Here is a 57671-nt window from a genome sequence, read left to right as displayed (position 1 = left end):
ATTACCGGCCATGACCGACACCGAGAAGCACCGTCCCGACGCCGGGTCGCAGGCACCCGCGACCGACCCCGCTCTGCTCGAGGCGCTGCGCGAGCACGTGCACGGCGCACTGCCCACCACGATCGCCGACCTGTCCGCCCTCGTCCGCATCCCGTCGGTGTCGTGGTCGGCCTTCGACCCGGCCCACGTCGAGCGCAGCGCCGAGGCGGTCGCCGACCTGGTCCGCTCGACCGGGGTCTTCGACGAGGTACGCGTCGTCCGGTCGGCCGTCGAGGGCGACACGCCGGTCGACGGCGGGTCCGCTGCGGCGGACGCCGAGCTCGGCCAGCCGGCGGTGCTCGCCGTCCGCCCCGCCCGCAACGGCAGGCCGACCGTGATGCTCTACGCGCACCACGACGTGCAGCCGCAGGGCGATGACGCGCTGTGGGAGACGCCTCCCTTCGAGCCGACGCTCCGCGGCGACCGCCTGTACGGCCGCGGCGCCTCCGACGACAAGGCCGGCGTGATGACCCACGTGGCAGCGCTCCGGGCGGTGCACGCACAGTTCGGCGACGACCTGGACGTCGGCATCGTGCTGTTCGTCGAGGGCGAGGAGGAGTTCGGGTCCCGCTCGTTCCGCACGTTCCTGCGCGAGCAGCGGGAGCACCTCGCCGCCGACGTCATCGTGGTGGCCGACAGCGACAACTGGTCGACCGAGGTCCCCGCGATCACCGTCTCGCTCCGGGGCAACACGACGTTCAAGCTCACCGTGACGACGCTCGAGCACGCCAGCCACAGCGGCATGTACGGGGGAGCGGCGCCGGACGCGATGATGCCGATGGTCCGCCTGCTCGCGTCGCTGCACGACGACGACGGGGCGGTCGCGGTCGCGGGCCTCAGCGCGCACGACGCCCCCGTGCCGGAGCGCTCCGAGGACGAGTTCGCGGCCGAGGCCGCCCTGGTCGACGGTGCGCGTCCGGTCGGCAGCGGTCCGGTGCTGTCCCGGATGTGGTTCCAGCCGTCGATCACGGTGACCGGCCTCGACGTCCCGAGCGTCGCGAACGCGTCCAACACGCTGCTGCCCACCGTCGCCGCCCGGGTGTCCGTGCGGGTCGCGCCCGGTCAGCCCGCCACGGAGGCCTTCGCCGCCGTGGAGGAGCACCTGCGCAGCCACGTCCCCTTCGGCGCCCGGATCGAGATCACCGAGGTCGACACCGGTGACGGCTTCCTGGTGGACGCGTCCGGCTGGGCCGTCCAGGAGGCCCGGACCGCGATGTCCGAGGGCTGGGGCGCGGCACCCGTGGAGCAGGGCATCGGCGGGTCGATACCGTTCGTGTCCGACCTGGCCGCCGAGTTCCCGGAGGCCCAGATCCTGGTCACCGGGGTCGAGGACCCGGACACCCGCGCACACAGCCCGAACGAGTCGCAGCACCTGGGCGTGCTGCACCGCGCGGTGCTGTCGGAGGCCGTCCTGCTCGCCCGGCTGCAGGGTCGCGCGTGACGTCCGTCCTCCACAGGTCCTGGACCCGGGTGTCGGTCGTCGGTGCGCGTGCTTAGAATCGACGCGACAGCCGGTGAACGTCACCGCCAACGAGGGAGACGCCGATGAGCGACACCATCACGACCGAAGCAGCGACCGACGCCACGTCGCACGGTGTGCTGCTGAGCGACGCGGCCTCGGCGAAGGTCGCCAGCCTGCTCGAACAGGAGGGCCGCGATGACCTGCGCCTCCGTCTCGCCGTCCAGCCGGGCGGGTGTTCGGGCTTGATCTACCAGCTGTACTTCGACGAGCGACTGCTCGACGGCGACGCCACGGCGGAGTTCGACGGCGTGGAAGTCGTCGTCGACAAGATGAGCGTGCCCTACCTCGACGGTGCGACGATCGACTTCGAGGACACCATCCAGAAGCAGGGCTTCACCATCGACAACCCGAACGCGCAGGGCAGCTGCGCGTGTGGCGACAGTTTCCACTGATCGCCCGTCAGTCCGACACGCGAGTGGGGAGCGACCGACACGGTCGCTCCCCACTCGCGTCTCCGCATCGTCGTCCCGACGCCGATGACCAGGGGAAACCCGCTGCCGCAGGCCTCGTTCCGTCCACAACGCGTGTCGGTTGTGCGCTCGGTGTCGACAGCTGCGAGTAAGCTAGGAGTGTTCCAACCAAGCTGGGAGCCACCCATGCGCCGGCCTCGTGCCGACCGCGGTGCTCGTCGACGGGATCCCCGTCGTCAGCCAGTCGCACGACGACTGGATCCGGCCCACGTCTTTCCGAGAGGTAACAGTGCGTTCGAATCGCCGTATACGTTGGGCGGCCGTCCCGGTGGCCGTCGGTCTGGTCATCGCACTGGCTGGCTGCTCGCAGCAGCAGCTGAACGGATGGCTCCCCGGCACGGGAGAGACGAAGGACGTCACCAACCACACGAGCCGCATCGTCGGCCTGTGGACCACGAGCTGGATCGTCCTGCTGGCGGTCGGTCTGATCGTGTGGGGCCTCGTCATCTGGGCCGCGATCGTCTACCGCCGCCGGAAGGGCCAGACCGGCCTGCCCGTGCAGATGCGGTACAACATGCCGCTCGAGATCTTCTACACGCTCGTGCCGCTGATCCTCGTGCTCGGCTTCTTCGCGTTCACCGCGAAGGACCAGGAAGCGATCGAGAAGCCCTTCGCGCAGCCGGACGCCACCGTGCACGTCTACGGCAAGCGCTGGGGCTGGGACTTCAACTACATCGACCAGAAGAACCCGAACGAGAGCGTCTACTACCAGGGCATCCAGGCCCAGGAAGAAGAGAACGGCGGCGGGGCGATCGACGAGTCGCTGCTCCCCACGCTGTACCTCCCGGTCGGCAAGAAGGTCGAGATCGAGCTCAGCTCGCGCGACGTCAACCACTCGTTCTGGGTCATCGACTTCCTCTACAAGAAGGACATGCTCCCGGGCAAGACGAACTACGAGTACTTCATCCCGCAGAAGGAAGGCACGTTCCAGGGCAAGTGCGCCGAGCTCTGCGGTGAGTACCACTCCCTGATGCTCTTCCAGGTGAAGGTCGTGTCGCAGGCGGAGTACGACGACTACCTCGCGTCCCTGCGGGACGAGGGCAAGGTCGGTCTGCTCGGCAACGAGTACGACACCAACACGAACCAGCCGAACAACGAGGCGCCTGCCGAGGCGTCGAGCGACAAGAAGTAAGGGCGCGTCTCAATGACAACGTCATTCGTCGGCCAGGCGACCACCAGGCCCTCGACGCCGGACTTCCAGGCGTCGAAGGTCGGTCGCAAGGGCAACATCATCGTGCGGTGGGCGACGTCCACCGACCACAAGACGATCGGGTACATGTACCTGATCACCTCGTTCCTCTACTTCCTGCTCGCCGGCATCATGGCGCTCGTCATCCGCGCGCAGCTGTTCGAACCGGGTCTCCAGGTCCTCGCGACCAAGGAGCAGTACAACCAGCTGTTCACGATGCACGGCACGATCATGCTGCTGATGTTCGCGACGCCGCTCTTCTCGGGCTTCGCGAACGCGATCATGCCGCTCCAGATCGGTGCACCGGACGTCGCGTTCCCGCGTCTGAACGGCCTCGCGTTCTGGATGTACTTCTTCGGCAGCGCGATCGCCGTCGGTGGGTTCCTCACCCCGCAGGGTGCCGCCTCGTTCGGGTGGTTCGCCTACGCGCCGCTGAGTGACACCACGTTCACGCCGGGGCTCGGCGGGACGCTCTGGGTGTTCGGCCTCGGCATGACCGGCTTCTCGACGATCCTCGGTGCGGTGAACTTCATCACCACGATCATCACGATGCGTGCTCCGGGCATGACGATGTTCCGCATGTCGATCTTCACGTGGAACGTGCTCGTGACGAGCCTCCTCGTGCTGATGGCCTTCCCGGTCCTGGCGGCGGCGCTGTTCGGCCTCGGGCTCGACCGCGTGTTCGACGCCCAGATCTTCAACCCCGCCAACGGTGGCGCACTGCTCTGGCAGCACCTGTTCTGGTTCTTCGGGCACCCCGAGGTGTACATCATCGCGCTGCCGTTCTTCGGCATCGTGTCCGAGGTCTTCCCGGTGTTCAGCCGCAAGCCGATCTTCGGGTACAAGACCCTCGTCTACGCGACCATCACCATCGCGGCCCTGTCGATCACCGTTTGGGCGCACCACATGTACGTCACTGGCGGTGTCCTGCTGCCGTGGTTCTCGCTCATGACGATGCTCATCGCGGTCCCGACCGGCGTGAAGATCTTCAACTGGGTCGGCACCATGTGGCGGGGTTCGGTCACCTTCGAGACCCCGATCCTCTGGGCGATCGGGTTCCTCGTGACGTTCACGTTCGGTGGTCTCACCGGCGTGATCCTCGCCTCGCCGCCGCTCGACTTCCACGTCTCCGACTCGTACTTCGTCGTGGCGCACTTCCACTACGTGGTCTTCGGCACCGTCGTGTTCGCGATGTTCTCCGGCTTCTACTTCTGGTGGCCGAAATTCACCGGCAAGATGCTCAACGAGCGTCTCGGCAAGATCCACTTCTGGCTGCTGTTCATCGGGTTCCACACGACGTTCCTCATCCAGCACTGGCTCGGCGTCGTGGGCATGCCCCGCCGCTACGCGACCTACCTGCCGGACGACGGCTTCACGTGGATGAACCAGGTGTCGACGGTTGGCTCGATGATCCTCGGCATCTCCTTCCTGCCGTTCATCTTCAACGTCTACGTCACCGCGCGGAACGCGCCGAAGGTCGCCGTGAACGACCCGTGGGGTTACGGCCGCTCGCTCGAGTGGGCCACGAGCTGCCCGCCGCCGCGGCACAACTTCACGTCGATCCCGCGCATCCGTTCCGAGTCCCCGGCGTTCGACCTGAACCACCCCGAGGCCGGCGTGCCGGTCGGTGTGGGCCCGGCGAAGGACGCTCCGGACGCTCCGACCTACGACGCCGCGAAGGGCGAGGTGAAGTAACCGCCATGCGCGCGAACACCAACCTGTTCTGGATCCTGTTCATCTTCTTCGTGATCGCGGATGCCGCGTACACGATCTGGTCCGTGATCTACTACGGCAGCATCGAGTGGGTCGGCACCCTGTCGATCGGCCTGACCGGGATCATGTCCGCCTTCATCGCCTTCTACCTGGGCCGCGTCATGTCGGCTCAGGGCGGGGTGCTGCCGGAGGACCGCCAGGACGCCAACATCGAGGACGGCGACGCCGAGCTCGGGCACTTCAGCCCGTGGTCGTGGTGGCCGATCTTCCTGGCCGCGGCGATCGCGGTCTGCTTCCTCGGAGTCGCAGCCGGCCTCTGGATCGTGCCGATCGGTCTCGCCCTCGTCGCGATCACCCTCGTCGGCTGGGTCTACGAGTACTACCGCGGCAACTTCGGTCACTGACCCACACCACACGCGCTTCGGGCGGCACCATCTCGGTGCCGCCCGAACTGCGTCCGGGGCAGTCCGGGTCCCCGTCCGGGGCACCCCTCCGCCCCGCCCACCGACACACATCGACCACATCTCGAAACGGTCCGGGAATCACCCGGGCACGATGGGCCTTGGGTCCTGAGGACCGCATGCTCGCGGCCTGAGGTCCTGCGGACCGTCCACAAGCGAAAGGAGTCACCTCAGGTGACCGACAAGCGCACCCTCATCATCTTCGGCGCGACGGGCGACCTCGCCTCCCGCCTCCTCCTGCCCGGTCTCGGCACGTTCCTGCAGAGCGGTCGGTCCGTCCCGGTGCAGCTCATCGGCACGGGTCGCAGCGCCCGCAGTGAGGAGCAGTGGAAGGACGTCGTCACGAAGTCGTTCGCCTCGCAGGACGTGAAGGGCCCGGAGGTCGATGCGACCATCGAGTCGACGAAGTTCATCCAGGGCGACCCGACCGACCCGGAGCACCTGACGGCACTGCTCGACGCCGCCGAGGCCGAGCCGATCCTCTACTTCGCGCTCCCGCCGCAGATCGCGTCGGACATCTGCGAGGCCCTGCAGCACGTCGAGCTCCCGGAGGGCACCACCCTCGCCTTCGAGAAGCCGTTCGGCACCGACGTCGCGAGTGCCGAGGCCCTCAACAAGACCGTCCTCGAGCTCGTGCCCGAGGAGCGCGTGCACCGCACCGACCACTTCCTCGGTCGCACCACCGTGCTCAACATCATCGGTCTGCGCTTCGCGAACCGTCTGTTCGAACCGATCTGGAACGCCGACAACATCGAGAAGGTCGACGTCTTCTACGACGAGACGCTCGGTCTCGAGAACCGCGCCCAGTACTACGACGAGGCCGGCGCGCTCGTCGACATGATCCAGTCGCACCTGCTGCAGATCCTGGCTCTCGTGACGATGGACGCCCCGGCAGCGATCGACTCGGTCGAGTTCCGTTCGTCGCTGGCCCGTGTGCTCCGGTCGACCCGCCTCAAGGGCGACGACGCGACGATCGCCTCGCGTCGCGCGGTCTACACCGCCGGCACGATCGACGGCAAGGACCTGCCGTCGTACCAGCAGGAGGACGGCGTCGACCCCTCGCGCGGTACCGAGACGCTCGCCGAGATCGAGGTCGAGGTCGACACCGCTCGCTGGGCCGGTGTCCCCTTCACGCTCCGTTCCGGCAAGGCGCTCGGCGCCAGCCGCAAGGAGGTCCTCATCACCTTCAAGCCGGTGACGCGCCTCCCGTCCGGCCTGACGGGCCGTCCGAAGGCGGACACGCTGCGCATCGTCCTCAACCCCGACGAGATCGAGCTGTCGGTGTCGGCGAACGGTGGCGGCAACCCGTTCGAGATGGGGCAGGTCACGCTGTCGTCGTCCTTCGACGACGGCGAGCTGACGCCCTACGGCGAGGTCCTCAACGGCATCTTCCACGACGACCCGCTGCTCTCCATCCGTGGTGACGTCGCGGAGCGCTGCTGGGAGATCGTCGAGCCGGTCGTCTCGGCGTGGAAGGCCGACCAGGTCCCGCTCGAGGAGTACCGCGCGGGCTCGCGCGGCCCGGCGGACTGGGTCAGCTCGTCCTGACCGATCGGGGAGGCGCTTGTCCTGACGGACGTTGCCACCCCTGATGACGGGAGGCCCGGTGCCAGCTGGCACCGGGCCTCCCGTCGTGTCCGCGCCCGTGGTCAGCCGGCGCGCCCGGCCTGCTCGCCGGCCCCGGTGACGCTCCAGGTGCCGCCGCTGCGCCGGGCCGCGCGCGTCCGGTGCCCAGCCGCAGCGCCCTGGGCCCGGGCGATCGCGTCCGCCGCGGTCACGAGCGTGAGGTGCGAGAGCGCCTGCGGGGTGTTGCCGATGTGGTGGCCGGTGGCGACGTCGACCTCCTCGGAGAGCATGCCGACGTCGTTCGCGAACCCGACCAGCACGTCCATGAGCCGTTCGGCGTCCGCCGACCGACCGGAACCGGCGTACTGCTCGACGAGCCAGAACGAGCAGGCCAGGAACGGGTGTTCCGCGCCGCGCAGTCCGTCGAAGCCGGAGGAGGTCCGGTAGCGGAGGAGGAGCCCGTCGTCGCCGACGCGGAGGTCCTCCTCGATCGCCGCGACGGTCCCGAGCATCCGGGGGTCGTCCGGCCGGCAGTAGCCGATTTGGGGCAGGACGAGCAGGCTGGCGTCGACCTCGTCGGTGTCGTAGTGCTGGCGGTACGAGCCGCGTCCGGCGTTCCAGCCGTGCTCCTCGATCTCGGCGCGCACCTGGTCGCGGAGGGTCCGCCACCGTTCGACCGGTCCCTCGAGCCCGAACTCCTCGCACGCGGCGACACCGCGGTCGAAGGCCGCCCAGATCATGGCCCGGGAGTGGGTGAAGTGCCGTCGGGGACCACGCATCTCCCAGATGCCGTTGTCCGGGTCCTGCCAGTGCTCCTCCACGTACCGCAGGAGGGCCCGCTGGAGGGACCAGGACGCCCCGCTCTCCTCGACGCCCAGTTCTCGGGCGTCGTGCAGCGCCGACAGGACCTCGCCGAAGACGTCACCCTGGTACTGCGTGGAGGCGCCGTTGCCGACGCGGACGGGCGTGGACCCGGCGTACCCGGTGAGGTGCTCGAGCGTCCGTTCGGGCAGCTCGCGTTCGCCGGCGATGCCGTACATGATCTGCACGTCCTCCGGGTCGCCGGCGATGGCCCGCAGGAGCCAGGACCGCCAGTCGGACGCCTCGTCGCGGTAACCGTGTGCGATGAGGGACGCGAGCGCCAACGAGGCGTCTCGTAGCCACACGAAGCGGTAGTCCCAGTTGCGTTCGCCGCCGGGGTCCTCCGGGAGGCTCGTGGTCGCGGCCGCCACGACGCCGCCGGTCTCCGCGTGGGTCATCGCGCGCAGGTACATGAGGGACCTGCGGACGGCGGGTGCGTACTTCCCCTCTGCGCGGGTGCGGGAGGTCCAGCCGTGCCACCAGTCGCGCGTGTGGTGGAGGGCGGCGGTGACGTCGAACGGCTCCGGTGGTTCACGGTGCGACGGGTACCACGTGAGGGTGGTGTCGAGGACGTCTCCGTCGGCGATCGTCGTCGTCGTGACGTGGCGGTGGTCGTCCGCGCGGAACCGGGGCCCCCGGACGACGACGGCGTCCGGGCCGGCGGTCGCGACGAGCACCGGTCCGTCGTCGTCGCCGACCTGGCGGATCCAGGGGAGGACGTCGCCGTAGCCGAACCGGATGCGGAGCACCTGCTGCACCTCGACCGTGCCGGAGAGACCGCGCACCCGGCGGACGATCGTGGCTCGGTGCGCGTCGACGGGCATGAAGTCGGTGACCTCGACGACGCCGGTCGGTGTCGTCCAGACCGTCGAGAGCACGAGGGAGTCGCCGTCGTGTCGTCGGACCGAGGTGGCCGCCGGGTCGGTGGGACGGAGGGACCACTGCCCGTCGTGTTCGTCGCCGAGCAGGGCGGCGAAGGTGGACGCGCTGTCGAAACGGGGCAGGCACGCCCAGTCGATCTCACCGTCCCGCGTCACGAGTGCGGCGGTGTGACAGTCCCCGATGAGGGCGTGGTCCTCGATGCGCTGAGCCATGTCCCCGATCGAACCACCCGGCCCCCGAGGGCACCTGCGCTGAGGGTGCGTTCAGATCACACCCGGCAGGACCTCGGCCGACGGGAATCCCGAGGATCCCGCTGGCAGCAGGCCCGCCGATGGCTCGGTTCAGTCGACGTCTGCGATCCCGACCCGGCCGAGTTCGGTCCAGAGCCCGGCGCCGTCCGGGGCGTACACCCAGGGCTTCGTGGAGTCCCGCGTGCGCTCCTGCGCCCGGGAGCGACCACCGGCGAGCACGGCCTCGCTCGTCGACAGCTGTCGGATCGCCACGGCGGCGACGTTGTCCGGGTGCTCGCGGACGAACTCGCCGTACAGCTGTTCGTCGTGCTGGCCGTCGTCACCGACCAGGAGCCACTGGACGTCCGGGAAGTCCCGCGCGAGCCGCCGCAGGTTGTCCTGCTTGTGCTGCTGCCCGCTGCGGAAGAAGCGGTCGTGCGTCGGGCCCCAGTCGGTGAGCAGCAGCGTGCCGGACGGGTACATGTTGCGGGAGAGGAACCGTCCGAGCGTGGGCGCGACGTTCCACGCCCCGGTGGACAGGTACACGGTCGGCGCGCCCGGGTGCTGCGCGAGGACGCGTTCGTAGAGCACCGACATGCCGGGCACCGGACGGCGGGCGTGCTCGGTGAGCACGAAGGAGTTCCAGGCGGCGAGCATCGGGCGGGGGAGGCTCGTGACCATGACGGTGTCGTCGATGTCGGAGAGCAGGCCGAAGCGGGTGTCCGGGTGCACCACGAAGACGTCGGCGTCGACATCGCGCATGCCCCCGGCGGACAGGCGGATCTTCTGCCAGCCCGGCTCGAGGTCGATCGGGACGATCGTGTCGACCACGCCACCGCGGTCACTCGTCACGGTGTGCGTCGTTCCCCCGGCCGTGATGGTGACCTCGGCGTGGTCGACGGCGACGCTCGTGAAGCTGCGCCACCCGCGGACCCCGGAGTACGAGACGTCCGACGCCAGGCCGCGACGGGTGAGCAGCACCCGGCAGAGCACACGGACCCACCCGGGTGCGCCGTACCCCGTGTACGGGATGACCGTCGGGACCTGGCCGCGCTTCCGGGCATGCTGCTCGCGGAACTCCTGCACGGCGTCCTCGACCCGGGCAGCCCGGTGCAGGATCGGCTCCGGGATCGCCGTCTCCCACTGCTGGATGCCCCACGGCGCCTGCTCCCGGCGGTCGTGTTCCCGCTCGACGGACCGGGCGTCCCGCTGTGGGGGAGTGCTGGTGTCCCGGGGCGCAGAAGGGTCCGGAGGCGTCGTCTCGGGCATCTGGCCATCATCCCATGCGGGGGTGTCCAGGAGCCCGGTCCGCGTCCGACACCCCGGGAATCGCAGCCAAGACCAAGGCGGTCTCTGTCAGAGTTGCCGTCTCAGTCACCAAGCCCGCGGTCACCGCGAGAAGGAGAACACGTGCTCGTCACCGAGGTTCCGAACGCTCTGCCAGGGGGATCATCACTGCTCAGGAACGAGCCGGTCCAGGCACGGAGCTCGGCCCGCCTCGCAGGTCTGCTCGACGCCGCCGCGGCGGTGATCGACGAGATCGGGTTCGAGCGCCTGACGACGGCCATGGTCGCCGAGCGCGCCGGGGCGTCCATCGGCACGGTCTACCGGTACTTCCCGGACCGCATCGCCGTGGTCGAAGCGCTGGCGATCCGCTGCACGCAGCGTCTCGCCTCCCGGTTCGTCGAGACGCTCGACGCGTCCGGTGCCACCACCTGGCAGGAGGGCTGTGACGCCCTCATCGAGATGACCGCCGAGATGTACCGCACCGAGCCGGGCTTCCGGGCGATCCGGTTCGCCGACATCGACACCACCTCCGGAGACGAGGACGCCGACCGGCTCGCCGCGCTCGGCGGAGCCGTCGGCACCGTCATGCGCGAACGCTTCGGCCTGCCCCAGTCCGAGGCACTCGCACGGGCCTGGGTGGTGCTGGCCGAATCGGCGCACGCCGTCCTCGCCCGGGCCCACGTCGACCGCGAGCACCCGGACCAGGCGCTCATCGACGCCTACCGTGCGATGAGCCGGCCCTACCTGGAGTCGGTGATCCGAGCCTCCTGACCGGTCGCCCAGACCCGACCCAACCCGGACGCCCGTCCCTTCCGAACAGGAGGGGCGGGCGTCCGTGTGTCCGGAGCTGTCCGGACTGCGCGGGAACCGCCCCGATGTCCGCCAGACGTCATGCGCCGACACGAGAGAACCGGTATGGACTCCGGCCTGTACTGTCGTCCGGAGTCGGGCTACCTCCACCAAGAAGGGCACCCATGATCGAGTTCCGCTCGGTGCGCAAGACCTACCCGGACGGCACGACCGCCGTCGAGTCGTTCGACCTCGTGATCCCCTCGCGGACCACGACGGTGTTCGTCGGTTCGAGCGGATGCGGCAAGACCACGCTGCTCCGGATGATCAACCGGATGGTCGACCCCACGGCGGGCTCCGTCCAGATCGACGGCGAGGACATCGCCGGCGTCGACCCCGTGCAGCTCCGGCGCCGGATCGGTTACGTCATGCAGAACGCCGGTCTGCTGCCGCACCGGAAGGTCGCGGACAACATCGCCACCGTGCCGCTCCTGACGGGGGTGTCGAAGGGCGACGCGCGGAAGCGCGCGCTCGAGCTCATGGACACCGTCGGTCTCGACCGCTCGCTCGCGGACCGGTACCCCTCGCAGCTCTCCGGCGGCCAGCAGCAGCGCGTCGGTGTGGCCCGCGGTCTGGCCGTGGACCCGAACATCCTCCTCATGGACGAGCCGTTCGGTGCCGTCGATCCCCTCGTACGCAACGACCTGCAGGACGAGCTGATCCGGTTGCAGCGCGAGCTCGGCAAGACCGTGGTCTTCGTGACGCACGACATCGACGAGGCCTTCAAGCTCGGTGACCAGGTCGTCATCCTCAAGAAGGGCGGCGAGATCGCCCAGCTCGGCACCCCGGCGGAGATCCTGTCCGAGCCGGCCGACGACTTCGTCGCGAACTTCATCGGTGCCGGGCGGGGACGCCGCTCGCTCCGGGTCGAACAGACCCCGACCGGTCCGATCGTCGTGGACGGTGACGGCCGCGCCGCCGGCGTCCTGACCGGTCCCACGGGCGTCGTCGACGCCGCTGCCGCTGTCCGCTCCGAGGCCGGGACGCCCGCACGCGTCCCGGGTGCTGCGGCGCAGGGTGGGAGCACCCGGTGAAGTGGGTGCTGTCGAACCTCGACACGATCGGGGACGACACGCTGGCGCACCTGGCTGTCGCCCTGCCGCCGATCGTCATCGCGTTCCTGCTGTCGATCCCGATCGGTTGGCTGGTGGTCCGACTCCGGCGACCCGGCGCTCGGCGGCTCAGCAGCGGCGTGGGCGGCGGCATCGTCACGTTCGCGGGACTGCTGTACGCCGTCCCGTCCCTTCCGCTGTTCATCGCACTGCCCGGGCTGGTCGGTACCGGTCTGCAGGACCCGGTCAACGTCGTGATCGGATTGACGCTGTACGGTCTCGCGCTCATGGTCCGGTCGACCGTGGACGGGCTCGGGTCGGTCGACCCGGCCACCACGTCGGCGGCGACGGCGATGGGCTACTCGGGCGTGCAGCGCTTCTTCCGCGTCGACCTGCCGCTCGCCGGACCGGTCCTGCTCGCCGGCCTCCGGGTCGTGTCGGTGTCGACCATCTCGCTCACCACGGTCGGCGCGGTGCTCGGCATCCGGAGTCTCGGGTCGCTGTTCACCGACGGCATCGGGCGGAACATCCCCGAAGAGATCGTGGCGGGCATCGTCATGGTCCTCGTCCTCGCGTTCGCGATCGACGGACTGCTCGTGCTGATCGGCCGGATGGTGATGCCGTGGACGCGTGCGTCGACCGGGTCGAAGCGGGCCGTGCGGCGCGTGCTGCAGACCGCGGAGGTCTCGTCGTGATCATCGGACAGGCCCTCGCGTGGGTGCTCGACCCCGCCAACCAACTCGGCCCGAACGGCATCCCCGTCCGGCTGTGGGAGCACGTCTGGATCTCGCTCCTCGCGGTCGTCATCGCCGCGGTGATCGCCGTCCCGATCGGCTACCTCATCGGTCACACCGGCAAGGCCAGGGGGCTCGCGATCGCGTTGTCCGGCGGCGTCCGTGCGCTCCCGACGCTCGGGGTGCTCACGCTGTTCGGCCTGCTGCTCGGCGTGAACCTGCAGGCGCCGCTGCTCGCGCTCGTCATCCTGGCGATCCCGTCGGTGCTCGCCGGTGCCTACGCCGGGATCGAGTCCGTCGACCCGGTCACCGTCGACGCCGCACGCGCGCAGGGCATGACCGGGTGGCAGATCCTGACGAAGGTCGAGATCCCCCTCGGACTCCCGTTGCTCGTCGGCGGCGTCCGTGCCGCCGTGCTGCAGGTCGTCGCGACCGCCACGCTCGCCGCGTACGTGGGATCCGGTGGCCTCGGCGGCTACGTGTTCCTCGGGCTCAAGACCCAGGACTACGCCATGATGCTCGGCGCCTCCGTCCTCGTGATCGTCCTGGCGATCGCGTTCGAAGTCGTCTTCGCCGTGCTCCAGCGGGCGGTGGTGCCCGCGGGCGTCGCCGAGCGCGTGACACGGCGACGCTCGGGATCGCGCGAGCGGCCCCGCAAACCCATCCCGGAAGGAACCCCCTCGTGATCACAGCACCCAAGCTCCGCGCCGGCATCGCCGCCGCGGTCGCCCTGGGCGTCGCAGCCGCCCTCGCCGGCTGCTCGTCCAGCAGCCCGCTCGACAGCGGCTCCAGCGCCTCGTCCGACTCGAAGACCATCGTCATCGGGTCGCAGGCCTACTACTCGAACGAGATCATCGCCGAGCTCTACGCGCAGGTCCTCGAGAAGGACGGCTTCACGGTCGAGCGCAACTACCAGATCGGTCAGCGCGAGGTCTACCTGCCCCAGCTGCAGAAGGGCGCGATCGACGTCATGCCGGAGTACAGCGGCAACCTGCTGCAGTACTACGACAAGGACTCGACCGCGAAGAGCGAGTCCGACATCGCCGACGAGCTCGAGTCGGCGCTGCCGGAGGGCATCCGTGCCCTCGACGCCGCCGAGGCCACCGACCAGGACAGCTACACCGTCACGAAGGAGTTCTCCGAACAGAACGACGTGACGAGCCTGGCCGACCTGAAGAACGTCGACGAGAAGCTGACCGTCGGGGCGAACTCCGAGAACCAGACGCGGCCGTACGGCCCGAAGGGGCTCAAGTCCGTGTACGGCGTCGACGTCGAGTCGAAGGCGATCGAGGACTCGGGGGGCGCGCTCACGGTCAAGGCGCTCAAGGACGGCACCGTCCAGCTCGCCGACATCTACACCGCGGACCCGAGCATCAAGGCGAACGACTTCGTCACGCTGAAGGACCCGGAGAACCTCATCGTCCCGCAGAACGTCACGCCGGTCGTGTCGGACAAGGTCGACGAGAAGGCCGCCGACGCCATCGACGAGGTGAGCGAGGTCCTGACGACCGAGGCGCTCATCGACCTGAACACGAAGAGCACGGTCGACAAGGAGAAGTCCTCGGACATCGCCGAGGAGTTCCTGACGGAGAAGGGTCTCCTCTAGGAGGCGCATCCTCCATCTCGCAGACAGGCGTCGGGCCTCCAGCCCGGCGCCTGTCTGCGTTCCCGGGAGGGTCTCGACCGGGCACAGCTGTTCCGCACGGATGTGCCCCTGGAGCGACATCGGTTCCGCACGGTTGTGCCGTGCAGGGCACGTGCACGTATGTGCAGGAGAAGCCTCTACAACTTGTCGAAGTGAGTCGCCGAGCAGTACCGTCGAAGGGTCCCGACGACGTGACGGCAACGAGCAGAACCCCTTCCACAGGAAGCATCTCAACGTGCACGAACAGCGCGCGGCGATCCCGACGGGCCCGGCCGCATGAACGACCTCCTCGATCCGCTCCTCCTGTCGCGGTGGCAGTTCGGTCTGACGACGATCTACCACTTCCTCTTCGTCCCGCTGACGATCGGCATGGCGGTCGTCGTCGCGGTGTTCCAGACGGCCTGGGTCCGCACCGGTCGCGCGCACTACCTGCAGCTCACCCGCTTCTTCGGGCGCATCTTCCTCATCAACTTCGCGATGGGTGTCGTCACGGGCATCGTGCAGGAGTTCCAGTTCGGGATGAACTGGTCGGACTACTCGCGGTTCGTCGGAGACGTCTTCGGTGCCCCGCTCGCGCTCGAGGGCATCCTGGCGTTCTTCTTCGAAGCGGCCTTCATCGGCGTCTGGATCTTCGGTTGGGACCGGCTGCCGAAGAAGCTCCACCTGGCGAGCATCTGGTGCGTCAGCGCGGGCACGATCATGTCGGCGTACTTCATCATCGCGGCCAACGCGTTCATGCAGCACCCGGTCGGGTACGCGCTCAACGAGGCCAAGGGCCGCGCGGAGCTCACCGACATCTGGGCCGTCCTCGGCAACAAGGTCGCCCTCGCCGCGTTCCCGCACACGGTCTTCGCGTGCTTCATGGTCGCCGCCGGCGTGATCATCTCCGTCGCGGCGTTCCACCTGTCCCGCAACCAGAACCTCGAGACGATGATGCCGGCGCTCAAGTTCGGGCTGTGGACGATGGTCGCGGCCGGTGCGCTCACGGTCCTCACCGGTGACCAGCTCGGCCTGACGATGGTCGAGACGCAGCCGATGAAGATGGCCGCGGCCGAGGCGCTCTACGGCACCGCGACCGGCAAGGACGCCTCGTTCTCGGTCTTCACCCTCGGCACACCCGACGGTGTCCGCGAGCTGTTCTCGATCCGCATCCCGTACCTGCTGTCCTTCCTGTCCACGCACACCTTCACCGGCACGGTCGAGGGGATCAACGACCTGCAGGCGCAGTACACGCAGGTGTACGGCCCGGGGAACTACAAGCCGGTCATCTGGGTGACCTACTGGTCCTTCCGCTGGATGATCGCGCTCGGTGTCGGTGCCGTGATGGTGTCGCTCGCCGGGCTCTGGCTGACCCGCAAGGGCCGCTTCCCGCAGCAGCGCTGGATGTGGCGCATCGCGATCTGGGCGGTCCCGCTGCCGATGGCCGCCATGATCGTCGGCTGGGTCTTCACCGAGATGGGCCGTCAGCCGTGGCTCGTGTTCGGGCTGCTCAAGACCGCCGACGGCGTCTCCCCGAACGTGACCGGCGTCGAGGTGCTCATCTCGCTCGTCGTGTTCACGCTCATCTACGGATCCCTCGCGGTGGTCGAGTTCCGACTCATCAAGAAGGTCGCCCAGGAGGGCCCGGCCGCTCGGGCCGAGGTCGACCAGGAGACCGGCGAGGTCAAGCACGAAGTGACGGTGTACTGAGATGGACCTGCCCGTTCTCTGGTTCGCGATCGTCGGGGCGTTCTTCGTCGGGTACTTCGTGCTCGACGGGTTCGACTTCGGAGTCGGGATGTCCCTGCCGTTCCTCGGCAAGGACGACACCGACCGCCGTGTCCTCATCAACACCATCGGCCCGGTCTGGGACCTCAACGAGACCTGGGTCATCGTCGCCGGCGCCTGCCTGTTCGCCGCGTTCCCCGAGTGGTACGCCACGATGTTCTCCGGCTTCTACCTGGCACTGCTGCTCATCCTCGCCGCCCTCATCGCCCGCGGGGTGTCGTTCGAGTACCGCCACCAGGGCAAGCACCCGGAGTGGAAGCGCCGCTTCGACCGCATGATCGTCATCGGCAGCGCCGTGCCCTCGTTCCTCTGGGGCGTCGCGTTCGGCAACGTCGTCCGCGGCATCCCGATGGACGCCGGCCACAACCACACCGGCACCCTGTTCGACCTGCTCAACCCGTTCGCGCTCCTCACCGGCGCGGCGACACTGCTGGTGTTCTTCACCCACGGCGTCGTGTTCGTCGCGCTGAAGACCGAGGGCGAGATGCGCCAGCGGGCGATCCACCTCGCGAAGCGATCCGGCGTCCTCACCATCGCCGTGGCCGCCGCGTTCCTCGTCACGATGGCGTTCGTGCGCGCCACCCCGGCGTCGCTGGTGCTCTCCGCCGTCGCCGCGGTCGCGTTGATCATCGCCGTCCTGTGCGCCGCACGCGGGCGGGAGGGCCGTGCGTTCACCCTCATGGCCGTCACGATCGCCGCGGTCGTCCTCGCCATGTTCACCGCGGTGTTCCCCGACGTCATGCCCGCGTCGAACGACCCGGCGAACAGCCTCACCGTCGCGAACGCCTCCTCCGGCAGCTACACGTTGACCGTGATGAGCTGGGTCGCGGTCGTGTTCATCCCCCTCGTGCTCGCCTACCAGGCGTGGACGTACTGGGTCTTCCGCAAACGGGTCTCACGCGCCACCGTCGCGCAGGCCGCGCACTGAGCCGGAGGCCCGGATGAAGCCGCTCGACCCCCGTCTGCTCCGGCTGTCCCGGACGGCGCGCGGGTTCGTCCTCGCCGCCGCCGGGACCGGCGCGGTGCGGACCACCGCCACCACCGGGATCGCCTGGGGCATCGCCGCGGCGGTGACCCAGGTCGTCGACGCGGTCCGGTCAGGGCAGGTGCCCACGACGTTCGGGGGCACGCTCGCCGTCCTCGGCGCCGCCTTCCTGCTCCGGGCGGTCGCGGCGTGGGCCACGGACGACCTGGCGACGCGTGCCGGCGCCCGGGTGAAGAGCGAACTCCGCGCCGCCGTGCTCCGGCGCGCGGCCGACCGGGGGCCGGGATGGCTCGCCGGTCGGTCGAGCGCCGGGTTCGCCACGACGCTCGGGCCCGGTCTCGACGCCCTCGACGCGTACTTCGGCCGCTACCTCCCGCAGCTCGCGCTCACGGCGGTCGCGACCCCAGTCCTCCTGGTCGCGATCGCACTCGGCGACCTGACGAGCGCGATCGTCATCGTGTGCGCGATGCCCGTCATCCCGGTCTTCATGATCCTCATCGGCCTGGCGACGCAGACGCTCCAGCGCCGTCAGGCGGACGCGCTGGCGCGACTCGGCGGCGCGTTCACCGAGGCGGTCGAGGGGCTCGCGACGCTCAAGGTCTTCGGGCGGGCCCGACGGCAGGTCGGCCGGATCGGACGCGTCACGGACGAGTACCGCCGCGGGACCCTCGGGGTGCTCCGGCTGTCCTTCGTGAGCGGGTTCGCGCTCGAGCTCGCGGCCAGCCTCTCCGTCGCCCTGGTCGCGGTGTCGATCGGCATCCGGCTGGTGGACGGCTCGCTCGGCCTCGGTGCGGCGATGTTCGTGCTCGTCCTCGCGCCCGAGGCGTTCGCCCCGCTCCGACAGGTCGGTGCCGACTTCCATGCGGCGCAGGACGGGGTCGAGGCCTCGCGGACCGTGCTCGACGTGCTCGACGACCCGCAGCGGGACACGTCCGACGCCTCGGCACCAGCCGCGCGGAGCGCGGACGATGCTGCCGCCGACGCACTGGTCCTCCGGGGCCTCACCGTCCACCGTCCCGACGTCGTCGTCGGTCCGGTCGACCTGACCGCCCCGGTCGGCACCGTCGTCGCGGTGGCCGGCCCGAGCGGGTCCGGCAAGTCGAGCCTCCTCGCCGCGCTCCGTGGCGTCCTCCCGCACGACGGCACGGTCGTCGTCCCCGGCGCGGCGGGCACACCCGGGACGGAGCGCACCACCTGGGTCGACCAGCGCCCCCGCCTCGTCCGGGGCACGGTCGCCGAGAACGTCGCCCTGTCCGCGACCCCCGACGTCGAGCGCGTGCGGACCGCGCTCGGTGCGGTCGGGCTGGGACTGGAGCCGGGCCTCCCGGTCGGTTCCGGTGGCACGGGGCTGTCCGGCGGTCAGGCGCAGCGGGTCGCGGTGGCCCGCGGCCTGTACCGGGCCGCGGCCCGCCGGACCCCGCTGGTGCTCCTCGACGAGCCGACGTCCGCCCTCGACGCGGAGTCCGAGTCGCTCGTCGTCGCCGCGGCGCGCCGACTGGCGGACGACGGGGCCGTCGTCGTCGTCGCGAGCCACCGGCGTGCGGTCATCGCTGCCGCCGACGTCGTGGCGACCGTCGACCCCTCGGGTGCCGTCACGATCCGGACCGCCCGGGTGGTGTCCGCATGACGGCGACGCGCGGCAGTGCCGCCGGGACCGACCGGGAGGCCCGTCCCGGCTCCGTCCTCCGGCTCGCCATGCCCCGCGGGCGCGGCTGGGCGAAGGCGGTCGCCGCCGGCGTGCTCAGCGCGCTGTGCGGCGTTGCCCTGCTCGCCGCGAGCGGGTACCTCATCACCCGTGCAGCGGAACACCCGCCGATCCTCTACCTGACGCTCGTCATGGTCGGGGTCCGCGCCTTCGCACTCGGCCGCGCCGTCTTCCGGTACGTGGACCGCCTGGCCGGGCACGACGCGTCCTTCCGTCAACTCGCCGTCGTCCGCACCGAGATGTACCGCCGGTTGGCGTCGGTCGCCCCCGCCGGGCTCGGGTCGACCGGACGCGGCGACCTCATGACCCGGCTCGTCACCGACACCGACCGGCTGCAGGACCTGCCGATCCGCGTGGTCGGTCCGCTCGTCTCGGCCGGTGCCACCGCGCTCCTCTCGGTGGTAGCGGTCGTGTTCGTGTCCCTGCCGGCGGCCCTCGTGCTCCTCCTGGCGCTCGGCGTCGCCGCGCTCGTCGGGACGGTCGTCACGAGCGTCGTGGCGACGCGGCCCGACCAGCAGACCGCGGCGGACCGGGGGCACGTCGCCGACCTCGTGCTCGACACCGTGCGGACGCTCGACGTCTTCGCCGCGTACGGCACGCTCGAGGAGCGACTCACGCACCTCGGCCGCCTCGACGACCGGGTGACCCGTGCGGTCCGTCGGCGCGGCGCCGTCGAGTCCCTCGTCGGTGCGCTCGTGGGGCTCGTCGGCGGTGCCGCGGTCCTCGGTGTGCTCGCCGTCGGGGCCCCCACCGTGGTGGCGGGCGCCCTGGACGGTCCGCTCTGGGCCCTGGCGGTGTTCGTCCCGCTCGCGCTGTTCGAGGTCGTCGGGAGCGTCCCGCTGGCGGTCCTCACCCTCCGCCGGGTCCGTGCCGCCGCCGAGCGCGTCGAGCAGGTCGTGCCCGCCGAGCTGCCCGCCGGACTCGTGCCGGAGCCGGACCGGGCCGCGACGGCCGAGGAACTCGCCGTGCCGTCGGCCGTGACAGTCCGGGTGCGCGACCTGTCCGTCCGGTGGCCCGGCGCACCGGCGCCCGCAGTCGACGGCGTGTCGTTCGACCTGGAGCCCGGCGAGGTCGTCGTGCTGAGCGGTCCGAGCGGCGCGGGCAAGTCGACCCTCGTCGATGCACTCGTCCGGTTCGTTGACCACACCGGCGGGTACACGCTCGACGGCGTCGCGGCGCGGACCCTGCACCCGGACGCGGTCCGCGCCCGCGTCGGGCTCATCGAGCAGGACCCGTTCGTCTTCGACCAGTCGGTCCGTCAGAACCTGCTGTTCGCCCGCGAGGGCTCCACCGACGCCGAACTGCTCGACGTGCTCCACCGGGTCGGGCTCGGTGACTGGGTGGCACGACGCGGGGGACTCGACGCCAGCGTCGGGGAGCGCGGGTCGCTCGTGTCCGGCGGGCAGGCGCACCGGCTGGCGCTGGCCCGGGCGCTCCTCCACGCGTTCCCGGTCCTCGTGCTCGACGAACCGACCGCCGACATCGACCCCGACCTCGGCGACGCCGTGCTCCGCGACCTGGTCACGACCGTCCGGGCCGCGGGCCGCACGCTGCTCGTCGTGTCCCACGTGCCGGTTCCGGCCGACCTGGTCGACCGCACCCTGCGGATGGCGGACGGACGCCTGCTCGCGCGGTGAGCCGATGCGCGGACGCGGGGAGAGCCTCCCGGCTTGTATCGTTGACGACCGTGACCATCGAGCAGCACGTCGAGGACCCGCACACCTACGACTTCCGGCGCATCCAGCAGAAGTGGCAGGCACGGTGGGAAGAGCTCGGCCTCTTCACCGCCGACCCCGACGACAAGCGCCCGCGCAAGTACATCCTCGAGATGTTCCCGTACCCGTCCGGTGACCTGCACATGGGGCACGCCGAGAACTGGGCGCTCGGCGACTTCGTGGCGCGGTACTGGCGCCAGCAGGGCTTCAACGTGCTGCACCCGATCGGCTGGGACTCCTTCGGCCTGCCCGCCGAGAACGCCGCCATCAAGCGCGGCGTCGACCCGAAGGACTGGACCTACGCGAACATCGCGCAGCAGAAGGCGTCCTTCAAGCGGTACGCGCCGTCGTTCGACTGGTCGACCGAGATCCACACCTCGGACCCCGAGTACTACAAGTGGAACCAGTGGCTGTTCCTCAAGATGTACGAGAAGGGCCTGGCGTACCGGAAGGACAGCTGGGTCAACTGGGACCCGGTGGACCAGACCGTCCTCGCCAACGAGCAGGTCCTGCCCGACGGCACCTCGGACCGCTCCGGTGCCGTCGTCGTCAAGAAGAAGCTGACGCAGTGGTACTTCAAGATCACCGACTACGCGGACCGCCTGCTCGACGACCTCAACCAGCTCGAGGGCCGGTGGCCGTCGAAGGTCATCGCGATGCAGCGCAACTGGATCGGGCGCTCGGTCGGTGCCGACGTCGACTTCCTCATTGAGGGGCGGAACGAGCCCGTCACGGTGTTCACCACGCGTCCCGACACGATCCACGGCGTGACCTTCCTGGTCGTCGCACCCGACTCGGACCTCGCCGCGGAGCTCGTCGCGGACCCCTCGGTCGACGACGCCACCCGTGGCGCGTTCCAGGAGTACCTGGTCGCCACGCAGAAGGCGTCGGACATCGACCGCCAGAACGCGGACCGACCGAAGACGGGTGTGCCGCTCGGTCGTTCGGCGATCCACCCGCTGACCGGGGAACGCCTGCCGCTGTGGGCCGCCGACTACGTCCTCGCCGACTACGGTCACGGCGCCGTGATGGCCGTCCCGGCGCACGACCAGCGCGACCTCGACTTCGCCCGCGCCTTCGACCTGCCGGTCAAGGTCGTCGTCGACACGAACGCCGCCGTGACCGGAGCGATCCCGGTCATCCCGGAGGGTGCGACGCTCGACGACTTCGACGTCCCCACGCTCGACCCGGTCGCCACCGGGGAGGCCCTGACCGGTGCCGGTCGGATGATCAACTCCGGGCCGCTCGACGGCATGAGCAAGCAGCACGCCATCACTGCGGCGATCAGCCTGCTCGAGGAGCGCGGCACCGGTCGCGCCGCGAAGACGTACCGCCTGCGCGACTGGCTCATCTCCCGCCAGCGCTTCTGGGGCACCCCGATCCCGATCATCCACGGTGAGGACGGCTCCCAGTACCCGGTGCCCGAGGACCAGCTGCCCGTGGTCCTGCCCGACACCGAGGGGCTCGACCTCAAGCCGAAGGGCACCTCGCCCCTCGGTGGCGCGACCGACTGGGTCAACGTGCCGAACCCGGTGGATGGCAGCCCCGCCCGCCGCGACCCGGACACGATGGACACGTTCGTCGACTCGTCGTGGTACTTCCTGCGCTTCCTGTCCCCGCAGGACGAGACGCAGGCGTTTGACCCGGCTCTCGTCAACAAGTGGGCCCCGGTCGACCAGTACATCGGCGGCGTCGAGCACGCGATCCTGCACCTGCTCTACGCACGCTTCGTCACGAAGGTGCTCTTCGACCTCGGGTACCTCGACTTCACGGAGCCGTTCTCGGCGCTGCTCAACCAGGGCATGGTGCTGTCCGGCGGCTCGAAGATGTCGAAGTCGAAGGGCGGCGTCTCGCTCGGCGACGAGCTCGACGCGCACGGTGTCGACGCGATCCGTCTCGTGATGGGCTTCGCCGGACCGCCGGAGGACGACATCAACTGGGAGGACGTCTCGCCGGCGGCCTCGGCTCGGTTCCTGGCCCGCGCCTACCGGATCGCCGTCGACGTCACCTCGACGCCCGACGCCGTGTGGTCCACCGGTGACCGTGGCGTCCGACAGGCGACCCACCGCTTCCTGTCCGACGCCCCGGGCCTGATGGAGTCGTTCAAGTTCAACGTCGTGATCGCGCGGCTCATGGACCTGGTGAACGTCACCCGCAAGGCGATCGACAGCGGGCCCGGTGCCGCCGACCCGGCCGTGCGCGAGGCCGCCGAGACCATCGCCCTGGGCCTCAGCGTCTTCGCGCCGTACACCGGTGAGGAGATGTGGCAGACGCTCGGCTACGACTCCCCGGTCGCGACGTTCGGGTGGCGGAAGGCCGACCCGATGCTGCTCGTGCAGGAGACCCTGACCGCCGTCGTGCAGGTCAACGGCAAGGTGCGCGACTCGTTCGAGGTGTCGAAGTCGATCGAGGCCGACGAGCTCGAGCAGCTCGCCCGGACCTCGGCAGCGGTGCAGCGATACATCGGGGACCGCGAGATCGTGAAGGTCATCGTGCGGGCGCCGAAGCTCGTCAACATCGCCATCAAGGGGTAACGCCCCTCCACAGCACCGGTACGGCTGACGCCGTCCACAGGGGTGTCGCTACGGAGCCCGGTCGGGAGACCGGGCTCCGTAGCGTTCCGGCATGTCCCGCTTCGTGCTCACTCCCCGCGCCGCCCTGGTGCTCGTCGGCATCGTGCTGGTGCTCGCGCTCGGGGTCGTCCTGGCCGGATCGTGGACGGGTGACGGCGGAGGAGCGTCGGCCGACGGGGTCACGGTCGTCTCCGGAGCGCCGACGGTGGCGGGTGGGGGCGAGCCGTCGAGGCGCTCCCTGTCGCCTCCGGCCACCGGTGGGTCCTCACCGGTGGCCGGGCTGTCCGGCGCCCCCTCCGGCTCGCCGTCGCGGGCGCCCGCCGTGGCCGTGGTGTACGTCGTCGGGGCCGTCGGCCGGGCGGGAGTCGTCACGGTGCCGCCGGATGCACGGGTCTCGGACGCGCTGACGGCGGCCGGGGGAGCGTCGGCGGACGCGGACCTCTCCCGGCTCAACCTGGCGCGGCCCGTCGTCGACGGGGAGCGACTGTACGTGCCGCGGGCCGGGGAGACCGAGATCCCCGCCGAGATCCCGGCGGGTGGTGGCGGGGGTGCGGGCGTCGGCCCTGGTGGCAGCGGGGCCGCGCCGGGAGACGGTGGGGCCGGGGTCGCGGGAGCCGGCGGTGCTCCGGCGGTCGTCGACCTCAACGTCGCCGACGCCACTGCCCTCGAGACGTTGCCCGGCATCGGGCCCGCGCTGGCCGAGCGGATCCTCGCGTGGCGGGAGGAGCACGGTGGGTTCCGTTCGGTGGAGGACCTGCTCGAGGTCAGCGGCATCGGGGAAGGCCGGTTCGCCGAGTTGCAGGACCGGGTGCGGGTGTGAGCGCGGAGACGTCGACCGGTGCCGGTCTCGCTCGCGGCGGTCCGCCGCGGACCTCCGTGGCGGACCTGCGACTGGCCGGCCCGGTCGCGGTGACGTGGATCGTGGTGGTGGTGCTCGTCGGGGTGCCGCAGGTGGGGGTGGTGGTCACCGCAGTCGCGACTGCCGTGGCGGGGCTGGTGTTCGGCGCGCTCCTGTTCGGGAGTGGTCCGTCCGGGACCGGTCCGGTCGGGGACGGCCGGTACCGAGCGGGCTGGCTCCGTCCCGCTCGCGCGGTCCCCGTCGACGCCGTGCTCGGCACCGCCGCGCTCGTGCTCACCACGGCCCTCCTGGTCGCCCTGGCGGCCGGTGCGGTCGCTGTCGGCCAGGGCGCCCGGGCTCCCGCGATCGTGCTCGACGCGACCGACCACAGGGTGGAGGCCCGTGTCCGGCTCGACCGCGACCTCGCCGCCGACGACCGGTCCGTGGTCGGCACGCTCGAGACGGTCGTGGTGCGCGCCGAGTTGCACACGGGTCTGCGCGTGCCGGTCCGGCTCGTCCCGCCGGCCGACGAGCCGCGCGGGTCCGTGGTGCCGGCCGGAGCACTCGTGACCGTCCGGGGTCGGCTCCAGGCGGACGATCCCGGTGCACCGACGTCCGTCGTCGTCTTCGCCCAAGGTCCGATCGAGACCACGGCGGGTCCGACGGGTGTCCTCGGCGTCAGTGCCGTCGCGCGGGCGGCCTTCGTGACGGTCACCACGGGCCTCCCGGAGCCGGGCGGCGCGCTCCTCCGCGGGCTCGCGATCGGTGACCGGTCCGGGCTGGACCCGGAGACCGAGCAGGCGATGGAGACGTCGGCGCTGACGCACCTGACGGCGGTCTCCGGCTCGAACTGCGCGGTCGTCGTCGCCCTGGTGGTCCTGCTCGGCCGTGCGCTGGGCGTCCCGCGGATCGTGCGGGCCACAGTCGCGGTCGCGGTGCTGCTCGGCTTCGTCGTCCTGGTCCGCCCCGACCCGTCGATCACCCGGGCTGCCGTGATGGCCGTGGTGGTCCTCGTCGTGCACCTGACCGGACGGCCGGTGCGCGGCGTGCCGCTCATCGCGATCGCGGTCCTCGGCATGCTCGTGGTCGACCCGTGGGTCGCCCGCTCGTTCGCGTTCGCGCTCTCGGTCCTGGCGACGACCGGCATCGTGGTCCTCGCCCCGCCGCTCACCGACCTGCTCGCCCGTCGGACCTGGCCCCCGGTCGCGGCAGCCGTGTCGGTGCCGGTCGCGGCGCAGATCGCGTGCTGGCCGGTCACCATCCCGTTGTCGCCGACGGTGCCGACCTACGCGGTGCCGGCGAACCTGCTCGCGGAGTTCCTGGCCCCGGTCGCCACCGTCGTCGGCCTCGGCGCATGTCTGCTCGCACCGCTGTGGCCCGCCGGCGCGGGGGTGCTCGCGGGCGTGGGATGGGTCCCGGCAGCGGCCATCGGAGCCGTCGCCCACGGGGCGGCCGCGCTGCCGGTGGCATCGGTGCCGTGGCCGTCCGGCACGGGCGGGATCGTCGGCGCCGCCGCGGTGAGTGTCGCGCTGGCGGTGGGGGTGCTCGCGCCGGGTCGGGTCCGCCGCAGCCTGTTCGTCCTGGCAGCCGTCATCGCTGCGGTCGGCGTCGGTTCGGTCGCGGTGCCCGAGGTCCTGGTGCGCGGCAGCGTGCCGACGGGGTGGACGATCGCGATGTGTGACGTCGGGCAGGGGGACGCCACCGTGCTCCGGAGTGCCGGCCGGACGGCGCTCGTCGACACCGGGGACGATCCCGGACGGCTCCGGGACTGCCTCGCGCTGCTCGGCGTGGACCACCTCGACCTGCTCGTCCTGACGCACTTCGACCGCGACCACGTCGGTGCCGTGGCCGAGGTCTCCCGCCAGGTCGACACCGCCCTCGTCGGACCCGTCGGCAGGCCCGCGGACGCCCGCGTCGTGTCCGATCTGCGGGCGGCGCAGGTCGACGTCCGCCAGGCTGCCGACGGGACCAGCGGGCTGCTCGGCGAGCTCGGGTGGCGCGTGCTGTGGCCGCCGAGCGGGGACGAGCGCGCCGGCAACGCGGCGAGCATCGTCCTCCGGGTCGACCCGGCGCCGGGAGAGCCCTGCCCCGGGTGCCTCAGCACGGTGCTGCTCGGCGACCTGGGCGAGGACGCGCAACGCCGACTCCTCCGGACCGCGGCGCCGGACGCGCTCGCGCCGGTCGACGTGGTCAAGGTCGCGCACCACGGATCCGCCGACCAGGACCCGGAGCTGTACCGCGTGCTCGCTGCCCGCGTCGGCCTGATCGGGGTCGGGGCGGACAACGACTACGGGCACCCGACGGAACGGGCGCTGGAGATGCTCGTGGCGGCCGGCACCACTCCGTACCGGACGGACCGGTCGGGCACGATCGTCATCCGGGGCGGCGAGCCTCCGGACAGGGGCGCCGGCGACGATGCCGATGACGGGGCAGTCGGGGGAGACGCCGGCGGCCCGGCCGAGGCGACGGGTCTTCGCCCGCTCGAGGTGTGGACGGAACGTCACGATCACGACACAGGTTCCGGCCAGAGCATGTCCGGCACCAGCAGCAAGCCCGCAGCCCTGGTCGCCGTCGTCGGCCGGGCTCGTCGGCTGTCGCCCGTAGGATCGAGGCGACCTCGACCGTTCCTGCCGACTGTGCAGCGGAAGGGCCGGCGTCGCCACCCAGCACCACCGGAAGGACCCGCATGCCCGCCAAGAAGCCCGCGCGCGCCGCAGCGAAGATCGACCAGGTCCCGTGGTCGGCGATCCGGCCGGCACCGGTCGTCCTGGTCACGGGTGCGGAGACGTTCCTCGCCGAACGGTCGATCGGCATGCTCCGGGACCTGCTCGTCGGCGAGGACCCGGCGCTCGAGGTGCACGACCTCGAAGCCGACCAGTACGCGCCCGGCCTGCTGGCCACGCTGGCGAGCCCGTCGCTGTTCGGTGAACCCCGGCTCGTGCGCGTCACGAACGTCGAGAAGTGCACGGACGCCTTCATCACCGAGAGCATCTCGTACCTGCAGGCCCCGGCGGACGACGTCACCCTGGTGCTCCGACACGGTGGGGGAGTCCGGGGCAAGAAGCTCCTCGACACCGTCCGCAGCGGGGTCGGTGGCGGCATCGAGGTCCAGTGCGACGAGATTAAGCGCGACACCGACCGGATCGACTTCGTCAACGCGGAGTTCCGCGCCGCCCGCCGGAAGATCGCACCCTCGGCCGTCCGCACCCTGGTCGCCGCGTTCGCCGACGACCTCGCCGAACTCGCCGCTGCATGTCGCCAGCTCCTCGCGGACGAGGCCGACGAGATCACCGACCGCACCGTCGACAAGTACTACGGCGGCCGGGTCGAGACGAACGCGTTCAAGGTGGCCGACATCGCCCTCGCCGGTCGTTCCGCTCCGGCGATCGTCGAACTGCGGCACGCCCTCGCGACCGGTGAGGCCCCGGTCCCGATCGTCGCCGCCTTCGCGAGCAAGATCCGCACGATGGCGAAGGTGAGTTCCTACCGCGGGTCGAGCGGGCAGGCCGCTTCCGCCCTCGGTCTGGCGCCGTGGCAGGTGCAACGTGCCCAGCGCGACGTCGCCGGGTGGAGTGAAGCCGGTCTCGCGAACGCCATCATGAGCATCGCAGCGGCCGATGCGGCCGTGAAGGGCGGTTTCCGCGACGCCCACTTCGCGCTGGAGCTGATGGTCCGTACCATCGCCCGACGCGGCGAGGAGCGTTGACGGGGACCGAGCCTCCCGGCCGTGCCGACAGCGAGCCTCACAGCCGTGGCGACCCCCGGGAACGACGAAGGCCCCGCACCACCGGTGCGGGGCCTTCGTCGTCAGCGACTCAGATCAGAGCGCGGAGACCTTCTTCGCGATGGCCGACTTGCGGTTCGCGGCCTGGTTCTTGTGGATGACACCCTTGCTCACGGCCTTGTCGAGCTTCTTCGCGGCGAGCGACAGGGCGGCGACGGCCTTGTCCTTGTCGCCCGAGGCGATGGCCTCGTTCGTGTGACGGATGTACGTCTTCAGCTCCGACTTGTACGCCTTGTTGCGGTCGGTGGCCTTCTGGTTGGTCTTGATGCGCTTGAGCTGCGACTTGATGTTCGCCATGCGTGTTGCTCCTGGTTTCGTCTCGGACGGGTGGTTGCGATCCCGGGTAGAGGGGCCCTTCGTCGCATCGCGTTCCACCCGTGGGCGACGGAACGCGTAAGCCAGCGACAAACGTTACCAGGCCGACCCGTCCCGACCAAAGCCCGACACGGTCCGCGTGGCGCCACGAGCGGAGCGGATACGGTGTCGACATGCCGTCCCTCGCACCCCGCATCGACACCGTCCCGCCGTCGGGCATCCGCCGGGTGTTCGAGCAGGCTGCGCTCCTCGACGACGTCACCATGCTCGTCATCGGTGAGCCGGACGTCCCGGTCGCGAAGCACATCGGTGACGCCGCGCGCCGCGCCTGGGCCGAGGACCGCACCGACTACGGCCCGAACGGCGGCATCCCGCAGCTGCGGCAGGCGATCCAGGACAAGCTGCGGCGCGAGAACCGGATGGAGGTCGACCTCGAGCAGGTGTGGGTCACGGTCGGCGCCACGCAGGCGCTGTTCACCGCGATGACGCTCGTGCTCTCGCCCGGCGACGAGGTGCTGGTGCCCGACCCCGGCTACACGACCTTCACGATGAACGCGCACATCATCGGCGCGGACCCGGTGCCCTACCAGCTGTCCCCGGCGCACGGGTTCGAGCCGGACCTGGCGGCCCTCGAGGCGCGGATCACCGACCGCACGCGCGCCATCGTCGTCAACTCGCCGTCCAACCCCCTCGGCTCCGTCTTCGGCGAGCAGACACTGCGGGACCTGCTGGCACTGGCGAAGCGGCACGACCTGTGGGTGATCAGCGACGAGGTCTACGAGTACTTCACCTACGGCACCCGGCACGTCAGCCTGGCCTCGCTCGACGAGGACGACCGGGTGTTCTCGGCCTTCTCGCTGAGCAAGACGTACGCGATGACGGGTGTGCGGGTCGGGTACCTGGTGACGCCGAAGGGCCTCGGCCCGACGATGCGCACCGTGCAGGAGTCGATCATCAGCTGCGTGGCGGAGCCCGACCAGTGGGCTGCGCTGGCGGCGATCGTGGGCGACCACTCGCCCGTGCAGGACGCCCGTGAGCACTACCGCCGGAACCTCGAGATCGCGACCGGGGTGCTCGATGCCGCCGGCATCCGGTACAACGACCCGAAGGGCGCGTTCTACCTCTGGATCGACGTGTCGCACGCGACCGACGGCGACGTGGCCGAGTGGGCGCTCGCCTTCCTGCAGCGCGAACGGGTGGCGGTCGCGCCGGGCAGCGCGTTCGGCCGCACCGGCGAGGGGTGGATCCGCGTGTGCCTGGCGGCCACGGCCGAGGACCTCCGCCGTGGGCTCGGCGCCCTGCCCGTCCCGACCGTCGGAGCGCACGCGACCGACGTCTGAGCAGCGTCGTCGCGGGGACGCGCCGGCCCGACCGGTGTCGGGTGCCGGTCGGCGCCTCCCGTCCGTGCGCGCCGCCGAGGCGCGAGCATGGGACAATCGACGAACCGTCCGACCCACCCCGAGGAACCGTGAGCCCACAAGCATCTGCGCCGCTCGAGCCCGCCTCGACGCCGGCCGCCGCGATCCGCAACTTCTGCATCATCGCGCACATCGACCACGGCAAGTCCACGCTGGCCGACCGCATGCTGTCGATCACCGGCATCGTCGAGGACCGGGCGATGCGTGCGCAGTACCTCGACCGGATGGACATCGAGCGCGAACGCGGCATCACGATCAAGTCGCAGGCCGTGCGCATGCCGTGGGAGCTCGACGGCGAGACCTTCGCGCTGAACATGATCGACACGCCGGGGCACGTCGACTTCTCGTACGAGGTCTCGCGGTCCCTCGCGGCGTGCGAGGGCGCGATCCTCCTCGTGGACGCGGCGCAGGGCATCGAGGCCCAGACGCTCGCGAACCTGTACTTGGCGCTCGAGAACGACCTCGAGATCATCCCGGTCCTCAACAAGATCGACCTGCCGGCCGCCGAGCCTGAGAAGTACGCGGCCGAGCTGGCGCAGCTCATCGGCGGCGAGCCGGAGGACGTCCTCCGGGTGTCCGGCAAGACCGGCGAAGGTGTCGCGGAGCTGCTCGACCGGGTGGTCCGGACGGTGCCGGCCCCGGTCGGGACCGTCGATGCCGCACCCCGCGCGATGATCTTCGACTCCGTCTACGACAGCTACCGCGGTGTCGTGACCTACGTGCGCATGATCGACGGCTCGATCAAGCCGCGCGAGAAGGTCCAGATGATGTCGACCAGGTCGACGCACGAGATCCTCGAGATCGGGGTGTCGAGCCCCGAGCCGAGCCCGACGAAGGGCCTGTCGGTCGGCGAGGTCGGGTACCTCATCACGGGCGTGAAGGACGTGCGCCAGTCCAAGGTCGGCGACACCGTGACGAGCGCGCAGCGTCCCGCGACGGACGCCCTGGCCGGGTACACCGACCCGAAGCCGATGGTGTTCTCTGGCCTGTACCCGATCGACGGCAGCGACTACCCGGTCCTCCGCGAAGCGCTCGACAAGCTCAAGCTGTCCGACGCCGCCCTGGTGTACGAGCCGGAGACCTCGGTGGCGCTCGGCTTCGGCTTCCGCTGCGGGTTCCTCGGCCTGCTGCACCTCGAGATCATCACCGAGCGCCTGCGTCGTGAGTTCGACCTCGACCTCATCACCACCGCGCCGAGCGTGGTCTACGAGGTCACGACCGAGGACAACACCGTCACCGAGGTCACGAACCCGTCCGAGTTCCCGACGGGGCGCATCGTCGAGGTCCGCGAACCGATGGTGCGCGCGGCGATCCTCGCGCCGAAGGACTACGTCGGCGCGATCATGGAGCTCTGCCAGCAGCGCCGTGGCTCCCTGCTCGGCATGGAGTACCTCGGCGAGGACCGTGTCGAGATCCGCTACGAGATCCCGCTCGGCGAGATCGTCTTCGACTTCTTCGACCAGCTGAAGAGCAAGACGCAGGGGTACGCGAGTCTCGACTACGAGCCCACCGGTGACCAGGCCGCCGACCTCGTCAAGGTCGACATCCTGCTGCAGGGCGACCAGGTCGACGCGTTCAGCGCGATCGTGCACCGCGAGAAGGCCTACGCGTACGGCACGCTCATGACCGAGCGCCTGCGGAAACTCATCCCGCGTCAGCAGTTCGAGGTGCCGATCCAGGCCGCGATCGGTGCCCGCATCATCGCCCGCGAGAGCATCCGCGCGATGCGCAAGGACGTCCTCGCGAAGTGCTACGGCGGCGACATCACCCGCAAGCGCAAGCTCCTCGAGAAGCAGAAGGAGGGCAAGAAGCGCATGAAGACCATCGGCCGGGTCGAGGTCCCGCAGGAGGCCTTCATCGCAGCGCTCTCCGGCGACGTGGAAGAGAAGAAGAAGTGAGCCGCGGCCAGCACCGGACGGCGCTGACGTACGGCGCGGTCGGCGCCACGCAGGCCTCCGACCTCATGACCTACCCGCCGGAGGGCTTCACCCCGGCGGAGTCCCGCGCCCGCATCGGACACGGTGACCAGCGCTTCGAGACCGCGGTCATGCAGGCGATGACATGGCAGATCCAGGAGCGCAGCGGCATGGGCGTCCGGGTCGAGGACATGCCCGAGGACGACGAGGTCCGCTACAACCCCGTCACCTTCGACGAGCAGGGCGTCCCCATCGCTCCGGCCTCGATCGGCACCCCGCGGGTGGAGAAGACCACGCCGGACGGCACGCCGCTGCTGACCGCGGGCACGACGGCGACGCTGACGATGCACGCCTTCGGGCAGACGGTGCAGGCACCGGTCCGCGTCGTGGCGATCATCGACGAGCGTGACCGCAAGGGTTTCGCCTACGGCACGCTCGAGGGGCACCCGCTGTCGGGCGAGGAGTCCTTCGTGGTCGAGCGCACGTCGGACGGCTCGGTCTGGTTGCAGGTCCGGCAGTTCTCCCAGCCGGCGAGTCGCAAGTGGCGCTTCGTGGCGCCGTTGCTGCGTCGTCAGCAGCGCGTGATGGCCGAGAAGTACCTGGCCGCGCTCCGCGGCGACTGACCGGGCGGGACCGCCAGCTCCGGCGACACCGGCAGACCCGGCCGCATCAGGCCGCATCCGGCCGGAGCGGCCGCACCCGTCGAGCTGACCACGCTCAACGCTGCCCGGGAGGCCCGCCATCGAACGACGGGCGGGTCGTCTGTGCCTCGGCGAGCGGCGGGAGCCCCGCGATCGCCTCCTCGATGAGGCGCGCGTCCTCGACGCAGTCGCGCGCGACCGCCACCGCGCTCGTCGACCGCAGGGCGTCGACGTCGTAGACGCCGGTGGCGACCGCGAGGAACGGTATCCCCACGGCGTCCGCGGCCTCGCCGTCACGTGGTGTGTCCCCGACGATCACGGCGCGGGTGCCCGAGAGCGCGGCGGCCGCGAGGGCGGTCACCCCGGAGCGTTCGACCTGCTCGTCGCCGAAGTACGAGTGCTCCCAGTCGAAGGCGTCGACGTCGAAGCCCGCGCCGAGCAGCTTGATCCGGGCGCGGTGCGCGGAGTTGCCGGTGAGCAGGCCGTTCCGCCACCCGAGCGCGGCGAAGCGCCGGACGAGGTCGATCGCGCCCGGGGCGGGCGTGCGGCGGTCCCCGGACCGGTGACGCTCCTCCGACAGGTCGCGCAGGTGCCCGCTCACCGTCGGCACGAGGTCGTCCTCCAGGTGGTGCGCTCGGACGTGCTCGACGATGATGCCGGCGTCGGTCCGGCCGTGCTGGTGGCCGACGAGCAGTGGCAGGTCCCGTCCGAGGGCGCGCTCGAGGGCCAGGTGGTACAGGTTGCCCGGTGAGGCGGCGTTGCGCACGAGGGTGCCGTCGATGTCCCAGAGGACCGTGGTGGGGACGGGGTGGTGCTCCATGCCGTCCATGATGACGGACAATGGACTCCATGCCGAGTGCTCTCCCGATCGCCGATCCCGCTCCGTCGGACGGACTGGTCGCACCGGCACCCGGAGCGGGCGACGTCCCGTTCGGCGTCTACGTGCACGTGCCCTTCTGCCGGGTGCGCTGCGGCTACTGCGACTTCAACACGTACACGGCGTCCGAGCTCCGCGGGGTGCGCCGTGACGACTACGCCGGCCATGCCCTGCGTGAGATCGCGTTCGCCGACCGGGTGCTCGAGCGCTCCGGGGTCCCGCGACGCCCGGTCTCGACGGTGTTCTTCGGTGGCGGCACCCCGACGATGCTGCCGGCGTCCGACCTGGCGATGATCCTGCGGGCGATCGACGACACCTGGGGGATCCTGCCCGGGGCCGAGGTCACGACCGAGGCGAACCCGGACTCCGTCGACGCCGACTCGATCGCCACCCTGCAGCGGGCCGGCTTCACGCGGATGAGCTACGGCATGCAGTCCGCGGTCCCGCACGTGCTCGCGACCCTCGACCGCACGCACGACCCTGAGCGGGTGCCGGTCGTCGTCGACCTCGCGAAGCAGCAGGGTCTCGACGTCAGCCTCGACCTCATCTACTCGACGCCGGGGGAGTCCCTGGACGACTGGCGCACCTCGCTCGACGCCGCGATCGCGTGCGCGCCGGACCACGTCTCGGCGTACTCGCTCATCGTCGAGGACGGGACCGCGATGGGCCGCGCCGTCTCGCGGGGGGAACTCCCCGCACCGGACGACGACCTGGCCGCGGACATGTACGAGCTCGCCGACCGGGTGCTCCGGGACGCCGGGTACGACTGGTACGAGGTCTCGAACTGGGCGCGCGGCCCGCAGCACGCCAGCCGGCACAACCTGTCCTACTGGAAGGGCCACGACTGGTGGGGCATCGGCCCCGGTGCGCACTCCGCGGTCGCCGGGACGCGCTGGTGGAACGTCAAGCACCCGGCCGCGTACGCGAACCGGGTGCTGCAGGACGAGTCGCCGGCCGCTGGTCGCGAGACGCTGGACGACGAGACGCGGTACGTGGAGCGCGTGCTCCTGGCCGCTCGCGTGCGAGGCGAGTTGCGCATCGACGAGCTCCGACAGGAGGCCCGGAGCCGCGTCGCCGGGCTCATCGCGCGCGGTCTCGTGGACGGACGGGCCGCCCTCGGCGGCTCCCTGGAGCTGACGATCCAGGGCCGCCTGCTGGCGGACGCCGTCGTGCGCGACCTGCTCGACGAGCCGGCCGACGACGTCAGGGCTTGAAGAACTCGATCGAGAGCGGGTACTTGTAGAACTGGCCCTGGTTCGCGGCGATGGCGGCCATGATGCCGAACACGATCGACACGATCGCGACGGCCGCGATGACGAGGAACCCGATGCCGAGCACGGACGTCAGGCCGCCGGCGAAGTAGGCGATGGCCATCGTGATGTGGAAGTTCAGTGCCACCCGGGTGTGCTCGCGGACGAACTGTCCGCGGTCCCGCAGGACGAGGTAGGCGACGAGCGGGACCAGGAGGTTGAAGAAGATGCCGCCGACGTGCGTCAGGGTCGCCCAGAGGCGCTGGTCCTCGGGGGTCATCGGCTGCGGCGGCTGGTAGCCGTTCGGGTACTGCTGGCCGGGCTGCTGCCACCCGCCGTACTGCGACCCGCCGGCCGGGCCCGGGTACCCGCCGCCGGCCTGCGGAGCGCCCGGGTACTGCCCGGGGTACTGCTGTCCGTCGGGCTTGCCGCCGGCGCGGTCGTCGCGGTGCTGCTCGGGGCCGCCGGGCTCCTGTCCGTAGCTCATGCCCGCAGCGTACCGAGGCTGCTGTGCAGAAGTCCCGTGCCGTCGGTGGTCGGGCGTAAGATCAGCACTCGACCAGTGAGAGTGCCAGCACGAGCGGAAGGGGAACCGATGGTCAGCGAACGCAGCCTCGAGGTCCTCAAGGCCATCGTGCGTGACTACGTCGCCTCGCGGGAGCCGGTCGGGTCGAAGACCATCGTCGAGCGTCATGCCTTCGGGGTGAGTGCGGCCACGATCCGCAACGACATGGCGCAGCTCGAGGACGAGCAGCTCATCATCGCCCCGCACACCTCCTCCGGCCGGGTCCCGACCGACAAGGGCTACCGGGTGTTCGTCGACCACCTCGCGGCCGCGCGCCCGCTCTCCGGCGCACAGCGCCAGGCGATCGAGACCTTCCTCGGCGCCTCGAACGACCTCGACGACGTCCTCACCCGCACGGTCCGGCTGCTGAGCCAGCTGACGAACCAGGTCGCGCTCGTGCAGTACCCGACCATGGGGCACGCGCGCGTCCAGCACGTCGAACTCGTCCGGCTGGCCGACACCCGGCTGATGGTGGTCCTCATCACCGACACCGCCAGGGTCGAGCAGCGCGTCATCGAGACCGACGTCGCCGTCGGTGAATCCGCGCTGGCCGAGGTCCGTTCCGTCGTGAACGGCGCCACGGTCGGACTGCTTCTGCAGGACGCCCCGCAGGCGCTCCGGGCGATCCCGGGTCAGCTGCGCCCCGAGGTCCAGCCGCTCGCCGGCGTGGTCGTCGCGAGCCTCGTCGAGCAGGTCGCGGCGAACCGACAGGACCGCCTGCTGATGGCCGGAGCGGCCAACCTCGCCAAGAGCGAGCAGGACTTCTCCGGCGGCCTCTTCCCGGTGCTCGAGGCGATCGAGGAACAGGTCACCCTGCTCCGGTTGTTCGGCGAGATGCAGGTCGACGACATCGCGGTCGCCGCCAGCATCGGTGCCGAGAACGCCGAGTACGGTCTCGACGCCACGAGCATCGTCGCGGGCGGCTACCTGGCCGCCCGCGGTGAGATCGCCCGGCTGGGCGTCCTCGGCCCGACCAGGATGGACTACGGCACGAACATGGCCGCGGTCCGTGCGGTCGCCCGCTACCTGTCCCGGCTGCTCGGCGAGAACTGATCGCCCGGCGCGCTTCCCACCCCGTCCACCCACGCACCCCCTGAGGAACACTTGGCAGACCACTACGACGTCCTCGGCGTCCCGCGCGACGCCTCCGATGCCGACATCAAGAAGGCGTACCGGCGGCTCGCCCGTGAACTCCACCCGGACGTGAACCCGAGCCCCGACGCCGCGGAGCGTTTCAAGGACGTCACGCACGCGTACGACGTGCTGAGCGACCCGGAGCAGCGCCGCCGCTTCGACGCCGGCGGCCAGGACGGCCCGTTCGGCGGTGGCGGAGCCGCCGGCTTCAGCGACATCTTCGACGCCTTCTTCGGCGGCGGGGGCGGCGGCGGTGGCCGGGGGACCGGCCCGCGCAGTCGCGCCGAGCGCGGTCAGGACGCCCTGCTGCGGTTCGAGGTCGACCTCGACGAGGTCGTCTTCGGCACGCACAAGGACCTCGAGGTCGACACCGCCGTGCTCTGCGAGACGTGTGGCGGCTCCTGCTGTGCACCCGGCACGAGCCCGCAGACCTGCGACATCTGCGGCGGATCCGGACACATCCAGCGCCAGGTCCGTTCGCTGCTCGGCAACGTCGTCACGAGCGCCCCGTGCGGGACCTGCCGCGGCTACGGCACCGTCATCCCGAACCCCTGCCCGACGTGCCAGGGTCAGGGCCGGGTCCGCGCCCGCCGCACGGTCCCGGTGGACGTGCCCGCCGGGGTCGACTCCGGGCTCCGCCTGCAGATGCCCGGCCAGGGCGAGGTCGGTCCGGCCGGTGGTCCCGCGGGCGACCTGTACCTCGAGGTCCGGGTCCGCCACCACGACGTGTTCAGCCGCGACGGCGACGACCTGCTCGCCACGCTCGAGGTCCCGATGACCGACGCGATCCTCGGCGCCACGACGACCATCGACGGCCTCGACGGTCCGGTGGAACTCGAACTCCGACCGGGCGTGCAGAGCGCTGACGTCCTCGTGATCAAGGACCGCGGCGTCACGAAGCTGCGGGGCTCGGGTCGCGGCGACCTGAAGGTCGGCGTGCAGGTGGTCACCCCGACGAAGCTCTCCCACAAGGAGCGCCAGCTCGTCGAGCAGCTCGCGAAGACGCACAAGGCCGGTTCGCCGCAGCTGTCCCGCTTCCAGCAGGGCATGTTCGGCAAGCTCCGCGACCGGTTCTTCAACTTCTGATGGCCTCGCTCTACCTCGTCGGCGCGCTCGACGACGTCACGGTGGGCGGCACGGTGTCGCTCGACGGCGCCGAGGGTCGCCACGCCGTGACGGTCGCGCGCGTCCGGGTCGGCGAACAGCTCCGGCTGTCCGACGGGCGCGGCACGGTCGTCGCGGGTGCGGTGAGCGCGGTGGGCAAGGACTCGCTCGTGCTCACCGTCGCCGCGGTGGACGTGGACCCGGCACCGCGCCCCTCGCTGACGCTCGTGCAGGCGCTCGCCAAGGGCGGTCGCGACGAGATGGCCGTCCAGGCGGCCACCGAGATCGGGGTCGACCGCGTGGTGCCGTGGGCCGCGGCCCGGAGCGTCTCGCGGTGGGAGGGCCCGAAGGTCGAGAAGGGCCGCGCCCGCTGGGCGGCGATCGCGCAGGAAGCAGCGAAGCAGGCCGTGCGCTCGCGGGTCCCCGACGTCGTCGCCCCGGTGACGACGGCGCAGCTCGCCGGTGGCGCGGGAACGGCAGCAGTGGAAGCCGGCCAGGAGGCGCGCCGGCAGCTGGTCCTGCTGGAACCGACCGCCTCGGTCCGGCTCGCGACCTGGGAACCGCCGGTCGATACGGACGAGATCGCCCTCGTGGTCGGTCCGGAGGGCGGGATCGACCCCGCCGAACTCGACCGGCTCGAAGCGGCCGGTGCCGTCCGGGTGCGGCTCGGCGACACCGTGCTACGGACCTCGACGGCGGGACCCGCCGCCCTGGCGGTCCTGCAGGCGCGACTCGGACGCTGGTGACCCGGACGCTGGTGGCCCGCACGCTGGACCGCCAGGTCGGCGATCCGTACCCCGACGTCACGGTCCGGCGCGGATCGGACCGCGTCGACGGACCGGGAAGGCGCGGCGCGGGTCGTGCGTTCTACGATGGAGTCATGACCAGCACCGAGCCCAGCGTCTTCACGAAGATCGTCGCGCGCGAGATCCCGGCGACCATCGTCGCCGAGGACGACCGCGTCATCGCCTTCGAGGACATCGCCCCCAAGGCCCCGGTCCACGTGCTCGTCGTCCCCAAGACCCAGGCGTACGCGAACGTCGGCGAACTCGCGGACGCGGATCCCGAGCTGCTCGCGCACGTCGTGGCGACGGCGCAGCGCATCGCCGACGAACGCGCCGGCGGCCAGTTCCGACTCGTGTTCAACACCGGCGAAGCCGCCGGGCAGACCGTGTTCCACGTGCATGCGCACGTACTCGCAGGAGACCTGCAGGAAGGCACCCTTGCCAGCTGACGAACCAGCCACCACCGAGCCGGAGTCCGTCTCCGTCTCGGAACTCACCGTCGACGGCATCGCCATGGTGCAGTTGCTCGGACCGCAGGACCGCCTGCTGAAGACCGTCGAGCGCCAGTACCCGGGCGTCCGCGTCCTGGTGCGCGGCAACCAGGTCTCGCTCTCCGGCCCCGAGCGCGACGTCACCCGGGCCCGCGCCCTCGTCGACGAACTCGTCGGCATGGTCCGGCGTGGTCAGGACATCGGGCAGTCGGACATCCCGACGTCGGCGCGGATCATCGACGACGAGCGCAGCCCGTCGAACGTGTTCGGGACCCCGATCGTGTCGAGCCGAGGCAAGTCCGTGCGCCCGAAGACCGACGGGCAGCGTGCGTACGTCGATGCGATCGACGAGAACACGATCACGTTCGGCATCGGCCCCGCCGGCACCGGCAAGACCTACCTGGCGATGGCGAAGGCCGTCCAGGCGTTGCAGCGGCGCGAGGTCACCCGGATCATCCTCACCCGCCCCGCGGTGGAGGCCGGCGAGCGGCTCGGGTTCCTGCCCGGCACGCTCACGGACAAGATCGACCCGTACCTCCGTCCGCTGTACGACGCGCTCAACGAGATGATGGACCCCGAGCTGGTCCCGAAGCTCCTGGCCGCCGGCACGGTCGAGGTCGCGCCGTTGGCGTACATGCGTGGGCGGACGCTGAACGACTCGTTCGTCGTGCTCGACGAGGCGCAGAACACCACGCCCGAGCAGATGAAGATGTTCCTGACGCGTCTCGGCTTCGGCTCGAAGATGGTGGTCACGGGTGACATCACCCAGATCGACCTGCCCGGCAACGTCTCGGGTCTGCGCCTCGTCACGCGCATCCTCGACGACGTCGACGACATCCACTTCGCCCGGCTCGGCAGCGAGGACGTCGTCCGCCACACGCTGGTGGGCCGCATCGTCGACGCGTACACGCAGTACGACGAAGAACGTCTCCCCGAGCAGGCCGGGCACCGCTCCCAGCACCAGGACGACCGCCGAGGAGGCAACCGGTGAGCATCGAGCTCAACAACGAGTCGGGCGTGGCGGTCGACGAGGACGCGGTGCAGCGGCTCGCCGCGTTCGCGCTGGACGCCATGCACGTGCACGCGGACGCCGAGCTCGCGATCGTCTTCGTGGACGAGGGCGCGATGGAGCAGTTGCACATCCGGTGGATGGACGAGCCCGGTCCGACCGACGTCCTGAGCTTCCCGATGGACGAACTCCGCCCGGGCACCGAGGACGAGCCGACCCCCGCCGGGCTCCTCGGCGACATCGTGGTCTGCCCGCAGGTGGCCGAGGAGCAGGCGAAGACCGCCGGACACTCGACCCTCGACGAGATCCTGTTGCTCACGTGCCACGGGGTGCTCCACCTGCTCGGCTTCGACCACGCGGAGCCGGACGAGAAGGCCGAGATGTTCGGCCTGCAGGGCGAGATCCTCCGTGGTTTCGCCGCCGCGCGCCGGGGGCGGTGACCGCAGTGTTCCTCGTCGCCGTCCTGCTCGCGGTGGCGTTCGTGCTGGTGGTCCTCGGCGGACTGCTCGCGGCCGCCGACTCCGCCCTGTCGGTGCTCTCGCGCGCCGACCTCGAGGAGATCGCCCGCGGCAGCAAGCGTCGTCGCGCGATCGAGGCGCTGGCGGACGACCCCGGTGCCCACGTCAACGCCCTCAACTTCTTCCGCGTGCTCGCCGAGACGGCGGCGGCGGTGCTCGTGACGATCGCGCTCGTCACGGTGTTCGACACGTGGTGGCTCGCGCTGATCGTGTCCGCAGCCGTGATGACCGCGGTGTCGTTCGTGCTCGTCGGCTCGAGCCCGCGGAGCGTCGGTCGGGCCCATGCCGAGGGCATCATCGCCGCCACCGGGGGCCTCGTCCGCGGCGTGCGCATCGTGCTCGGACCGCTCGCCGGTCTCCTCGTGGCGATCGGCGACCGGGTGACGCCGGGTCGTGTCCGCAGCGCCTCGAGCGTCTCGAGCGAGGAGCAGCTGCTCTCACTCGTCGACGAGGCGACCGAGAGCAACGTGCTCGAAGCGGACGACCGTGAGCTCATCCACTCGGTCTTCGCGTTCAGCGACACCCTCGTCCGCGAGGTCATGGTGCCCCGGACCGACATGGTGACCGCGGACGCGCACGACACCGTCGCCGCGGTGATGGAGCAGTTCCTCGCGACCGGCGTCTCCCGGATGCCGGTGACCGGCCGGGACAGCGACGACGTGCTCGGCGTGGCCTACCTCCGTGACCTCGCCCGCGCCCTGTACGAGCGGCCCGAGGTGGGCACGCGGGCCGTGCGGACGATGCTCCGCCCGGCGGAGTTCCTGCCGGAGTCGAAACCGGCGGACGAGACCCTCCGGCACATGCAGCTGGCCAAGAACCACCTCGTCCTCGTGGTCGACGAGTACGGCGGCGTCGCGGGGCTCGTGACGATGGAGGACCTCATCGAGGAGCTCGTCGGCGACATCTCCGACGAGTACGACCGCACCGTGGTCGACCGGGCCGAGATCGGACCCGGGCACTGGCGCATCTCCGCCCGGCTGTCCATCGACGAGCTCGGGGACCTGTTCGGCATCGAGCTCGACGACGACGACGTCGACACCGTCGGGGGCCTGCTCACCAAGGAACTCGGGCACCTGCCGTCCGCCGGGGACACCGTGACGGTGTCCGGCGTCGTGCTGACGGCCGACCGGGTCGAGGGCAAGCGGCGTCACCTCATCACGGTCCTGGCGGAGCGCACCGCCGACCTCGAGTCCGCCGAGCAGGCCTTCGGCGACACCGACCACTCCACGACGGGAACACGAACCACATGACCGACTCCGGAACCGACGCCGCACCCGAGACCACCGCGCTCTACCGCGCGGGGTTCGTCTCCTTCGTCGGTCGTCCGAACGTCGGCAAGTCGACGCTGACGAACGCCCTCGTCGGGCAGAAGGTCGCGATCACCTCGTCGAAGCCGCAGACGACACGACGGGCGATCCGCGGGATCGTGCACCGTCCGCACGGACAGGTGATCGTCGTGGACACCCCCGGGGTGCACCGCCCCCGGACCCTCCTCGGGGAGCGCCTCAACGACCTTGTGCAGTCCACGCTCGGTGACGTCGACGTCATCGGGTTCTGCGTCCCCGCGAACGAGCCGATCGGACCGGGCGACCGGTTCATCAACGACACGCTCGACCAGTACCCGCGGGCCAAGAAGGTCGCGATCGTCACGAAGATCGACCGCGCCGGCAAGGAGAAGGTCGCCGAGCAGCTGCTCGCGGTGTCGCGGTTGCGGGAGTGGGACGCGATCATCCCGACCTCCGGGACCGAGGGACTGCAGCTCGAGGACCTCCTCGACGAGGTCGTGTCGCTGCTGCCGGAGTCCCCGCAGCTGTACGACGACCTGGCCGTGACGGAGGAGACCGACGAGGAGCGCATCGGCGAGCTCATCCGCGAAGCCGCGCTCGAGGGCGTCCGCGACGAGCTGCCGCACTCGCTCGCCGTCGTCATCGAGGACGTGGTCGAGCCGGACGACGACGACGACCCGGACGGCCCGCTGCGCATCTTCGCCAACCTGTTCGTCGAGCGGGACAGCCAGAAGGCGATCGTCATCGGGCACAAGGGCGGGCGACTCAAGGACGTCGGGACACGGGCCCGTGCGGAGATCGAGGCGCTCGTGGGTCGCCACGTCTACCTCAACATCCGCGTGAAGGTCGCCAAGGAGTGGCAGCGCGACCCGAAGCAGCTGGGACGTCTCGGCTTCTGACCCGGATCATCCCGCCGTCGGACGCGGGGTCGGGTCGAGCGCCGTACCGTGGAGTGGTGTTCCGCCCACTCCTGCGCACCCAGATCGTCGTCGACGTCTCGGTGGCCATCGTGTTGGGCGGCCTCATCACGGTCCTCTCCGGCGCGGACGTCGGTGGGGTGGCCGGGCTCGGGACGATCGCCGGGCTGACGCTGGCGCTCGCCCTCCGCCGGATGGCACCGGGACTCGGTCTGGCCGTCGCATGGGTGACGGCCGCATTCCAGATGGCCACGCTGCAGGACCCGAACATCGCCGACGCGATGGTCGCCGGGGTCGTGTACACCACCAGCGTCTACGGCAGCCGACGCGTCCGGGTGCTCGGACTGGTCTCCGCCGTGGTCGGCGCGGTCCTGGCCGGCGTCTACACGGGGGTCCGGATCTACGGTGTCTCCGGCATCGGCGGTCGTCCGGAGTCCCTCATGGAGTCGGTGAACTACGGCATCACGTGGTTCGTCTTCACCCTGGCCGTCCTGCTGCTGCCGTGGCTCGCCGGCCTCGCCGTCCGCGCCCGCCGTTCCGCGCGGATGAGCCGGGAGGCGCAACTGCTCGCCGAGCGCGACGCCGCCCGAGCAGACCGAGCCGTCGCGATCGAGCAGGAGCGGGTGCGCATCGCGCGGGACATGCACGACATCGTGGCGCACTCGCTCGCGGTCGTCATCGCGCAGGCGGACGGCGCCCGGTACGCGCTGCGCGCCGACCCCGCGGTCGCCGACGAAGCGCTCGGCACGATCGGCTCCACGGCCCGTCGCGCCCTGGGTGACGTCCGCGAACTGCTCGGCGCCCTCCGGCACGAGCAGGGCACGGCCCCCACCCCGGACGTCGACGACATCGAGCAGCTCGTCGGACAGATGCGGGACGTCGGCCTCGACGTGCAGGTGGAACGACAGGGCGACCCGTCGGCGCTGCCCACCACGACGCAGCTCGCCGTCTACCGCATCGTGCAGGAGAGCCTGACGAACGCGTACAAGCACGGGGAGCGCGGTGCCCCGGTCCGCGCGCGGCTGACCTACCGCCCCGACACGGTCGAGATCGACGTCGTGAACCGGCGGGCCGAGGGCGACCGCCCGGGCCCCGGGACCGGGCACGGGCTCGTCGGCATGCGCGAACGTGCCACGATGTCCGGCGGGAGCATGACAGCGGGACCCCGCGGCGAGGACTTCGCCGTGGCCGTCCGGATGCCGGCCCAGCCGTCGACCGGGCAGATGCCCCGGAACACGATCCCGTCCACGAACCAGGAGCGGAGCCCCAGGTGACGAGCAACACGGTGACGAGCAACACGGTGACGAGCACGCGATGACGAGCGAGCGGACCACGACCGCCGACGCGCCGCGCATCCGCGTCGCCCTCGTCGACGACCAGGCGCTGTTCCGCACGGGCATCAGGATGCTCATCGGCTCCCAGCCGGACCTGCAGTTCGTGGGGGAGGCCGGGGACGGTGCCGAGGGGATCGAACTCGTCCGACAGAGCCGGCCCGACGTCGTGCTCATGGACGTCCGCATGCCCGTCATGGACGGCATCACCGCCACCGCCGGCATCATCGCCAGCGGGTCCGCCGCCAAGGTGCTCGTCCTCACCACCTTCGACTTCGACGAGGCCGCGGCGAAGGCCATCCGGGCCGGGGCGAGCGGGTTCGTGCTCAAGGACGCGGACCCCGAGTTCCTGCTCGCCGCCATCCGGACCGTGCACGCGGGCACCACGGTCTTCGCGGCCTCGGCGACGCGGGAACTCCTCCGCCGGTACGAGGACCCGGCCGAGCAGCGTGCCAGCGCGCCGGCCGCCTTCGCCGACCTGACGCCACGGGAACGCGAGATCTTCGACCTCGCGGCGCGGGGGCTCAGCAACGCCGAGATCGCCAAGCACGAGTACGTCAGCGAGGCCACGGTGAAGACCCACATCTCCCGCGTCCTCACGAAGCTCGAGCTGCGGGACCGCGTCCGCTTGGTCGTCTTCGCGCACGAGCACGGACTCGTCACCAAGGGCGACTGACACCTCATCCGTCAGGGGGACGCCGTCCGCCGATCCGAGCCGAGCGGATGACGGATGCGAGTCGGGCGACGGACGCGCCGCGGGCCTCCCGGACGCGATCGTGGACTCATGACCAACCACGCTCCGATCATCCGCCTCGACCACGTTTCCAAGCACTACGGCGACGCCGCGCGCCGGATGACGGCGCTCGACGACGTCAGCGTCGACATCGGGGCAGGTGAGTTCACCGCCGTGATGGGGCCGTCCGGCTCCGGCAAGTCGACGCTCATGCACGTCGCGGCCGGGCTCGACCAGGTGTCCTCCGGGCGCATCACGATCGACGGCGCGGACATCACCGGCCTCGGCGACCGGGAGCTCACCGAACTCCGGCGTCGCCGCCTCGGGTTCGTCTTCCAGTCCTTCAACCTCGTGCCGACCCTCGACGTCAGCGAGAACATCCGACTGCCGTTCCTGCTCGGCGGGCACAAGCCCGACCGCGAGGAGTCGGCGTGGATCGACCGGCTCGTCGAGATGCTCGGGCTCGGCAACCGCCTCACACATCGGCCGCACCAGCTCTCCGGCGGACAGCAGCAGCGCGTCGCGATCGCGCGTGCGCTGGCCTCGCGGCCCGCGGTCGTGGTCGCCGACGAACCGACCGGCGCCCTCGACTCCCGCACGGGTCGCGACGTGCTCGCGATCCTCCGCGGTGCCGTCGCCGACTGGGGGCAGAGCGTCGTGATGGTCACGCACGACCCGGTCGCGGCGGCGAACGCGGACCGCATCCTGTTCCTCGCCGACGGCCGCATCGTCGGGGACCGTCCGGGCATGTCCGCCGCGGACATCTCGGCGACGATGCTCGGGATGGAGGCGGCAGCGTGAACGGGATCCGGCAGTTCGCGCCCACCGTCCTGGTCGCGGCGCTGGGCACCACCTTCGGCTCGGCGCTCGTCATCGCGCCGGGCATCGTCACCGAGGCGATGTCCGCCACCGGGCTCGACGACGTCGGGGCGGTCAAGGAGATCCTGTCCGTGATCGGGTGGCTCTTCCTGGGGATCGCCCTCTACGTCGGCGCCATCGTCACCGCGAACACCTGCGCGACGCTCATCGCAGGGCAGACCCGCGTGATCGCACTCCAGCGGCTCGTCGGCGCTCCGGGCGCGACCCTCCGGGCGCGGATCACCCGGACCGGGTTGCTCGTCGGACTGCTCGGCGCCGTCACCGGCGCGGTGGTCGGCACCGGCCTGTCCGCCGTCTTCGTCGCGGTCCTGCGCGGCAACGGCTTCCTGCCCGACCGCTCCTACACGCTCCTGCCGTGGGAACTCGTGCTGCCCGTCGTCGCCGTCGTCCTCGCCACGTGGGGGGCCTTCGCTGCCGGCTCGCGTCGCGTGCTCACGGTCACGCCGCTCCAGGCGCTGTCCTCGAGCGTCGAACCCAGCCACGAGGACGTCCGGTCGGGCACCGCACGCAAGGTCTGGGCCATCGTCCTCATGGCCGGCGGCGCGCTCCTCGCCCTGGTCGGGCTCGCCCTCAGCGCCCTCACGCCGCTCGCCGTGCTGCCGGCTGCCCTCGGCGGCTTCGTGTCCTTCGCCGGGGTCGCGGTCGGTGCGACGATCGTGATGCCCCCGGTCCTGCAGGCCATCGGCCGGATCGGGGCGAACGACCCCGTGGTCCTGCTCGCGGGCCGCAACGCCATGCGCGCGCCGGCCCGGTCCTCCCGCGCGACGATCGGCCTCGTGATCGGCGTCACGCTCCTGGTGACCTTCGCCGTCGCGCTGGGCATCATGCAGCACGTCACCGAGTCCACGCTGTCCGGGCAGAGCGGCATCACGCCGGCGATGCTCGAGGAGCAGCGGGGCTTCTTCGCGCAGCTCAACGCGGTGGTCAGCGTCATCGTCGGGTTCTCCGCCGTGATCGCCGCCGTCGGGGTCGTCAACGCGCTCGCGCTCGGGGTGCTGCAGCGCCGTCGGGAGCTCGGGCTGCTCCGCGTGCTGGGCCTGACCGGCGCGCAGGTCCGCCGGATGATCGTCACCGAGGCCGTGCAGATGGTCGTGGCGGCCGTCGTCACCGGGCTCGTGCTCGGCACCGCGTACGGCTGGCTCGGCGGACAGACGCTGCTCGGGACGCTCGGCTCGCCGGTCATGCCGGTCCTGCCGCCGCTGACGATCGCGATCGTGGTCGTCGGCGCGCTCGTCCTCGCGGTCGTCGCGACCGTGGCACCCGTCCGGCGGGCGATGCGCGTGCCGCCGACCGAGGCGCTCGCGGTCGACTGACCGGTCGAGGTCGTCGCGCCGGGACGACGGACGGGAGGCGCGGTGCCGGTCGGCACCGCGCCTCCCGTCCGTGCGTCCACGCGTCACACGGTGGGCCGTGCGCCGCCTCCGGTGCTAGCGTGATCTCGATGTCCTCGGCACTCCTCCTCCTTCGTCGCCGCGACGAGGCCTGACAACCGGCCCACCTCGTCGCGGAGTCCGTCGTGGCCGCTCCTGAACCACACCGACGAAAGCGAACCGATGCAGAACGCACAGCGCCCCTCCGGGATGCCGATCCACAAGTACGTGCCCTTCGCCGAGCAGATCACCGTCGACCTGCCCGACCGCACCTGGCCGACCAAGCGCATCGACCGTGCACCGCGCTGGTGTGCCGTCGACCTGCGTGACGGCAACCAGGCGCTCATCGACCCGATGGACGCCGAACGCAAGCGGGCGATGTTCGACCTGCTCGTGCAGATGGGCTACAAGGAGATCGAGGTCGGGTTCCCCAGCGCCTCGCGGACCGACTTCGACTTCGTCCGCTCGCTCATCGACGAGGGCGCGATCCCCGACGACGTCACCATCCAGGTCCTGACCCAGGCGCGCGAACACCTCATCGACCGCACGTACGAGGCGATCGACGGCGCGAAGCAGGCCATCGTGCACCTCTACAACTCGACGAGCATCGTGCAGCGTGAGGTCGTGTTCCGCACCGACGTGCAGGGCGTCATCGACATCGCGGTCGCCGGGGCGCACATGTGCAAGGCGGCCGAGGCCCGGCTGCAGCACGACACCACGGTGTTCTACGAGTACTCGCCTGAGTCGTACACGGGCACCGAGCTCGAGGTCGCGGTGCAGATCTGCAACGCCGTGCTCGAGGTGTTCGAGCCGACCCCCGATCGCAAGGTGATCATCAACCTGCCCGCGACGGTCGAGATGGCGACGCCGAACGTGTACGCCGACTCGATCGAGTGGATGTCGCGCAACCTCGCCCACCGGCAGGACGTCATCCTGTCGCTGCACCCGCACAACGACCGCGGCACCGCCGTCGCCGCCGCAGAGCTCGGTTACATGGCCGGGGCCGACCGCATCGAGGGGTGCCTGTTCGGCAACGGGGAGCGCACCGGCAACGTCGACCTCGTCGCCCTCGGCATGAACCTGTTCACGCAGGGCATCGACCCGGAGGTGGACCTGTCGGACATCGACCAGGTCAAGCGCACGGTCGAGTACTGCAACCAGCTGCCGGTACCGGAGCGCCAGCCGTGGGCGGGCGACCTCGTCTACACGGCCTTCAGCGGCTCGCACCAGGACGCCATCAAGAAGGGCCTCGAGGCGCTCGAGGCCCGGGCAGCGGCCGAGGGCGTCGGTGTCGACGACGTGGTCTGGGCGGTGCCGTACCTGCCGGTCGACCCGAAGGACATCGGCCGCTCGTACGAGGCTGTCATCCGCGTCAACTCCCAGTCGGGCAAGGGCGGCGTCGCCTACCTGCTGAAGACCGACCACGCGCTCGACCTGCCCCGCAAGCTGCAGATCGAGTTCTCCGGGGTCGTCCAACGGCGCACGGACGCCGAGGGTGGCGAGTTCACCTCGGAGCGGATCTGGGACCTGTTCCACGACGAGTACCTGCCCGCGCACGTCGACGACGACAAGTGGGGCCGCTACGAGATCACGAAGACCGCGACGTCGAGCGACTTCGACGGCACGACGAAGCTCTCGGTCGCGATGCGCGTCGACGAGGGCACCGTCACCGCCGAAGCCGTCGGGACCGGTCCCATCGACGCCTTCCTGACGGTGATGAAGGAGCAGGGCGTCGCCGTCACGCTGTACGACTACTCGGAGCACACGATGAGTGCCTCCGGGGACGCGCAGGCCGCGTCCTACGTCGAGCTCGACGTCGACGGGGTCCGTCTCTGGGGCGTCGGGATCGACGCCGACATCGCGACCGCGTCGCTCAAGGCGATCGTCTCCGCGGTGAACCGGGCCGTCCGCGCGGGCGCGGCCTCCGGCACGCCGGAGCTCGTCTCCGCCTGACGCCGCGGCGGCTTACTCGCCGTGGTCGCACCCGTTCCGCACATCGCGCCCCGTTCCGACGGGGCGGGATGTGCGTCCGGTGGCGCATCGCAGCGCAGCCGGGAGGCGCGGTGCGGCTCGGCAGTGTCGGCGGTGGCGAGCGGGAGGTGTCGGCGGCGCGGGGGATACTGGGGACATGCCGCTGTACCGGGACGAGTGCGTCGTGCTGCGCACCCACAAGCTCGGTGAAGCCGACCGCATCGTCACGATGCTCAGCCGGGAGCACGGCAAGATCCGCGCCGTCGCGAAGGGCGTCCGGCGCACGGCATCGAAGTTCGGCTCGCGGCTCGAACCGTTCATGGTCGTCGACGCCCAGTTCTACGAGGGCCGGTCGCTCGACATCGTCACGCAGGCCGAGTCCCTGGGCGCGTACGGCGCCCGCATCGTGGCCGACTACGGCGCGTACACGGCAGCGAGCGCGATGGTCGAGACCGCGGACCGGCTGAGCGAGGCGGACGCCGGACTGCAGCAGTACCTGTTGCTCGTCGGGGCCCTGCGGTCGCTGTCGCGCGGGGAGCACCAACCGAGCGCGACCCTCGACTCGTACCTGCTCCGGGCGATGAGCATCGCCGGCTGGGCGCCCTCGTTCAGCGACTGCGCGGTCACGGGGGAGCCCGGGCCGCACTCGGCCTTCGTCGTGCAGCTCGGCGGCGTCGTGGCGGACGCGGCCGCGCCTCCCGGCACGCCCCGCCTGGACCCGGCGACGCTGGCCGTCCTCGGGCAGCTGCTGGCGGGGGACTGGGGCAGTGTCGACGCGACCGACGAGCGCACCAGGTCGCGGGCCTCCGGCGTGGTGGCGGCGTACGCCCAGTGGCACCTGGAACGATCGCTCAGGTCGTTGCCGCACGTCGACCGCACCGAGCACCCCTCGCCGCTGGCGCCGCACCCCGGCGGAGTGCCGGCGGCGGTCGCAGCGGTGCCGGCGCCTCCCGTGCCGACCCCGGACGACCACGGCCCTGATCCCGCCCCCGGCCCCGAAGGAACCCGCGCATGAGCCCTCGCCGTCCCGCTGCCGAGCCGGAACCCTTCCTGCCGGTCGACTGGACGGACGAGCAGCCGCCCACCATCCCGAAGCGCTTCGTCCCGGAGCACGTCGCGATCGTGATGGACGGCAACGGCCGGTGGGCGAACCAGCGCGGGCTGACGCGCATCGAGGGGCACAAGGCCGGCGAGGCCTCGTTGCTCGACGTCGTCGCCGGGGCGATCCAGATCGGCGTGACGCACGTGTCGGCCTACGCGTTCTCGACCGAGAACTGGAAGCGGTCACCCGAAGAGGTCCGCTTCCTCATGGGCTTCAACCGGGACGTCATCCGTCGCCGCCGCGACCAGCTGCACGAGTGGGGCGTCCGCGTCCGGTGGGCCGGTCGGACCCCGCGGTTGTGGCGCAGCGTCATCGACGAGTTGCAGACCGCGGAGCAGATGACCGCGGACAACGACGTCCTCACGCTGACCATGTGCGTCAACTACGGCGGCCGCAACGAGATCGCGGACGCCGTGCGCTCGATCGCGGACGACGTCGCCGCCGGACGCCTCAAGCCGAGCCAGGTCACGGAGAAGACCCTGGCGAAGCGGCTGTACGTCCCCGAGCTGCCGGACGTCGACCTGTTCCTCCGGAGTTCCGGCGAGCAGCGGACGAGCAACTTCCTGCTCTGGCAGTCGGCCTACGCCGAGATGGTGTTCCTCGACCGGCTCTGGCCGGACTTCCGTCGCTCCGACCTCTGGGGAGCGATCGAGGAGTACGCCAGCCGCGACCGTCGGTACGGCGGCGCGGTGGACACCCCGACGGCCTAGCCGCCTGCCCGCCCCGACGGGCGGCGCCGAGCCTCGGCTCGCGCAGCGGACCGACCATCCGGTCAGGCGAGGAGGTGCGCCGCGGAGCGCACGGCGTCGAGCGCCGCCCGGACGCTCGGCACCCGGTCTGCCCCGCGGGCGACGACGACCTCGACACGGCGGGCCAGGTCGTCGTCCACGGGGTCGACGGCGACACCGGCGGGGACGACCGCGGTGGCGAGCGCCAGCCGGGGGAGCAGTGCCACCCCGAGTCCGGCAGCCACGAGCCCCACGACCGCGGCCGCGTTGTCGGTCTCGAGGACGATGTCCGGCGTGAACCCCGCCGTCGCGCACGAGGCGAGCAGGTGACCACGGCAGCGCGGGCAACCGCCGATCCAGCGGGCGTCGCGGTGGGACGCGAGGTCCACGACGGTGGAGCCACCGGCGCGGACGGGGCCCGGGCCTCCCGGTCGGCTCGCATCGGCCGGCGTCACCAGCGCGAGCGGGTCGCGGCCGAGCGCGCGGGTGACGAGGCCGGGGTCCGGGACGGTTCCGACCTCGTCGCCGACGTAGGTGAAGGTGAGGGCGACGTCGACCGCGCCACTGCGCACCAGGTCGAGCGCCTCGGGTGGTTCGACCTCGACGTACGAGGTGTGCAAACCCGGGGCCGTCGACGCCATCCGGGCGAGCACGGCGGGGACGAGGGCAGACGAAGCGCTCGGGAACCCGGCGAGCCGGACGCGGCCGCGGGTGAGTCCGCCGACCGCGTCGAGGTCCTCCCGTGCGGCCGTCAGCGCCGCCTGCACGTGCAGGGCGTGGTCGGCGAGCACCTGGCCGGCGTGCGTGAGTGTCGCACCACGTCCACCGCGGAGGACGAGTGCGTGCCCGAGGCGCTGCTCGGCCCGGGTCAGCAGCTGGCTCACGGCGGGCTGGCTCGACCCGAGTGCGGCGGCGGCGCGGGTGATCGAGCCACCGTCAGCCACGGCGCGGAGCACCCGGAGCAGCTGCGGGTCGATCTCGTCCATCACGTGATGTTACCGGTGACACAACGCACAGCCCCTGGTGTGATGACGTCTGCGGGGCGAGCCTGTCGGACATGGACTCGTTCCCCGACGGCCGCGGCTACCTCGCGGCGTGCACTGCAGGCCTCCCGACGCTCGGCACCCTCGCCGCGCAGCGCGCCGACCTCGGCGCGTGGTCGCGCGCCGAGACGTCCCCCGCCCACTACGGCGCCCTCGTCGAGGAGGGGCGCGCCCTGTTCGCCGACCTCGTCGGCATCCCGGCGGCGCGGGTCGCGACCGGTTCACAGACGTCGGTGATGGCCGCCGTCGTGGCCGACGCCCTGCCCGACGGGGCCGAGGTGGTCGTCCCCGACGGCGACTTCAGCTCCGTCGTGTTCCCCTTCCTCGTCCAGTCCCATCGCGGCGTCCGCGTCCGCAGCGTCCCCCTCGACCGCCTCGCCGACTCCGTCGGACCCGACACCGCACTCGTCGCCTGGTCCGCCGTGCAGTCCGCCACCGGGGTCGTCACCGATCCCGAGCCGGTCGTCGCGGCCGCCCGACGCGTCGGTGCGCTCACCCTGTGCGACCTCACCCAGGCCGCCGGCGTGCTGCCCGTGTCGGCGGCGCCGTTCGACGTGACGCTCACGCACGCGTACAAGTGGCTCTGCGCCCCGCGCGGCGTCGCCTTCATGACACTGTCCGACACCGCGCTCGGCCGGCTCCGCCCCGTCCAGGCCGGGTGGTACGCGGGCGAGGAAGTGTGGTCCTCCTGCTACGGCCCGACGATGCGCCTGGCCGACGACGCCCGCCGCTTCGACGTCTCCCCGGCCTGGCAGGCGTGGCCGGGCGCCGTGGCGGCGCTCCGGCACGCGGTCTCGCTCGACCCGGGTGCGGCCTGGAGGCACGCCACCGGTCTCGCGGACCGGCTCTGCGACGCGCTCGGGTCACCGCGGCAAGGTCGCACTGCCGCTGCCGCGGCCGGCACCGGCGTCGCGGCCGGCAGCGGTGCGGACGGGCAGGCGATCGTCACGTTCCCGGATGCCGACGGGACCCGGCTGCGTGGCCTCACCGCCGCAGGGCTCACGGCCTCGGGACGGGCCGGACGGCTCCGCGTCGCGTTCCACCACTGGAACGACGAGGACGACGTGACCGCCGTGGCGGCGGCGCTGGCGGGGGTGGAGCCGGCCACGTCGTGACCGGGACGAGCGGTGGCGGAGCCGGGGCGGGCCTCCCGGGCCGCTAGCATTGCCGGGTCCGCCCGCAACACCGAGCACCCAGCTCGGCGAACACAGGAGCTCCCCGTGGCACAGCCCTCCCGTCTCGACAGCGTCATCGCCCTGGCCAAGCGCCGTGGGTTCGTCTTCCAGTCGGGGGAGATCTACGGAGGCTCCCGTTCGGCGTGGGACTACGGCCCCCTCGGCGTGGAGCTCAAGGAGAACATCAAGCGCCAGTGGTGGCAGCGGTTCGTCCGCGGCCGTGGCGACATGGTCGGCCTCGACTCCGCCGTCATCCTGCCCCGCAAGGTGTGGGAGGCCTCCGGCCACGTCGCGACCTTCACCGACCCGCTGGTGGAGTGCCTGCACTGCCACCACCGGTTCCGCGAGGACCACCTGCTCGAGGCGTTCGAGGCGAAGAAGGGCCGCGCCCCCGAAGGCGGCATGGCCGAGATCGCCTGCCCGAACTGCGGCACCCGCGGCGAGTGGACCGAGCCCCGCGAGTTCTCCGGCATGCTCAAGACCTACCTCGGCCCTGTGGAGTCGGAAGAGGGCCTGAACTTCCTCCGCCCCGAGACCGCGCAGGGCATCTTCGTCGACTTCGCGCAGGTCGTCACGACCAGCCGCATGAAGCCCCCGTTCGGCATCGGCCAGGTCGGCAAGGCGTTCCGCAACGAGATCACACCGGGCAACTTCATCTTCCGCACCCGTGAGTTCGAGCAGATGGAGATCGAGTACTTCGTGCCGCCGGCCTCGGCCCAGGAGCACTACGAGCAGTGGATCGCCGACGCCGTCGCGTTCTACACCGACCTCGGCATCGACCCGGAGAACCTGCGCCGCTTCGACGTGCCGGACGGAGAGCGCGCGCACTACTCGGACGCGACCGCCGACATCGAGTACCGCTTCGGCTTCGCCGGCACCGAGTGGGGAGAGCTCATGGGCGTCGCGAACCGCACCGACTTCGACCTGAAGAACCACATCGAGGCGTCGGGGCAGGACCTCCGGTACTTCGACCAGGCCGCCAACGAGAAGTACGTGCCGTACGTCATCGAGCCGTCGTTCGGCCTGACCCGTGCGCTCATGGCGTTCCTGCTCGACTCGTACTCCGAGGACGAGGCTCCGAACGCGAAGGGCGGCGTCGACAAGCGCACGGTCCTGCGTCTCGACCCGCGCCTGGCACCCGTCAAGGCCGCGGTCCTGCCGCTGTCCCGGAACGAGCAGCTCTCGCCGGTCGCCCGCGGCCTGGCCGACGACCTGCGCAAGAACTGGAACGTCGACTTCGACGACGCCGGGGCGATCGGTCGCCGCTACCGTCGCCACGACGAGATCGGCACGCCGTTCTGCATCACGGTGGACTTCGACACGCTCGAGGACAAGGCCGTGACCGTGCGCGAGCGCGACACGATGGGCCAGGAGCGTGTCTCGCTCGACCGCCTGCAGGGGTACCTGGCGGAGCGGCTGCTCGGCGCGTAGCGCGCCGCGCTCGGCGCCCGCGGCCCATCCGGCGCCGATCGGACTCGCACGACAGGAACCGCCTGGACCACGGGATCCCGTGGTCCGGGGCGGTTCCCGTCGTGCCCAGTCGGACGACGCCGGGCCGCCCGACCCACGGGGAATGCCGCGCCCGTGCCCGCGTTGAGCTCAGCATGAACGACTCCGTGAAGGTCGATGTCTGGTCGGACATCGCCTGCCCCTGGTGCTACATCGGCAAGCGCAAGTTCGAGGCGGGCGTCGCCGCGTTCGGCGGACCGGTCGAGGTCGAGTACCACTCCTTCGAACTGAGCCCGGACACGCCTGTCGACTTCGAGGGCACCGAGGCCGAGTTCCTCTCGCAGCACAAGGGCCTGCCCGTGCAGCAGGCCCAGCAGATGATCGACCAGGTCGCCGGCATCGCCGCCCAGGTCGACCTGCACTACGACTACGACGCCCTGCGGCACACGAACACCGTCAAGGCGCACCAGGTGATCCACGTCGCCAAGCAGCACGGCAAGCAGCTCGAGATGGTCGAGCGCCTCTTCGCCGGCTACTTCGAGCGCGGCGAGCACGTGGGCCAGGACGAGTCCCTGGCCGACCTCGCCGCCGAGGTCGGACTCGACCGCGACGAGGTGATCGCCACCCTCCGCGACGACGCGCAGCTCGCGGCCGTCCGTGCGGACCAGGCCCAGGCGCAGGCGTACGGCATCAACGGTGTCCCGTTCTTCGTCATCGACGGCAAGTACGGCGTCTCCGGGGCGCAGGACCCGGCCGCGTTCGAGGAGGTCCTCCGCCAGGTGGTGGCGCTCCGGGAGTCGACACCGGCCGAGATGGCCGAGGCCGCCCAGCGCGCCGAGGACGACGCGGCAGCGGACGCCGAGGTGACCCGATGACGGGCGCGTCGGTCCCGCTGTCCGGTGGGTCGGGCCTCCCGGCTGGCTCCGAGAGCCGGCCTGCGCTGCTGACGTTCGTGACGCCCGGCGGCGCCCCCGTCTGCGAGGGCGACTCGTGCTTCGTGCCGGGTGCCGAGGGGGACTGGTCCGAGGTCCCGGACTGACGCCGTCCTCGTTCGCGCCCCGGTCCGCACACTGCGCCGGGTTCCCGCGGGGTGCCGTCGGCGGAGCCGGGCCGATCGCCGGTCCGGGCGCGCGGCCGGCGATGCGGGACGCTCCTCAGGGGCGCGCCGGCTCCTCGTCGGTGATGTCGGCGACCGTCGCACCGTAGGCCGCGACGAGTGCGTCGCCGTCCACGAAGGCGCTCGCGCCGTGGCGCCCCGCGCCGAGGGCGACCCGCCGACCGAGCACGCGCTCGTCGGCGAAGACCGGCAGCTCGCCCGTCGCGCCGATCGGGGTGATGGTGCCGCGTTCGTAGCCGCTGGCCTCGAGGGCGGTGGCCGCGTCGGGCATCGACAGCTTGTTCACGCCGACGACGGTGCGGAGCTTCTTCCAGGCGATGCTCCGGCCCCCGGGGACCAGCGCGAGCAGGAACCCGCCGTCGTGCCGTTTCACGACCAGGGTCTTCACGATGTCGCCCGGGTCGATGCCGAGCAGGGCCGCGGCGCCCTCGAGGGAGTCGGCTGCGGGACGCTCGACGACCTGGACGTCCAGGCCTCGGGCGGCGGCGTCGGCATCGAAGCGGGCGACGGCGGCGGGAACGGTCATGTGGAGAACGCTACCGGCGGGCGGCGACGTGGGAGGATGAGGAAGGTATGACGATCACACAAGCAGCAGCGCCCCTGCGCATCGGACCGATCCAGGTCGATGCGCCCGTCGTGCTCGCCCCGATGGCCGGCATCACGAACATGGCGTACCGCCGCCTCTGCCGTGAGTACGGCGCCGGGTTGTACGTGTGCGAGATGATCACCTCCCGTGCCCTGGTCGAGCGGACACCCGAGTCGATGCGGCTCATCCGGCACCACGAGTCCGAGACCCCGCGGTCGATCCAGCTGTACGGCGTCGAGCCGAACACCGTCGCCGAAGCCGCCACGATCCTGGTCGGCGAGGACCGGGCGGACCACATCGACCTCAACTTCGGCTGCCCCGTGCCGAAGGTCACGCGCAAGGGCGGCGGGGCAGCCCTCCCCTGGAAGCTCGAGCTGTTCCGCGACCTCGTCACCAAGACGGTCAAGGCCGCGGGGGACGTCCCGGTGACCGTCAAGATGCGCAAGGGCATCGACGGCGACCACCTGACGTACCTCGACGCTGCGAAGATCGCCCGTGACGCCGGTGTCGCGAGCGTCGCGCTGCACGCTCGGACCGCCAACGAGCACTACTCGGGGCAGGCGGACTGGTCGGCGATCGCGACCCTCAAGGAGACCGTCACCGACATCCCGGTGCTCGGCAACGGCGACATCTGGTCCGCCGCCGACGCCCTGCGGATGGTCGACGAGACCGGCTGCGACGGCGTCGTGGTCGGACGCGGCTGCCTGGGCCGACCCTGGCTCTTCGGCGACCTCGCGGCGGCCTTCCGGGGTGAGGACCTCCGCGCGGCCCCGAGCCTCGGCGACGTCGCGGTCGCGTTCCGCCGGCACGCCGAACTGCTCGTCGAGTTCTTCGAGTCCGAGGAGCACGGCTGCCGGGACATCCGGAAGCACGTGGCCTGGTACTTCAAGGGCTACCCGATCGGTGGTGAGGTCCGATCCGGCCTGGCGATGGCGTCCAGCCTGCAGGAGATCGACGACCTGCTCGGCAAGCTCGACTGGAGCGCCCCGTACCCGGGCGCCGACGTCGAGGGCCCGCGCGGTCGTGCCGGGCACCCCAAGAAGACCGCGCTGCCGGACCGTTGGCTCGAGAGCCGCGACGTCGACGCCGAGTTCCGCAAGGTCCTCGCCGCCGCCGAGATGCACCACAGCGGCGGATGAGCGCCACCTCGTCGTACGGTCCGGCCGATGCGGACCGGTGGTTCCCCGAGCAGCACAGCAGCCGGCGGAGCGACTTCGCGCGTGACCGTGCGCGCCTGCTGCACTCCAGCGCGCTCCGCCGACTCGCCGCCAAGACGCAGGTCCTCAGTCCGACGACCGGGCTCGACTTCGCCCGCAACCGCCTGACGCACTCCCTCGAGGTCGCCCAGGTCGGACGTGAGCTCGCCGACAGCCTGGGTCTCGACCCGGACGTCGTCGACACCGCCTGCCTGGCGCACGACATCGGGCACCCGCCCTTCGGACACAACGGCGAGACCGCGGTGAACGCGTGGGCAGCCGACATCGGCGGGTTCGAGGGGAACGCCCAGACCCTCCGCCTGCTCACCCGCCTCGAGCCGAAGGTCTACGGCGACGACGGGCGTGCGTACGGGCTCAACCTCACCCGTGCGTCCCTCGACGCGAGCTGCAAGTACCCGTGGCCGGCGTCGCAGGGCGTCGGTGAAGCGTCCTCGGGTCGCACGAAGTTCGGCTTCTACGACGACGACCACGAGGCGTTCGCCTGGCTCCGCGCCGGCGCACCCCGCCGCCAACGCTGCATCGAGGCGCAGGTGATGGACCTGTCCGACGACATCGCGTACTCCGTGCACGACTTCGAGGACGCCGTCGTCGCGGGGTTCATCGACGTCGCCGCGCTCGGGGACCGCGTCGGGGAGAACGACATCGTCACGGCCATGCACGCCTGGGTCGGTGACGACCTGAGCCGGGACGAACTGCTCGAGGCGTTCGACCGGCTACGCGGGATGTCGCTGTGGATGACCTCGTACGACGGCTCGCGGCAGGACCAGGCACGTCTGAAGAACCTGACGAGCCAGCTCATCGGGCGGTTCGCCCGCACCGCGACGACCGCGACGCGGGAGTCCTACGCCTCGGGCTCGCTCGTGCGGTTCGCGGCGAG

General features: G+C 71.2%; 50 protein-coding genes and 1 pseudogene (1 of these 51 cut by a window edge). 44 read left to right on the top strand and 7 right to left on the bottom strand.

The window, feature by feature from the left end; translation table 11 throughout:
- Nucleotides 1-10 precede the first annotated feature (10 nt).
- The 6 genes from DEI83_RS03225 (at nucleotide 11) to DEI83_RS03200 (ending at nucleotide 6942) form a co-directional block, all read left to right on the top strand.
- Nucleotides 11-1480, top strand: a complete 1470-nt coding sequence (locus DEI83_RS03225) for a dipeptidase (protein ID WP_111080339.1) — start codon at nucleotides 11-13, stop codon at nucleotides 1478-1480.
- Between the two features lie 104 nt (nucleotides 1481-1584).
- Entirely contained in the window at nucleotides 1585-1953 is a 369-nt protein-coding gene (locus DEI83_RS03220) for an iron-sulfur cluster assembly accessory protein (protein WP_111053050.1), read from the top strand.
- A gap of 307 nt (nucleotides 1954-2260) precedes the next feature.
- Nucleotides 2261-3163 (top strand): cytochrome c oxidase subunit II, encoded by a 903-nt coding sequence (gene coxB, locus DEI83_RS03215; RefSeq protein ID WP_111080338.1) that lies wholly within the window; start codon nucleotides 2261-2263, stop codon nucleotides 3161-3163.
- Between the two features lie 12 nt (nucleotides 3164-3175).
- Nucleotides 3176-4915: a cytochrome c oxidase subunit I gene (ctaD, locus tag DEI83_RS03210; protein ID WP_181431050.1), complete on the top strand. Its 1740-nt coding sequence runs from the start codon at nucleotides 3176-3178 to the stop codon at nucleotides 4913-4915.
- Nucleotides 4916-4920: 5 nt separating this feature from the next.
- Nucleotides 4921-5337: a cytochrome c oxidase subunit 4 gene (locus tag DEI83_RS03205; RefSeq protein ID WP_111080337.1), complete on the top strand. Its 417-nt coding sequence runs from the start codon at nucleotides 4921-4923 to the stop codon at nucleotides 5335-5337.
- Nucleotides 5338-5568: 231 nt separating this feature from the next.
- Nucleotides 5569-6942, top strand: a complete 1374-nt coding sequence (locus DEI83_RS03200; protein ID WP_111080336.1) for a glucose-6-phosphate dehydrogenase — start codon at nucleotides 5569-5571, stop codon at nucleotides 6940-6942.
- A 101-nt stretch (nucleotides 6943-7043) separates the two neighbouring features.
- Here DEI83_RS03200 and DEI83_RS03195 read toward each other — a convergent pair whose 3' ends face one another.
- Nucleotides 7044-8915 carry a glycoside hydrolase family 15 protein gene (locus DEI83_RS03195; protein WP_111080335.1) on the bottom strand — a complete coding sequence of 624 codons (1872 nt, stop codon included), beginning with the start codon at nucleotides 8913-8915 and terminating at the stop codon, nucleotides 7044-7046.
- Nucleotides 8916-9044: 129 nt separating this feature from the next.
- Nucleotides 9045-10202 (bottom strand): App1 family protein, encoded by a 1158-nt coding sequence (locus DEI83_RS03190; RefSeq protein WP_111080334.1) that lies wholly within the window; start codon nucleotides 10200-10202, stop codon nucleotides 9045-9047.
- Between the two features lie 141 nt (nucleotides 10203-10343).
- On the opposite strand from DEI83_RS03190, the gene DEI83_RS03185 reads away from it, so the two are divergent.
- The 13 genes and pseudogenes from DEI83_RS03185 to holA all read left to right on the top strand — a co-directional run bounded on the left by DEI83_RS03185 (nucleotide 10344) and on the right by holA (nucleotide 27789).
- Nucleotides 10344-10991, top strand: a complete 648-nt coding sequence (locus DEI83_RS03185; protein WP_181431049.1) for a TetR/AcrR family transcriptional regulator — start codon at nucleotides 10344-10346, stop codon at nucleotides 10989-10991.
- A 203-nt stretch (nucleotides 10992-11194) separates the two neighbouring features.
- Complete coding sequence (locus DEI83_RS03180) at nucleotides 11195-12103, top strand: ABC transporter ATP-binding protein (protein WP_111080333.1); 909 nt, start codon at nucleotides 11195-11197, stop codon at nucleotides 12101-12103.
- Nucleotides 12100-12816: an ABC transporter permease gene (locus DEI83_RS03175; protein WP_111080332.1), complete on the top strand. Its 717-nt coding sequence runs from the start codon at nucleotides 12100-12102 to the stop codon at nucleotides 12814-12816. Before DEI83_RS03180 ends, DEI83_RS03175 begins: the two co-directional genes overlap by 4 nt.
- The gene (locus tag DEI83_RS03170) at nucleotides 12813-13541 is read left to right on the top strand and encodes an ABC transporter permease (RefSeq protein ID WP_111080424.1); all 729 of its coding nucleotides are present in this window, start codon (nucleotides 12813-12815) and stop codon (nucleotides 13539-13541) included. Before DEI83_RS03175 ends, DEI83_RS03170 begins: the two co-directional genes overlap by 4 nt.
- Nucleotides 13538-14461, top strand: coding sequence for an ABC transporter substrate-binding protein (locus DEI83_RS03165; protein WP_111080331.1), 924 nt, complete (start codon nucleotides 13538-13540; stop codon nucleotides 14459-14461). The genes DEI83_RS03170 and DEI83_RS03165 overlap by 4 nt, the downstream gene beginning before the upstream one ends.
- Nucleotides 14462-14776: 315 nt before the next feature.
- Nucleotides 14777-16189, top strand: a complete 1413-nt coding sequence (locus tag DEI83_RS03160) for a cytochrome ubiquinol oxidase subunit I (RefSeq protein WP_111080330.1) — start codon at nucleotides 14777-14779, stop codon at nucleotides 16187-16189.
- A gap of 1 nt (nucleotide 16190) precedes the next feature.
- Nucleotides 16191-17195 (top strand): cytochrome d ubiquinol oxidase subunit II, encoded by a 1005-nt coding sequence (gene cydB, locus DEI83_RS03155; protein ID WP_111080329.1) that lies wholly within the window; start codon nucleotides 16191-16193, stop codon nucleotides 17193-17195.
- Nucleotides 17196-17208: 13 nt separating this feature from the next.
- Nucleotides 17209-18879, top strand: a complete 1671-nt coding sequence (gene cydD, locus DEI83_RS03150; protein ID WP_111080328.1) for a thiol reductant ABC exporter subunit CydD — start codon at nucleotides 17209-17211, stop codon at nucleotides 18877-18879.
- On the top strand, nucleotides 18876-20594 hold the full coding sequence (cydC, locus tag DEI83_RS03145; protein ID WP_111080327.1) for a thiol reductant ABC exporter subunit CydC: 1719 nt from the start codon (nucleotides 18876-18878) through the stop codon (nucleotides 20592-20594). The genes cydD and cydC overlap by 4 nt, the downstream gene beginning before the upstream one ends.
- Nucleotides 20595-20644: 50 nt before the next feature.
- Nucleotides 20645-23206: a leucine--tRNA ligase gene (gene leuS, locus DEI83_RS03140; protein WP_111080326.1), complete on the top strand. Its 2562-nt coding sequence runs from the start codon at nucleotides 20645-20647 to the stop codon at nucleotides 23204-23206.
- Nucleotides 23207-23297: 91 nt separating this feature from the next.
- A complete protein-coding gene (locus DEI83_RS03135) occupies nucleotides 23298-24065 on the top strand; it encodes a helix-hairpin-helix domain-containing protein (protein WP_111080325.1) in 768 nt (255 codons plus the stop codon).
- Nucleotides 23960-25957, top strand: a pseudogene (locus DEI83_RS16395) (ComEC/Rec2 family competence protein); the annotation flags it as partial. The gene DEI83_RS03135 and the pseudogene DEI83_RS16395, both read left to right, overlap by 106 nt.
- An 812-nt stretch (nucleotides 25958-26769) precedes the next feature.
- The gene (holA, locus tag DEI83_RS03120; RefSeq protein ID WP_111080324.1) at nucleotides 26770-27789 is read left to right on the top strand and encodes a DNA polymerase III subunit delta; all 1020 of its coding nucleotides are present in this window, start codon (nucleotides 26770-26772) and stop codon (nucleotides 27787-27789) included.
- A 114-nt stretch (nucleotides 27790-27903) separates the two neighbouring features.
- Here the strand turns inward: holA and rpsT are convergent, their stop codons facing one another.
- Nucleotides 27904-28164 carry a 30S ribosomal protein S20 gene (gene rpsT, locus DEI83_RS03115; protein WP_110889633.1) on the bottom strand — a complete coding sequence of 87 codons (261 nt, stop codon included), beginning with the start codon at nucleotides 28162-28164 and terminating at the stop codon, nucleotides 27904-27906.
- 191 nt (nucleotides 28165-28355) lie between these two features.
- Between rpsT and DEI83_RS03110 the strand changes: the two genes are divergently transcribed.
- The 3 genes from DEI83_RS03110 (at nucleotide 28356) to DEI83_RS03100 (ending at nucleotide 32139) form a co-directional block, all read left to right on the top strand.
- The gene (locus DEI83_RS03110) at nucleotides 28356-29522 is read left to right on the top strand and encodes a pyridoxal phosphate-dependent aminotransferase (RefSeq protein WP_111080323.1); all 1167 of its coding nucleotides are present in this window, start codon (nucleotides 28356-28358) and stop codon (nucleotides 29520-29522) included.
- A gap of 128 nt (nucleotides 29523-29650) precedes the next feature.
- Nucleotides 29651-31498 (top strand): translation elongation factor 4, encoded by a 1848-nt coding sequence (gene lepA, locus DEI83_RS03105; protein WP_111080322.1) that lies wholly within the window; start codon nucleotides 29651-29653, stop codon nucleotides 31496-31498.
- On the top strand, nucleotides 31495-32139 hold the full coding sequence (locus DEI83_RS03100) for a DUF1990 family protein (RefSeq protein WP_258371033.1): 645 nt from the start codon (nucleotides 31495-31497) through the stop codon (nucleotides 32137-32139). The genes lepA and DEI83_RS03100 overlap by 4 nt, the downstream gene beginning before the upstream one ends.
- 94 nt (nucleotides 32140-32233) lie before the next feature.
- On the opposite strand, the gene DEI83_RS03095 is transcribed toward DEI83_RS03100, so the two are convergent.
- Nucleotides 32234-32977, bottom strand: a complete 744-nt coding sequence (locus DEI83_RS03095) for an HAD family hydrolase (protein WP_181431048.1) — start codon at nucleotides 32975-32977, stop codon at nucleotides 32234-32236.
- 29 nt (nucleotides 32978-33006) lie between these two features.
- On the opposite strand from DEI83_RS03095, the gene hemW reads away from it, so the two are divergent.
- Nucleotides 33007-34248, top strand: coding sequence for a radical SAM family heme chaperone HemW (hemW, locus tag DEI83_RS03090; protein WP_111080422.1), 1242 nt, complete (start codon nucleotides 33007-33009; stop codon nucleotides 34246-34248).
- Here hemW and DEI83_RS16180 read toward each other — a convergent pair.
- Nucleotides 34238-34771 carry a DUF4870 domain-containing protein gene (locus DEI83_RS16180; RefSeq protein ID WP_258371032.1) on the bottom strand — a complete coding sequence of 178 codons (534 nt, stop codon included), beginning with the start codon at nucleotides 34769-34771 and terminating at the stop codon, nucleotides 34238-34240. The two genes, hemW and DEI83_RS16180, sit on opposite strands and share 11 nt — an antisense overlap.
- Before the next feature lie 108 nt (nucleotides 34772-34879).
- On the opposite strand from DEI83_RS16180, the gene hrcA reads away from it, so the two are divergent.
- The 15 genes from hrcA (at nucleotide 34880) to DEI83_RS03010 (ending at nucleotide 50189) form a co-directional block, all read left to right on the top strand.
- Nucleotides 34880-35902, top strand: coding sequence for a heat-inducible transcriptional repressor HrcA (hrcA, locus tag DEI83_RS03080; protein ID WP_111080320.1), 1023 nt, complete (start codon nucleotides 34880-34882; stop codon nucleotides 35900-35902).
- Nucleotides 35903-35953: 51 nt separating this feature from the next.
- On the top strand, nucleotides 35954-37069 hold the full coding sequence (gene dnaJ, locus DEI83_RS03075) for a molecular chaperone DnaJ (RefSeq protein ID WP_111080319.1): 1116 nt from the start codon (nucleotides 35954-35956) through the stop codon (nucleotides 37067-37069).
- A complete protein-coding gene (locus DEI83_RS03070; RefSeq protein ID WP_111080318.1) occupies nucleotides 37069-37833 on the top strand; it encodes a 16S rRNA (uracil(1498)-N(3))-methyltransferase in 765 nt (254 codons plus the stop codon). Before dnaJ ends, DEI83_RS03070 begins: the two co-directional genes overlap by 1 nt.
- Before the next feature lie 134 nt (nucleotides 37834-37967).
- On the top strand, nucleotides 37968-38321 hold the full coding sequence (locus DEI83_RS03065; protein ID WP_111080420.1) for a histidine triad nucleotide-binding protein: 354 nt from the start codon (nucleotides 37968-37970) through the stop codon (nucleotides 38319-38321).
- Between the two features lie 64 nt (nucleotides 38322-38385).
- Nucleotides 38386-39354 carry a PhoH family protein gene (locus tag DEI83_RS03060; protein WP_258371048.1) on the top strand — a complete coding sequence of 323 codons (969 nt, stop codon included), beginning with the start codon at nucleotides 38386-38388 and terminating at the stop codon, nucleotides 39352-39354.
- Nucleotides 39351-39812, top strand: a complete 462-nt coding sequence (gene ybeY, locus DEI83_RS03055; RefSeq protein ID WP_111080316.1) for an rRNA maturation RNase YbeY — start codon at nucleotides 39351-39353, stop codon at nucleotides 39810-39812. Before DEI83_RS03060 ends, ybeY begins: the two co-directional genes overlap by 4 nt.
- Nucleotides 39809-41140 (top strand): hemolysin family protein, encoded by a 1332-nt coding sequence (locus DEI83_RS03050; RefSeq protein ID WP_309146580.1) that lies wholly within the window; start codon nucleotides 39809-39811, stop codon nucleotides 41138-41140. Before ybeY ends, DEI83_RS03050 begins: the two co-directional genes overlap by 4 nt.
- On the top strand, nucleotides 41137-42075 hold the full coding sequence (gene era / locus DEI83_RS03045) for a GTPase Era (protein WP_111080314.1): 939 nt from the start codon (nucleotides 41137-41139) through the stop codon (nucleotides 42073-42075). The genes DEI83_RS03050 and era overlap by 4 nt, the downstream gene beginning before the upstream one ends.
- A gap of 56 nt (nucleotides 42076-42131) precedes the next feature.
- Entirely contained in the window at nucleotides 42132-43367 is a 1236-nt protein-coding gene (locus DEI83_RS03040; protein WP_111080419.1) for a sensor histidine kinase, read from the top strand.
- Nucleotides 43368-43407: 40 nt separating this feature from the next.
- Nucleotides 43408-44100, top strand: coding sequence for a response regulator transcription factor (locus tag DEI83_RS03035; protein ID WP_111080313.1), 693 nt, complete (start codon nucleotides 43408-43410; stop codon nucleotides 44098-44100).
- Between the two features lie 108 nt (nucleotides 44101-44208).
- The gene (locus DEI83_RS03030) at nucleotides 44209-44958 is read left to right on the top strand and encodes an ABC transporter ATP-binding protein (RefSeq protein ID WP_111080312.1); all 750 of its coding nucleotides are present in this window, start codon (nucleotides 44209-44211) and stop codon (nucleotides 44956-44958) included.
- Complete coding sequence (locus tag DEI83_RS03025; RefSeq protein WP_111080311.1) at nucleotides 44955-46349, top strand: ABC transporter permease; 1395 nt, start codon at nucleotides 44955-44957, stop codon at nucleotides 46347-46349. The genes DEI83_RS03030 and DEI83_RS03025 overlap by 4 nt, the downstream gene beginning before the upstream one ends.
- 240 nt (nucleotides 46350-46589) lie before the next feature.
- On the top strand, nucleotides 46590-48359 hold the full coding sequence (gene leuA, locus DEI83_RS03020) for a 2-isopropylmalate synthase (RefSeq protein WP_111080310.1): 1770 nt from the start codon (nucleotides 46590-46592) through the stop codon (nucleotides 48357-48359).
- Between the two features lie 175 nt (nucleotides 48360-48534).
- Entirely contained in the window at nucleotides 48535-49392 is an 858-nt protein-coding gene (gene recO, locus DEI83_RS03015) for a DNA repair protein RecO (protein WP_258371031.1), read from the top strand.
- Complete coding sequence (locus tag DEI83_RS03010; protein WP_111080309.1) at nucleotides 49389-50189, top strand: isoprenyl transferase; 801 nt, start codon at nucleotides 49389-49391, stop codon at nucleotides 50187-50189. Before recO ends, DEI83_RS03010 begins: the two co-directional genes overlap by 4 nt.
- A 62-nt stretch (nucleotides 50190-50251) precedes the next feature.
- On the opposite strand, the gene DEI83_RS03005 is transcribed toward DEI83_RS03010, so the two are convergent.
- Nucleotides 50252-51193 carry a LysR family transcriptional regulator gene (locus DEI83_RS03005; RefSeq protein WP_111080308.1) on the bottom strand — a complete coding sequence of 314 codons (942 nt, stop codon included), beginning with the start codon at nucleotides 51191-51193 and terminating at the stop codon, nucleotides 50252-50254.
- A gap of 71 nt (nucleotides 51194-51264) precedes the next feature.
- Here DEI83_RS03005 and DEI83_RS03000 point away from each other — a divergent pair, with 71 nt between their 5' ends.
- The 4 genes from DEI83_RS03000 (at nucleotide 51265) to DEI83_RS15800 (ending at nucleotide 54913) form a co-directional block, all read left to right on the top strand.
- Nucleotides 51265-52365 (top strand): aminotransferase class V-fold PLP-dependent enzyme, encoded by a 1101-nt coding sequence (locus DEI83_RS03000; RefSeq protein WP_111080307.1) that lies wholly within the window; start codon nucleotides 51265-51267, stop codon nucleotides 52363-52365.
- Between the two features lie 105 nt (nucleotides 52366-52470).
- Nucleotides 52471-53856: a glycine--tRNA ligase gene (locus DEI83_RS02995; protein WP_111080306.1), complete on the top strand. Its 1386-nt coding sequence runs from the start codon at nucleotides 52471-52473 to the stop codon at nucleotides 53854-53856.
- Between the two features lie 173 nt (nucleotides 53857-54029).
- On the top strand, nucleotides 54030-54749 hold the full coding sequence (locus tag DEI83_RS02990) for a DsbA family protein (protein ID WP_111080305.1): 720 nt from the start codon (nucleotides 54030-54032) through the stop codon (nucleotides 54747-54749).
- Nucleotides 54746-54913 (top strand): hypothetical protein, encoded by a 168-nt coding sequence (locus tag DEI83_RS15800; RefSeq protein ID WP_181431047.1) that lies wholly within the window; start codon nucleotides 54746-54748, stop codon nucleotides 54911-54913. The genes DEI83_RS02990 and DEI83_RS15800 overlap by 4 nt, the downstream gene beginning before the upstream one ends.
- Nucleotides 54914-55028: 115 nt before the next feature.
- Here DEI83_RS15800 and DEI83_RS02985 read toward each other — a convergent pair whose 3' ends face one another.
- Nucleotides 55029-55517, bottom strand: coding sequence for an aminoacyl-tRNA deacylase (locus DEI83_RS02985; RefSeq protein ID WP_111080304.1), 489 nt, complete (start codon nucleotides 55515-55517; stop codon nucleotides 55029-55031).
- A 47-nt stretch (nucleotides 55518-55564) separates the two neighbouring features.
- Here DEI83_RS02985 and dusB point away from each other — a divergent pair, with 47 nt between their 5' ends.
- Nucleotides 55565-56716: a tRNA dihydrouridine synthase DusB gene (gene dusB, locus DEI83_RS02980; protein ID WP_111080303.1), complete on the top strand. Its 1152-nt coding sequence runs from the start codon at nucleotides 55565-55567 to the stop codon at nucleotides 56714-56716.
- Nucleotides 56713-57671, top strand: partial view of a deoxyguanosinetriphosphate triphosphohydrolase gene (locus DEI83_RS02975; RefSeq protein ID WP_111080302.1) — the 5' portion only. Its footprint extends 322 nt past the window's final position; 959 of the gene's 1281 nt are visible here — the first part of the coding sequence; it begins with the start codon at nucleotides 56713-56715; its stop codon lies beyond the right edge, outside the window. Before dusB ends, DEI83_RS02975 begins: the two co-directional genes overlap by 4 nt.

This window comes from Curtobacterium sp. MCBD17_021, from assembly GCF_003234525.1.
Classification (GTDB): domain Bacteria; phylum Actinomycetota; class Actinomycetes; order Actinomycetales; family Microbacteriaceae; genus Curtobacterium.
The sequence above is the reverse complement of the archived record's forward strand: the minus strand, read 5'-3'. Positions and strand labels throughout refer to the sequence as shown.

Coding starts and splice junctions, on each gene's coding strand:
- DEI83_RS03225 (WP_111080339.1), top strand. CDS start 11: ATGACCGACACCGAGAAGCACCGTCCCGACGCCGGGTCGCAGGCACCC.
- DEI83_RS03220 (WP_111053050.1), top strand. CDS start 1,585: ATGAGCGACACCATCACGACCGAAGCAGCGACCGACGCCACGTCGCAC.
- ctaD (WP_181431050.1), top strand. CDS start 3,176: ATGACAACGTCATTCGTCGGCCAGGCGACCACCAGGCCCTCGACGCCG.
- DEI83_RS03205 (WP_111080337.1), top strand. CDS start 4,921: ATGCGCGCGAACACCAACCTGTTCTGGATCCTGTTCATCTTCTTCGTG.
- DEI83_RS03195 (WP_111080335.1), bottom strand. CDS start 8,915: ATGGCTCAGCGCATCGAGGACCACGCCCTCATCGGGGACTGTCACACC.
- DEI83_RS03190 (WP_111080334.1), bottom strand. CDS start 10,202: ATGCCCGAGACGACGCCTCCGGACCCTTCTGCGCCCCGGGACACCAGC.
- DEI83_RS03180 (WP_111080333.1), top strand. CDS start 11,195: ATGATCGAGTTCCGCTCGGTGCGCAAGACCTACCCGGACGGCACGACC.
- DEI83_RS03160 (WP_111080330.1), top strand. CDS start 14,777: ATGAACGACCTCCTCGATCCGCTCCTCCTGTCGCGGTGGCAGTTCGGT.
- cydB (WP_111080329.1), top strand. CDS start 16,191: ATGGACCTGCCCGTTCTCTGGTTCGCGATCGTCGGGGCGTTCTTCGTC.
- cydD (WP_111080328.1), top strand. CDS start 17,209: ATGAAGCCGCTCGACCCCCGTCTGCTCCGGCTGTCCCGGACGGCGCGC.
- cydC (WP_111080327.1), top strand. CDS start 18,876: ATGACGGCGACGCGCGGCAGTGCCGCCGGGACCGACCGGGAGGCCCGT.
- DEI83_RS03135 (WP_111080325.1), top strand. CDS start 23,298: ATGTCCCGCTTCGTGCTCACTCCCCGCGCCGCCCTGGTGCTCGTCGGC.
- holA (WP_111080324.1), top strand. CDS start 26,770: ATGCCCGCCAAGAAGCCCGCGCGCGCCGCAGCGAAGATCGACCAGGTC.
- rpsT (WP_110889633.1), bottom strand. CDS start 28,164: ATGGCGAACATCAAGTCGCAGCTCAAGCGCATCAAGACCAACCAGAAG.
- DEI83_RS03110 (WP_111080323.1), top strand. CDS start 28,356: ATGCCGTCCCTCGCACCCCGCATCGACACCGTCCCGCCGTCGGGCATC.
- DEI83_RS03095 (WP_181431048.1), bottom strand. CDS start 32,977: ATGGAGCACCACCCCGTCCCCACCACGGTCCTCTGGGACATCGACGGC.
- hemW (WP_111080422.1), top strand. CDS start 33,007: ATGCCGAGTGCTCTCCCGATCGCCGATCCCGCTCCGTCGGACGGACTG.
- DEI83_RS16180 (WP_258371032.1), bottom strand. CDS start 34,771: ATGAGCTACGGACAGGAGCCCGGCGGCCCCGAGCAGCACCGCGACGAC.
- hrcA (WP_111080320.1), top strand. CDS start 34,880: ATGGTCAGCGAACGCAGCCTCGAGGTCCTCAAGGCCATCGTGCGTGAC.
- DEI83_RS03070 (WP_111080318.1), top strand. CDS start 37,069: ATGGCCTCGCTCTACCTCGTCGGCGCGCTCGACGACGTCACGGTGGGC.
- DEI83_RS03065 (WP_111080420.1), top strand. CDS start 37,968: ATGACCAGCACCGAGCCCAGCGTCTTCACGAAGATCGTCGCGCGCGAG.
- DEI83_RS03060 (WP_258371048.1), top strand. CDS start 38,386: ATGGTGCAGTTGCTCGGACCGCAGGACCGCCTGCTGAAGACCGTCGAG.
- era (WP_111080314.1), top strand. CDS start 41,137: ATGACCGACTCCGGAACCGACGCCGCACCCGAGACCACCGCGCTCTAC.
- DEI83_RS03035 (WP_111080313.1), top strand. CDS start 43,408: ATGACGAGCGAGCGGACCACGACCGCCGACGCGCCGCGCATCCGCGTC.
- DEI83_RS03030 (WP_111080312.1), top strand. CDS start 44,209: ATGACCAACCACGCTCCGATCATCCGCCTCGACCACGTTTCCAAGCAC.
- leuA (WP_111080310.1), top strand. CDS start 46,590: ATGCAGAACGCACAGCGCCCCTCCGGGATGCCGATCCACAAGTACGTG.
- recO (WP_258371031.1), top strand. CDS start 48,535: ATGCCGCTGTACCGGGACGAGTGCGTCGTGCTGCGCACCCACAAGCTC.
- DEI83_RS03010 (WP_111080309.1), top strand. CDS start 49,389: ATGAGCCCTCGCCGTCCCGCTGCCGAGCCGGAACCCTTCCTGCCGGTC.
- DEI83_RS03005 (WP_111080308.1), bottom strand. CDS start 51,193: ATGGACGAGATCGACCCGCAGCTGCTCCGGGTGCTCCGCGCCGTGGCT.
- DEI83_RS03000 (WP_111080307.1), top strand. CDS start 51,265: ATGGACTCGTTCCCCGACGGCCGCGGCTACCTCGCGGCGTGCACTGCA.
- DEI83_RS02990 (WP_111080305.1), top strand. CDS start 54,030: ATGAACGACTCCGTGAAGGTCGATGTCTGGTCGGACATCGCCTGCCCC.
- DEI83_RS15800 (WP_181431047.1), top strand. CDS start 54,746: ATGACGGGCGCGTCGGTCCCGCTGTCCGGTGGGTCGGGCCTCCCGGCT.
- DEI83_RS02985 (WP_111080304.1), bottom strand. CDS start 55,517: ATGACCGTTCCCGCCGCCGTCGCCCGCTTCGATGCCGACGCCGCCGCC.
- dusB (WP_111080303.1), top strand. CDS start 55,565: ATGACGATCACACAAGCAGCAGCGCCCCTGCGCATCGGACCGATCCAG.